Annotated in this window: 53 protein-coding genes, 4 tRNA genes and 1 CRISPR repeat array (1 of these 58 cut by a window edge); of the genes, 33 read left to right on the top strand and 24 right to left on the bottom strand. The window is 70.3% G+C overall.

Features of this window, described 5'->3' with window-relative positions; translation table 11 throughout:
* Both ACIBHY_RS48165 and ACIBHY_RS48160 read left to right on the top strand, forming a co-directional pair.
* Positions 1–1,107, top strand: partial view of an ROK family transcriptional regulator gene (locus ACIBHY_RS48165; RefSeq protein ID WP_397310289.1) — the 3' portion only. The gene continues 33 nt to the left of window position 1, outside the view; the window shows 1,107 of its 1,140 coding nt (coding positions 34–1,140); its start codon lies beyond the left edge, outside the window; the stop codon is at positions 1,105–1,107.
* 51 nt (positions 1,108–1,158) lie between these two features.
* Complete coding sequence (locus ACIBHY_RS48160; RefSeq protein WP_397243635.1) at positions 1,159–2,376, top strand: phytase; 1,218 nt, start codon at positions 1,159–1,161, stop codon at positions 2,374–2,376.
* Here the strand turns inward: ACIBHY_RS48160 and ACIBHY_RS48155 are convergent.
* Both ACIBHY_RS48155 and ACIBHY_RS48150 read right to left on the bottom strand, forming a co-directional pair.
* Positions 2,365–2,628 carry a hypothetical protein gene (locus tag ACIBHY_RS48155; protein WP_397243637.1) on the bottom strand — a complete coding sequence of 88 codons (264 nt, stop codon included), beginning with the start codon at positions 2,626–2,628 and terminating at the stop codon, positions 2,365–2,367. The genes ACIBHY_RS48160 and ACIBHY_RS48155 overlap by 12 nt on opposite strands.
* On the bottom strand, positions 2,625–3,431 hold the full coding sequence (locus ACIBHY_RS48150) for a phytanoyl-CoA dioxygenase family protein (RefSeq protein ID WP_397310288.1): 807 nt from the start codon (positions 3,429–3,431) through the stop codon (positions 2,625–2,627). Before ACIBHY_RS48150 ends, ACIBHY_RS48155 begins: the two co-directional genes overlap by 4 nt.
* Before the next feature lie 70 nt (positions 3,432–3,501).
* On the opposite strand from ACIBHY_RS48150, the gene ACIBHY_RS48145 reads away from it, so the two are divergent.
* On the top strand, positions 3,502–4,260 hold the full coding sequence (locus ACIBHY_RS48145; RefSeq protein WP_397243641.1) for a helix-turn-helix domain-containing protein: 759 nt from the start codon (positions 3,502–3,504) through the stop codon (positions 4,258–4,260).
* A gap of 13 nt (positions 4,261–4,273) precedes the next feature.
* On the opposite strand, the gene ACIBHY_RS48140 is transcribed toward ACIBHY_RS48145, so the two are convergent.
* The 4 genes from ACIBHY_RS48140 to ACIBHY_RS48125 form a co-directional block, all read right to left on the bottom strand.
* Complete coding sequence (locus ACIBHY_RS48140) at positions 4,274–5,629, bottom strand: arylsulfatase (RefSeq protein WP_397243643.1); 1,356 nt, start codon at positions 5,627–5,629, stop codon at positions 4,274–4,276.
* 62 nt (positions 5,630–5,691) lie between these two features.
* Positions 5,692–6,576: a sulfotransferase family protein gene (locus ACIBHY_RS48135; RefSeq protein ID WP_397243645.1), complete on the bottom strand. Its 885-nt coding sequence runs from the start codon at positions 6,574–6,576 to the stop codon at positions 5,692–5,694.
* A gap of 261 nt (positions 6,577–6,837) precedes the next feature.
* On the bottom strand, positions 6,838–8,160 hold the full coding sequence (locus ACIBHY_RS48130; RefSeq protein ID WP_397310287.1) for an MFS transporter: 1,323 nt from the start codon (positions 8,158–8,160) through the stop codon (positions 6,838–6,840).
* A gap of 5 nt (positions 8,161–8,165) precedes the next feature.
* Positions 8,166–9,101: an NAD(P)/FAD-dependent oxidoreductase gene (locus ACIBHY_RS48125; RefSeq protein ID WP_397243649.1), complete on the bottom strand. Its 936-nt coding sequence runs from the start codon at positions 9,099–9,101 to the stop codon at positions 8,166–8,168.
* A 37-nt stretch (positions 9,102–9,138) separates the two neighbouring features.
* Between ACIBHY_RS48125 and ACIBHY_RS48120 the strand changes: the two genes are divergently transcribed.
* From ACIBHY_RS48120 to ACIBHY_RS48110, 3 genes are read left to right on the top strand one after another with little or no spacing between them, the layout of a single operon-like run.
* Positions 9,139–9,540, top strand: coding sequence for a MerR family transcriptional regulator (locus ACIBHY_RS48120; RefSeq protein ID WP_397243651.1), 402 nt, complete (start codon positions 9,139–9,141; stop codon positions 9,538–9,540).
* Between the two features lie 47 nt (positions 9,541–9,587).
* Positions 9,588–10,061: an SRPBCC family protein gene (locus ACIBHY_RS48115; protein ID WP_397310286.1), complete on the top strand. Its 474-nt coding sequence runs from the start codon at positions 9,588–9,590 to the stop codon at positions 10,059–10,061.
* Positions 10,062–10,120: 59 nt separating this feature from the next.
* A complete protein-coding gene (locus ACIBHY_RS48110) occupies positions 10,121–11,137 on the top strand; it encodes a cation diffusion facilitator family transporter (protein ID WP_397310285.1) in 1,017 nt (338 codons plus the stop codon).
* Between the two features lie 28 nt (positions 11,138–11,165).
* Here ACIBHY_RS48110 and ACIBHY_RS48105 read toward each other — a convergent pair.
* From ACIBHY_RS48105 to ACIBHY_RS48090, 4 genes are all read right to left on the bottom strand, one after another.
* Positions 11,166–11,240: transfer RNA gene (locus ACIBHY_RS48105), tRNA-Val, on the bottom strand.
* 12 nt (positions 11,241–11,252) lie between these two features.
* Positions 11,253–11,326 (bottom strand) — tRNA-Cys (locus ACIBHY_RS48100).
* A 15-nt stretch (positions 11,327–11,341) separates the two neighbouring features.
* Positions 11,342–11,413 (bottom strand) — tRNA-Gly (locus ACIBHY_RS48095).
* A 59-nt stretch (positions 11,414–11,472) separates the two neighbouring features.
* Positions 11,473–12,000 carry a CGNR zinc finger domain-containing protein gene (locus ACIBHY_RS48090; RefSeq protein ID WP_397243657.1) on the bottom strand — a complete coding sequence of 176 codons (528 nt, stop codon included), beginning with the start codon at positions 11,998–12,000 and terminating at the stop codon, positions 11,473–11,475.
* A gap of 107 nt (positions 12,001–12,107) precedes the next feature.
* Between ACIBHY_RS48090 and ACIBHY_RS48085 the strand changes: the two genes are divergently transcribed.
* Genes ACIBHY_RS48085 through hutH form a run of 3 tightly spaced genes read left to right on the top strand, consistent with a single transcriptional unit; the run spans position 12,108 to position 15,189 of the window.
* Complete coding sequence (locus ACIBHY_RS48085; RefSeq protein ID WP_397243659.1) at positions 12,108–12,872, top strand: methyltransferase domain-containing protein; 765 nt, start codon at positions 12,108–12,110, stop codon at positions 12,870–12,872.
* Positions 12,873–12,908: 36 nt separating this feature from the next.
* Entirely contained in the window at positions 12,909–13,622 is a 714-nt protein-coding gene (locus ACIBHY_RS48080) for an ArsR/SmtB family transcription factor (RefSeq protein ID WP_397243661.1), read from the top strand.
* A 16-nt stretch (positions 13,623–13,638) separates the two neighbouring features.
* Positions 13,639–15,189, top strand: coding sequence for a histidine ammonia-lyase (gene hutH / locus ACIBHY_RS48075; protein ID WP_397310284.1), 1,551 nt, complete (start codon positions 13,639–13,641; stop codon positions 15,187–15,189).
* A gap of 190 nt (positions 15,190–15,379) precedes the next feature.
* Here the strand turns inward: hutH and ACIBHY_RS48070 are convergent, their stop codons facing one another.
* Positions 15,380–16,537 carry a Rid family hydrolase gene (locus ACIBHY_RS48070; RefSeq protein ID WP_397243667.1) on the bottom strand — a complete coding sequence of 386 codons (1,158 nt, stop codon included), beginning with the start codon at positions 16,535–16,537 and terminating at the stop codon, positions 15,380–15,382.
* A gap of 59 nt (positions 16,538–16,596) precedes the next feature.
* On the opposite strand from ACIBHY_RS48070, the gene ACIBHY_RS48065 reads away from it, so the two are divergent.
* The 4 genes from ACIBHY_RS48065 to ACIBHY_RS48050 are packed head-to-tail and all read left to right on the top strand — an operon-like array spanning position 16,597 to position 21,154.
* A complete protein-coding gene (locus tag ACIBHY_RS48065; protein WP_397243669.1) occupies positions 16,597–17,550 on the top strand; it encodes a LysR family transcriptional regulator in 954 nt (317 codons plus the stop codon).
* Positions 17,493–18,497 (top strand): chorismate-binding protein, encoded by a 1,005-nt coding sequence (locus ACIBHY_RS48060; RefSeq protein WP_397310283.1) that lies wholly within the window; start codon positions 17,493–17,495, stop codon positions 18,495–18,497. Before ACIBHY_RS48065 ends, ACIBHY_RS48060 begins: the two co-directional genes overlap by 58 nt.
* The gene (locus ACIBHY_RS48055; RefSeq protein ID WP_397243673.1) at positions 18,494–19,324 is read left to right on the top strand and encodes an aminotransferase class IV; all 831 of its coding nucleotides are present in this window, start codon (positions 18,494–18,496) and stop codon (positions 19,322–19,324) included. Before ACIBHY_RS48060 ends, ACIBHY_RS48055 begins: the two co-directional genes overlap by 4 nt.
* 39 nt (positions 19,325–19,363) lie before the next feature.
* Positions 19,364–21,154 carry a serine/threonine protein kinase gene (locus ACIBHY_RS48050; protein ID WP_397310282.1) on the top strand — a complete coding sequence of 597 codons (1,791 nt, stop codon included), beginning with the start codon at positions 19,364–19,366 and terminating at the stop codon, positions 21,152–21,154.
* Here the strand turns inward: ACIBHY_RS48050 and ACIBHY_RS48045 are convergent.
* Entirely contained in the window at positions 21,151–22,551 is a 1,401-nt protein-coding gene (locus ACIBHY_RS48045; protein ID WP_397310281.1) for an LVIVD repeat-containing protein, read from the bottom strand. The two genes, ACIBHY_RS48050 and ACIBHY_RS48045, sit on opposite strands and share 4 nt — an antisense overlap.
* Positions 22,552–22,590: 39 nt before the next feature.
* Between ACIBHY_RS48045 and ACIBHY_RS48040 the strand changes: the two genes are divergently transcribed.
* The 3 genes from ACIBHY_RS48040 (at position 22,591) to ACIBHY_RS48030 (ending at position 24,025) form a co-directional block, all read left to right on the top strand.
* The gene (locus ACIBHY_RS48040) at positions 22,591–23,250 is read left to right on the top strand and encodes a DUF305 domain-containing protein (RefSeq protein ID WP_397310280.1); all 660 of its coding nucleotides are present in this window, start codon (positions 22,591–22,593) and stop codon (positions 23,248–23,250) included.
* 23 nt (positions 23,251–23,273) lie between these two features.
* A complete protein-coding gene (locus ACIBHY_RS48035; RefSeq protein ID WP_397243681.1) occupies positions 23,274–23,459 on the top strand; it encodes a hypothetical protein in 186 nt (61 codons plus the stop codon).
* A gap of 71 nt (positions 23,460–23,530) precedes the next feature.
* Positions 23,531–24,025, top strand: coding sequence for a DUF4352 domain-containing protein (locus tag ACIBHY_RS48030; protein WP_397310279.1), 495 nt, complete (start codon positions 23,531–23,533; stop codon positions 24,023–24,025).
* A 150-nt stretch (positions 24,026–24,175) separates the two neighbouring features.
* Here the strand turns inward: ACIBHY_RS48030 and ACIBHY_RS48025 are convergent, their stop codons facing one another.
* A complete protein-coding gene (locus ACIBHY_RS48025) occupies positions 24,176–24,439 on the bottom strand; it encodes a hypothetical protein (protein WP_397243685.1) in 264 nt (87 codons plus the stop codon).
* A gap of 492 nt (positions 24,440–24,931) precedes the next feature.
* On the opposite strand from ACIBHY_RS48025, the gene ACIBHY_RS48020 reads away from it, so the two are divergent.
* On the top strand, positions 24,932–25,660 hold the full coding sequence (locus ACIBHY_RS48020; RefSeq protein WP_397243687.1) for an SAM-dependent methyltransferase: 729 nt from the start codon (positions 24,932–24,934) through the stop codon (positions 25,658–25,660).
* A gap of 116 nt (positions 25,661–25,776) precedes the next feature.
* Here the strand turns inward: ACIBHY_RS48020 and ACIBHY_RS48015 are convergent, their stop codons facing one another.
* The 3 genes from ACIBHY_RS48015 to ACIBHY_RS48005 all read right to left on the bottom strand — a co-directional run bounded on the left by ACIBHY_RS48015 (position 25,777) and on the right by ACIBHY_RS48005 (position 30,744).
* The gene (locus tag ACIBHY_RS48015) at positions 25,777–26,355 is read right to left on the bottom strand and encodes a hypothetical protein (protein ID WP_397310278.1); all 579 of its coding nucleotides are present in this window, start codon (positions 26,353–26,355) and stop codon (positions 25,777–25,779) included.
* A 15-nt stretch (positions 26,356–26,370) separates the two neighbouring features.
* A complete protein-coding gene (locus ACIBHY_RS48010) occupies positions 26,371–29,682 on the bottom strand; it encodes a DNRLRE domain-containing protein (RefSeq protein ID WP_397310277.1) in 3,312 nt (1,103 codons plus the stop codon).
* Between the two features lie 462 nt (positions 29,683–30,144).
* On the bottom strand, positions 30,145–30,744 hold the full coding sequence (locus ACIBHY_RS48005) for a TetR/AcrR family transcriptional regulator (RefSeq protein WP_397243692.1): 600 nt from the start codon (positions 30,742–30,744) through the stop codon (positions 30,145–30,147).
* A gap of 90 nt (positions 30,745–30,834) precedes the next feature.
* On the opposite strand from ACIBHY_RS48005, the gene ACIBHY_RS48000 reads away from it, so the two are divergent.
* The 3 genes from ACIBHY_RS48000 to cutA all read left to right on the top strand — a co-directional run bounded on the left by ACIBHY_RS48000 (position 30,835) and on the right by cutA (position 37,133).
* Positions 30,835–31,530, top strand: a complete 696-nt coding sequence (locus tag ACIBHY_RS48000; protein ID WP_397243694.1) for an SDR family NAD(P)-dependent oxidoreductase — start codon at positions 30,835–30,837, stop codon at positions 31,528–31,530.
* 514 nt (positions 31,531–32,044) lie between these two features.
* On the top strand, positions 32,045–33,601 hold the full coding sequence (locus ACIBHY_RS47995) for an alpha/beta fold hydrolase (protein ID WP_397310276.1): 1,557 nt from the start codon (positions 32,045–32,047) through the stop codon (positions 33,599–33,601).
* Between the two features lie 1,134 nt (positions 33,602–34,735).
* Positions 34,736–36,712: a CRISPR direct-repeat array (repeat unit 28 nt; unit sequence GAGGTCCCCACGCTCGTGGGGGTGAACC).
* Between the two features lie 85 nt (positions 36,713–36,797).
* Entirely contained in the window at positions 36,798–37,133 is a 336-nt protein-coding gene (gene cutA, locus ACIBHY_RS47990) for a divalent-cation tolerance protein CutA (RefSeq protein ID WP_397310275.1), read from the top strand.
* Here cutA and ACIBHY_RS47985 read toward each other — a convergent pair.
* A complete protein-coding gene (locus tag ACIBHY_RS47985) occupies positions 37,096–38,520 on the bottom strand; it encodes a helix-turn-helix domain-containing protein (RefSeq protein ID WP_397310274.1) in 1,425 nt (474 codons plus the stop codon). The genes cutA and ACIBHY_RS47985 overlap by 38 nt on opposite strands.
* 837 nt (positions 38,521–39,357) lie before the next feature.
* Between ACIBHY_RS47985 and ACIBHY_RS47980 the strand changes: the two genes are divergently transcribed.
* The 9 genes from ACIBHY_RS47980 (at position 39,358) to ACIBHY_RS47940 (ending at position 44,537) form a co-directional block, all read left to right on the top strand.
* Positions 39,358–39,603 (top strand): hypothetical protein, encoded by a 246-nt coding sequence (locus ACIBHY_RS47980; protein ID WP_397310273.1) that lies wholly within the window; start codon positions 39,358–39,360, stop codon positions 39,601–39,603.
* The gene (locus ACIBHY_RS47975) at positions 39,581–39,937 is read left to right on the top strand and encodes a hypothetical protein (protein WP_397310272.1); all 357 of its coding nucleotides are present in this window, start codon (positions 39,581–39,583) and stop codon (positions 39,935–39,937) included. The genes ACIBHY_RS47980 and ACIBHY_RS47975 overlap by 23 nt, the downstream gene beginning before the upstream one ends.
* Before the next feature lie 3 nt (positions 39,938–39,940).
* Positions 39,941–40,156, top strand: coding sequence for a hypothetical protein (locus ACIBHY_RS47970; RefSeq protein ID WP_397310271.1), 216 nt, complete (start codon positions 39,941–39,943; stop codon positions 40,154–40,156).
* A gap of 176 nt (positions 40,157–40,332) precedes the next feature.
* Positions 40,333–40,521, top strand: a complete 189-nt coding sequence (locus tag ACIBHY_RS47965) for a hypothetical protein (protein WP_397310270.1) — start codon at positions 40,333–40,335, stop codon at positions 40,519–40,521.
* Between the two features lie 114 nt (positions 40,522–40,635).
* A complete protein-coding gene (locus ACIBHY_RS47960) occupies positions 40,636–40,989 on the top strand; it encodes a hypothetical protein (RefSeq protein ID WP_397310269.1) in 354 nt (117 codons plus the stop codon).
* Between the two features lie 26 nt (positions 40,990–41,015).
* A complete protein-coding gene (locus ACIBHY_RS47955) occupies positions 41,016–42,791 on the top strand; it encodes a cell division protein FtsK (protein WP_397310268.1) in 1,776 nt (591 codons plus the stop codon).
* A 139-nt stretch (positions 42,792–42,930) separates the two neighbouring features.
* Positions 42,931–43,113, top strand: a complete 183-nt coding sequence (locus ACIBHY_RS47950) for a helix-turn-helix domain-containing protein (protein ID WP_397310267.1) — start codon at positions 42,931–42,933, stop codon at positions 43,111–43,113.
* A 115-nt stretch (positions 43,114–43,228) separates the two neighbouring features.
* Positions 43,229–43,351, top strand: coding sequence for a CopG family ribbon-helix-helix protein (locus ACIBHY_RS47945; RefSeq protein WP_184961950.1), 123 nt, complete (start codon positions 43,229–43,231; stop codon positions 43,349–43,351).
* A gap of 4 nt (positions 43,352–43,355) precedes the next feature.
* Complete coding sequence (locus ACIBHY_RS47940) at positions 43,356–44,537, top strand: tyrosine-type recombinase/integrase (RefSeq protein ID WP_397310266.1); 1,182 nt, start codon at positions 43,356–43,358, stop codon at positions 44,535–44,537.
* 93 nt (positions 44,538–44,630) lie between these two features.
* Here ACIBHY_RS47940 and ACIBHY_RS47935 read toward each other — a convergent pair.
* A tRNA-Val gene (locus tag ACIBHY_RS47935) sits at positions 44,631–44,705 on the bottom strand.
* A 431-nt stretch (positions 44,706–45,136) separates the two neighbouring features.
* On the opposite strand from ACIBHY_RS47935, the gene ACIBHY_RS47930 reads away from it, so the two are divergent.
* Positions 45,137–45,553: an SsgA family sporulation/cell division regulator gene (locus tag ACIBHY_RS47930; RefSeq protein WP_020547189.1), complete on the top strand. Its 417-nt coding sequence runs from the start codon at positions 45,137–45,139 to the stop codon at positions 45,551–45,553.
* 58 nt (positions 45,554–45,611) lie between these two features.
* Entirely contained in the window at positions 45,612–45,851 is a 240-nt protein-coding gene (locus ACIBHY_RS47925) for a DUF6011 domain-containing protein (RefSeq protein WP_397243698.1), read from the top strand.
* Positions 45,852–45,880: 29 nt separating this feature from the next.
* Here ACIBHY_RS47925 and ACIBHY_RS47920 read toward each other — a convergent pair whose 3' ends face one another.
* Positions 45,881–47,065 (bottom strand): alpha-hydroxy acid oxidase, encoded by a 1,185-nt coding sequence (locus ACIBHY_RS47920; RefSeq protein WP_397310265.1) that lies wholly within the window; start codon positions 47,063–47,065, stop codon positions 45,881–45,883.
* Between the two features lie 47 nt (positions 47,066–47,112).
* Between ACIBHY_RS47920 and ACIBHY_RS47915 the strand changes: the two genes are divergently transcribed.
* Entirely contained in the window at positions 47,113–47,709 is a 597-nt protein-coding gene (locus tag ACIBHY_RS47915) for a metal-dependent phosphohydrolase (protein ID WP_397310264.1), read from the top strand.
* Here ACIBHY_RS47915 and ACIBHY_RS47910 read toward each other — a convergent pair.
* From ACIBHY_RS47910 to ACIBHY_RS47890, 5 genes are all read right to left on the bottom strand, one after another.
* Positions 47,706–48,443 carry a maleylpyruvate isomerase family mycothiol-dependent enzyme gene (locus ACIBHY_RS47910; protein WP_397310263.1) on the bottom strand — a complete coding sequence of 246 codons (738 nt, stop codon included), beginning with the start codon at positions 48,441–48,443 and terminating at the stop codon, positions 47,706–47,708. The two genes, ACIBHY_RS47915 and ACIBHY_RS47910, sit on opposite strands and share 4 nt — an antisense overlap.
* 29 nt (positions 48,444–48,472) lie before the next feature.
* Entirely contained in the window at positions 48,473–48,739 is a 267-nt protein-coding gene (locus tag ACIBHY_RS47905) for a DUF4031 domain-containing protein (protein ID WP_379622405.1), read from the bottom strand.
* 12 nt (positions 48,740–48,751) lie between these two features.
* Entirely contained in the window at positions 48,752–49,498 is a 747-nt protein-coding gene (locus ACIBHY_RS47900; RefSeq protein WP_397243706.1) for an HAD family hydrolase, read from the bottom strand.
* 30 nt (positions 49,499–49,528) lie between these two features.
* Positions 49,529–50,698 carry a cytochrome P450 gene (locus ACIBHY_RS47895; RefSeq protein ID WP_397310262.1) on the bottom strand — a complete coding sequence of 390 codons (1,170 nt, stop codon included), beginning with the start codon at positions 50,696–50,698 and terminating at the stop codon, positions 49,529–49,531.
* A 560-nt stretch (positions 50,699–51,258) separates the two neighbouring features.
* Positions 51,259–51,840, bottom strand: coding sequence for a TetR family transcriptional regulator (locus tag ACIBHY_RS47890; RefSeq protein ID WP_397310261.1), 582 nt, complete (start codon positions 51,838–51,840; stop codon positions 51,259–51,261).
* 94 nt (positions 51,841–51,934) lie between these two features.
* Here ACIBHY_RS47890 and ACIBHY_RS47885 point away from each other — a divergent pair, with 94 nt between their 5' ends.
* Positions 51,935–54,511: a phosphoenolpyruvate synthase gene (locus ACIBHY_RS47885; RefSeq protein WP_397310260.1), complete on the top strand. Its 2,577-nt coding sequence runs from the start codon at positions 51,935–51,937 to the stop codon at positions 54,509–54,511.
* Positions 54,512–54,640: the final 129 nt, after the last annotated feature.

Raw genomic sequence — 54,640 nt, 5'->3', positions numbered from 1 at the left:
GCGCAGGGGGACCTGCTGCGGCTCGTCGCCACCGGGCAGGCCGAATCACGCGCGGAACTGGCGCGCCTGTCGGGCTTCGCGGCCTCCAGCGTGTCGCTGCGCGTGGAGGAGCTGCGTGACGCCGGGCTGCTCGTGGAAGAGGGCTCGGGCACCTCGCGGGGCGGACGTCGTCCCCGCCGGCTCAGGCTGTCGCCGAGCGCGGGCGTGCTCACCGTCGCCGACCTCGGGGCCCATCACGTACGGCTCGGCCTGCTCGACCTCAGTGGCACGCCGCTGGCCGTACAGGAGCGTGAAGCCGACATAACAGCTGGGCCGGAAGCGGTCCTCGACTGGCTGGCCGACGCCTTCGACGACCTCCTGGAGACGCACGCGCCGCCGGGAGTCCCGCTGCGCGGCGTCGGCACCGGCATCCCCGGCCCCGTCGACCCCGCCACGGGACGCGTGGTCGGCCCCTCGCGGATGCCCGGCTGGAACAACTTCCCCGTCGCCGACCACCTGCGCGCCCGCTACGACCTGCCCGTCCTGGTGGAGAACGACGCCAACCTCATGGCCGTCGGCGAGGCCCGTTCCTGGCCCGGCGCCGACAACCTCATGGTCCTCAAGGCCGGGACCGGCATCGGCTGCGGCGTCGTCGTCAACGGCCGCCTGCACCGGGGCAGGGGCGCCGCCGGGGACATCAGCCACGTCAGGGTCCGCACCGACTCCTCGATCGTCTGCGCCTGCGGCCACCGCGACTGCCTGGAGGCCTACGCCAGCGGCGCCGCGCTCCAGGCGGCCCTGGCCGAGGCGGGCATCGCCGTCGAGCGGCCCGCCGACATCGTCGGCCTGGTGGACGACGCGGTACCCGAGGCCACCAGCCTCGTGCGCACCGCCGGGCGCATGATCGGCGAGGTGCTCACCGTCCTGGTCAACTTCTTCAACCCCGACGTGATCGCCGTCGGCGGCAGCCTGGCCGCGGCCGAGCCGCTCATCGCCTCGATCAGGGCCGCCGTCTACGAGCGCTGCCTGCCGCTGGCCACCCGCGAACTGGAGATCGCCCCCGCCCGCGCCGGGCAGGACGCGGCGCTGCTCGGCGGTGGAGCGCTCCTGCTCGACGCCGTCCTCTAGCCGTCATCCGCCGTTCACCGGCCGTTCCCGCGCGAACGCCACACTCCGCGCATGCGTACCCTCCTGCTCAGCCTCGCGCTGGTCGCCGTCAGCGCGGCGCCCGCGCTGGCCGCCGACCTGCCGCGGGCGACCCCGGTCGCCGAGACGCCGGCCCTGTTCGACGACGCGGCCGGCGGCAACGCCAACGGCGACGACCCCGCCATCTGGGTCAACAAGAAGAACTCCGCGCGCAGCCTGGTGATCGCCACCGCCAAGGAAGGCGGCCTCTACGTCTACGACCTCGACGGCAGGCAGCTCCAGCACCTCGCCGCCCCGCCCGCGCCGGGCAAGGACGACGAGCCCGGCCGCTTCAACAACGTCGACCTCGTCTACGGCTTCCACGGCAAGGACCTGGCCGTCGTCTCCGACCGGGGCCGCGACCAGCTCCGCTTCTACGCCATCGACCCGGTCACGCTGCGCCTGACCGACGTGAGCGACCCGGCGGCGCCGTACGTCTTCAACAAGGACCAGAAAGAGGTCAACGAGGCCCGCACCGCCTACGGCCTGGCCACCTGGCAGGACGGCGGCGGCGACTACGCGCTGGTCAGCCGCCGCCACCAGACCCGGATCGGCCTGGCCAAGCTGACCGAGCGCCGCGGCAGGGTGAGCTACAAAGTGGTGCGCACCCTCGACCTGCCCCGCGCGTTCGAGCTGCCCGACGGCTCCCGCTGGAGGCCGTGCGGCGAGCCCGGCGAGCTGGCCCAGGTCGAGGGCATGGTCGTCGACCGCGGCCGGGACGTGCTCTACGCCGCGCAGGAGGACGTCGGCATCTGGCGGCTGCCCGCCGACCTGTCCGGCGCGCCCGTCCTGGTCGACAAGGTCAAGGAGTACGGCCGGCAGGACACCTACGACCCCAAGACCGAGGAGTGCCTGCCCGGCGAGGACCGCGGCCACGGCGGCGAGCACCTGGCCGCCGACGCCGAGGGCCTGACCATCTGGTACGGCAAGGGCGGCGCCGGCTACCTGCTGGCCTCCAGCCAGGGCGACAACACCTTCTCCGCCTACCGCCGCGAGGGCCGCAACGCCTATGTCGGCTCGTTCCGCGTCGGAACCGGCCGGGGCATCGACGCCACCGAGCACAGCGACGGCGCGATGGTGGTCGGCGAGCCGCTCGGCCGGTTCCGCGAGGGCCTGCTGGTCGTCCACGACGGGCAGAACACCCCGGCGGACGGCGAGCGGGAGAACACCAACTTCAAGTTCGTCCCCTGGGACGCGCGGCTAGTCCGCTAGCTTCTCGAAGAAGAACTCGTGCTTGAGGAACGACGTGTCGTACTCGTGCCCGGGATAGGGCGGGATGAGCTGGGAGGCCTGGAACAGCCGCCAGCCGTCCCGCAGGGCCGCCACCCCGTTGTCGTAGGGCGGCTCGTCGCCGTCGCCCGTCGTCGGGGTGGTGCGCCCGGTGCCGTCGTAGGACGCCCAGCCGACCACGGGCGCGTCCAGGGCCGAGGTGGCCAGGTACAGAACCAGAACCTGCTGCTTCACGCGATCCTCCGGGGGCGGTTGCTGACACGGGTGGCCCAGTGGTCGACGTCGAATCCGTCGAAGCCGGTCATCGCGCGCCACATCGCGACCCGGTTGTAGACCTCCAGCCGGCCCGTCGCGGGCTCGTACCAGGGGAAGCGCGTGGACAACTCCTCCGCCACGGCCGGGTCGTCCAGGTCGGCGGTGTCCCAGAGCCGCACCTGCCGCACCGTGGGGTTGAAGCGGATCTTGAACATGTAGCGCCGCTCGTCGCTGTCGTTGCGCCGGCCGCCGTGCCAGATGCCGTGGTGCAGGAGCAGCACGGTGCCCGCCGGGCAGGTCAGCCTGATCTGCCCGCGCAGGTTCTGGTAGCGGCCGGTGTCGCTCTCGTTGGTACGCCGCAGGTGGCTGCCGGGCACCAGCAGCGTGCCGCCCATGGCCGGGCTCACCTCGTGCGGGAAGTACATGAGCTGCACGTCGAAGGCGTCGGCGCGGGTGTCGATGATGGCGTCGCCGTGCAGCGGCTGGGCGCTGCCGCCCTGGGGCTCGCGCACGTGCACGGCGTGGTGGTCGACGGTGGGATCCGGCCCGACCAGGCTGCGCAGCGCGCCGGCCACCCGGGGGACCTCGACCAGGCGGCGGGCGAACGATCCCTCGGGGAAGGCCAGCGGCAGCGGCGTGCCGTACGGGACCGGGGGGATGCCCGCGGAGAGCACGCCGATCGCCTCCGCGTTGAGCTCCTCCGGCACCGCGGCGTCCAGCCGCAGGAACCCCTGGGCCACGAACCGCGCCACCTCCACCGAGGTGAGAAGAGTGGTTTCCATGCGTCAACCGTAGGATCGCGGCCCCTGCTCGGTCGTGGGTCTGGCTCACCATTACTGGTAGATTCTCACCATGGACCGCGTGACCCCGCACCTCGGCGCGCCGCCCGAGGTGGCCAACGCCGGGGTGGGGGTGCACGGGGTCGGCCGCCGTCGCGACATCTTCCGCCTGCGCGGCCTGTGGCAGCTGCACCTGTACTCCTACTCCGCCCGGCTGACCGTCGGCGGCCGCACCCACGAGATCCGGCCGGGCCGGGTGAGCCTGATCCCGCCCGGCGAGCTCGTCCAGTACTTCTACGAGGGCCGCTCCGAGCACCTCTACGCCCACCTGCTCCTGCCCGAGCGGGGCGAGCCGGTGACGGTGCCGCTGATGCAGGACGCCGGCGCCGACACCCCGTTCCTGCGCGACCTGCTGCGCCAGGCGATCACCGCCGCTCCCGCGACGCCCGCGATGGCCGCCGCCGCGGCCTGGACGGTGCTGTGGCGGGTCGCCCGCCTGGCCGAGTCGGAGGGCCCGCACGCCGCGGTGCGGCTGGCCATCGCGCACATCGAGTCACACCTGGCCCAGCCGCTGACCATCCCCGAGGTGGCGGGCGCCGCGGGCATCTCGCACAACCACCTGACCCGGCTGTTCCGCGCCGAGACCGGCGACACCGTCGTCGCCTACATCCGGCGTCGCCGCCTGGAGCAGGCCCGCCACCTGCTGCGCGAGACCACGCTGCCGATCCCGGCGGTGGCCGCCGCCGTGGGCCTGGCCGACCTGCAGGCCTTCAACAAGGCCTGCCGCCGCGAGCTCGGCGCCGCCCCACGCGCCATCCGTCAGTCCGGCTGATGGGCTGTGGGCCTTAGAGCGGCGCGTACGGCCGGCGTGGGTCGGGACCGATCGCGCCGTCGAGTTCGGCCAGCAGGTCCGCGACCAGGTCGGGCCGCGAGGCCGCGAGGTCGCGCCGCTCGCCCGGGTCCTCCCGCAGGTCGTACAGCTCCACCCGCCCGCGCGGCCCCGCCCCCGCGATGCCCGGCGCGAACCTGACCACCTTCCACCGCCCGCGCCGGATCGCCTGGATCTTGCGCGGCCGGTTCCAGATCAGGTGCCGCCGCTTCGGCACCCCCGCCCCGGTCAGCGCGCCGCGCAGCGACACCCCGTCCAGCCCTTCGGGCACCGGCATCCCGGCGAGGTCGGCCAGTGTCGGCAGCACGTCCCAGAACGCCACCGGCCGCCGCTCCACCCGCGCCCGCACCCCCGGCGACCAGGCGATCATCGGCACCCGGATGCCGCCTTCGTACAGGTCGCGCTTGTCGCCGCGGAAGGGGCCGTTGGAGTCGAACAGCGCGGGCGTCACGCCCTTCTCGCTGTGCGGCCCGTTGTCGCTGGTGAACAGCACCACCGTGCGCTCGGCCTGCCCGCTGTCGCGCAGCGCCCGCACCAGGGCGGCCACGTCCGCGTCCAGCCGGCCGACCTGCGCCGCGTGCCGCCGGTTCGGGCCGGTCCACGGCCGGTCCTCGTACGGCCCCGCGTCACCGCCGGGCACCACGCTCGGCGAGTGCGGCAGCGTGGTCGGGTAGTAGAGCAGGAACGGCCGCTCGCGCTCCTTCTTGATGAAACGCACGGCCCGCTCTCTGAACAGGTCGGGCGCGTAATAGTGCCCGTTCAGGGGCACCGTGCGGTCGTTGTGCCAGAGCCGCCGCGGGTAGTAGCGGTGCGCGTCCCGGTGCCCGATGAAGCCGAAGAACTCCGCGAAGCCCCGCTCGTTGGGGTGCGAGGGCTGGCCGGGCAGGTCGGGGCCGAAGCCCCACTTGCCGATGCACGCGGTGTCGTACCCGGCCAGCCGCATCATCCCGCCGAACGTCAGGTCGGCGTCGGTGAGCGAGCGCTGGGGGCCGCCCTCCGGGTTCTCCCTGACCGTTCCGTGCCCGGCGTGCAACCCGGTGAGCAGAGCGCAACGCGACGGGGCGCACAGGGGCGCGCCCGAGTAGGCCGCCTCGAAGCGCACGCCCTCGGCCGCCAGCCGGTCCAGGTTCGGGGTCGCGATCGTGCGCTGCCCCTGGAAGCCGACCTCGCCCCAGCCCAGGTCGTCGGCGAGGACCACCACCACGTTCGGCCGCGCGGGCGGTCCGGCGCTCGCGTGAGTGGCCGCGCCGCCCAGGAAGGGGGCGGCCACGGCGCCGGTGAGCAGGGTGCGGCGAGAGGGCCCGGAGATCATGTCGGACACCTTGGAGGCCGTGGGGGAACGCCGGGCCAACGACCCGTGAACCCCGGGCGAACTCACAGGTAGCGCCACCGGCGGCAGATCTCCCAGAGCTTCTCGGGCACCTCGTCCGGCGCCGGCAGCGGCCGCCCCTCGACCACGCTGCCGGTGCGGATCTTGTCCCGCCAGTCGCCGATGCCCTTGACGAACCCGCCGTGGTCGCGCGTGCCGTACTCCAGCATGGCCGGCTCCCACGCGACCTCCAGGAAGTCGCAGACCTTGCGCAGCACCGGCCCCGGCTCGGCGACCAGGTCCTCGTAGGTGACGGTCAGACCGGGCAGGTGCTCGCGGGCCTCCTGCAGGTAGACCATGTAGTTGAGGGTACGGCTGACCGCCTCGTCCATCGGCCGGTTGTCCGGGTCGGCCTCGTGCCAGGACTGCGCGATCGACATCGGGTGGCGCAGCAGGAACAGGAAGCGGGCGTCCGGCCAGCAGGTGGCGATGCGCCGCCAGGCGAAGACGTTGCTCGGCGTCTTCTCCACCATGATCTGCTTGCCGCTGCGGGCCAGCTCCCGGTGCAGGAGGCGGTCCCAGATCAGGTGCTCCACGTCGCTGTGGGTGTGGCCGAGGGCGGCCACGGCCTGCCGTACCGGATCGGTGGGGAAGCCGGCCGTCACGCGGCGGAAGTGCGTCTCGATCGGGGAGTGGATCAGCGAGTGGCTGTTGAGCAGGACCCGCAGCAGCGTCGAGCCCGAGCGCACCGAGGAGAACAGGAAGACCGGAGCCCGCAGCAGCCGGTCGTGCACCGGGTCGGCGGGGCTCCTGACCTCGTCGTCCGGCAGCCGTACCAGCGCGGGGTGCGGCTTCGGCGGGGGTACCGGACGGGGCACGCGGGTGGCCCGCGAGAGCGTGTACCCGGTGAGGCCTTCGAGCGTGGCGTTCGCTCGGTACTTCCAGTTCATGCCCGGCACCGTAGAGGGAGCCGGTTAACCACGCGTTAACCCCGGCTGAGAACGTGTTCGGCTTGCCGCCATTCATTACTTTTCCCGACATGCCGCGCTTTTGGGGGAGCTGCCCGACAGACTGGGAGGCATAGCACCGTCGAGGGGGCTGGTGGACATGCGGACCTGGGGTGGGTCCGGGCGGGGATCCGGTCATCTGTGGGTCGTGGCGATGTGGGGGCTGATCTGGTTGCTGGACACGGCGGAGTTCCTACTGCGCATCTAGCGGGGCAGGAACACGAGGAGCGCGACCAGGACGACGGCGGCCGGTATCCCCCAGGCCAGGACCTCGGGGACGGCCGCGGCCGTCGCCTGCGGGCTGTTCTCGAGCTCGCGGGTGAGCAGGTTGCCGAAGGCGGCCACGCCGAGCGAGAGGCCGAGGCCGCGCGCGGTCATCGTGGCCGAGGTGGTGGCGGCCAGGTCGGCGGGGGCCGCGGCGTTCTGCGCGACGACCACCAGGTTCTGCATCAGCAGCCCGAACCCGGCGCCGAGCACGCCGAGCGTGACGGCCGCCGGCGCATAGGGCGTGCCGGGTTCCAGCCGGCTCAGCAGCACGAACCCCAGGACCACGATCGACGCCCCGGCCAGCAGGAACGGCTTGAACCGGGTCCCGACCCCGGCGCCCGCCACGAACGACACCGCCGTGAACGTCAGGACGTACGGCGTGAGCGCCAGCCCCGCCGCGGTCGCGCCCATCCCGTACGCGGCCTGCAAGAACGTGGGCAGGTAGACGAGCGAGCCGCCGAGCAGCGCGCCGAGCAGGGCGGTGGCGGGCAGGACCACGCGCAGCGCCGGGACGGCGAACAACCGGGGAGGCAGCATCGGGTCGGGCGCGCGGCGCTGCCACCACACCGACAGCGTCAGCAGCACCGCGAAGGCCACCCCCGCGCCCGCCGGCGACTCGGTCACCAGCAGCAGGCTGACGGCGGTGCCCGCGATCAGCAGCGCTCCGGCGAGGTCGAGCCCGCCCGCGGCATCCGGCTTGGGCAGGCGCAGCGCGTACCCGGTCAGAGCCATGCCGACCACGGCGAGCGGCAGGTTGACGTAGAAGATCCAGCGCCAGCCCGCGGCGTCGGTGATCAGCCCGCCCGCCGGCGGGCCGCCCACGCTGGCCAGGGCGAAGACGCCGCCGGTGAAGCCCTGGACGCGGCTGCGCAGGTGACGCGGATACAGCTCGGACAGGGCCACCGCCGGGATCACGAACAACGCGCCCGCCCCGATGCCCTGGAGCGTCCTCGCCGCGATCAGCTGGGGCGTCGTCTGGGCCAGGCCGGACAGCGCGGAACCTACGGCGAAGACGGCCAGCGCGACCAGGAACACCGCGCGCCGGCCGAAGCGGTCGCTGACGCGGCCGTAGAGGGCGCCGGTCGCGGTCGAGGCCAGGACGTAGGAGGTGACGATCCAGCCGATCGCGTCCATGCCGCCCAGGTCTTCGGCGATGGCGGGCAGCGCTATGGCCACCACGGTCTGGTCCAGGACCGAGAGCAGCATGCCCAGCAACAGGCCGGCGGTGGCCATCGTCTTCCTGGTCAGGTTCACGGACATCGCGCTCAGCCCTTCGGGGCCGCGAACGCGGGCAGGCCGAAGTCGGCGCTCAGCAGGTCCTGGTCGATGGCCGCGCCGGCGACGGTTCCGCCGGCCGCAGCGGCTATGACCGCTGCCAGCGGGACCGGGACGGTGGCCCTGCGCGCCGTGTCGCCCGCCGCGTAGACGCCCGGGACGCCGGTCTGGCCGAACTCGTTCACCTCCACGCAGCCGTCGGTGAACGTGGCGCAGCCCAGCCGGGCGGCCAGGTCCGTCCTGTGCCTGCGCGGCACGTTGACCACGAACACCGCCTGCCGGGGCAGCGGCGGGCCGTCCTCGAACACGATCCGCTCCAGCCTGCCGCCGGCCGACTCCAGGCGGGCGATCCGCTCGTCCCTCACGGCGACGCCCTGGGCCAGGAGCTTCGCCCGCGAGGCCGGGTCGAGCGGTTCCCGGCCGGTGCACAGGGCCACGTCGGCGAAGCGGCTCAGTTGCAGCGCCAGCCGTACCCGGGCGGGGGAGGCCCCGATCACCGCGACCGGCCTGCCCGTGACCTCCCACCCGTGGCAGTACGGGCAGTGGAAGGCCGATCGCCCCCACAGCGACTCGACGCCGGGCGGGCCGGGAAGGTCGTCGGACAGACCGGTAGCCAGCAGGAGCCGGCGCGCGCCCGCCGTTCCCCCTCCCGACAGCTCCACCCGGAAGCCGGGGCGGACATCGGTGACCGTCTCCTCCCGGATCTCGACCGACGGGTAGGCCGACAGCTCCTCGCGGGCGAGCTCGCGCAACTCGGCCGGTGGTATGCCGTCCCTGGTCAGGAAGTTGTGAACGGCCTCGGCCGGGGCGTTGCGGCCGTGCCCGGCGTCGAGCAGGAGTACCCGGCGGTGCGCCCGCCCGAGGGTGAGGGCGGCGGCCAGCCCGGCCGGCCCGCCTCCGATGATGACCACGTCGTTGGTTGACATGCGGGAAAGTCTGCAAGTTAATGTCAACATGAAGTCAATGCGTATCGGGGAATTGGCCGACCGGTTCGGTCTCGGGACGCACGTCCTGCGCCACTGGGAGGCGATGGGCCTGCTGACCCCGGCCGCCCGGGTGAACGGCCGCCGCCGCTACACCCGCGACCACGTCATCCGCGTCATGACGATCATTCGCGCCAAGGGCGGCGGCATGAGCCTCGACCAGATCGGTGAGGTCCTGTCGGCCACCGGCAGGGCCGAACGCCGGACCCTGCTCCAGCGGCACCACGCGGACCTGGAGCGGCGGCTCGCGGAGATCACGACGTCCAAGCGGCTGATCGAACACCTCATGGAATGCGGCGCGGACGACTTCACCCAGTGCCCGGACTACCGGCGCATGGTGGAAACCGCGGCCGGCCTCTCCGGCTGCGTGGCCGATTCTTGAACGTGCCGGGGTAGGGAGCCCGGATCCCTGGGGGCACACTCCTGGCCATGCAGACTCTCCAGCTCACCCAAGCCCCCGCCGCGTACGCGTGCATGATCGTCCGCACGCCCGCCGAGACGGCCTTCCAGGCCTTCGCCGACCCGGCCGTCACCACGCGCCTGTGGTACTCCAAGAGCAGCGGGCCCATGCTTCCGGGGGCGGAGTTGCGCTGGGAGTGGGAGACGTACGGCGCGAGCGTCCAGGTCTGGGTCAAGGCGGTGCAGGAGGGGCGGCTGATCAGGTTCGAGTGGGGCAACTACGCGCAGCCGACCACGGTGGAGTTGCGCTTCACCCCCATCGCCGGGGACGCCACGTTCGTCGAGGTCACCGAGACCGGCTACCAGGGCTCGGGCGACGAGACCCTCCAGTGGGTCAACGACACCGTCGGCGGCTTCACCACGGTGTTGTGCGCGCTGAAGGCCCTGCTCGAGCACGGCATCGAGCTCAACGCCGTCTCCGACCACCACCCGGCGCCTCTCTGATCCGTTGTCATATGCGTACATGAATATCTATAATGCGAGGGCCACCGAGAGGGGAGACGATGACGCACCCCGACCCCCCATCACACGGCCACGGGCACGGGCACGCCCCGTCGAAGCTGGGCCGCCTCCTCAAACCCCACAGCCACGACACCGCCGACAGAACCGACGCGGCCCTGGAGTCCAGCAGCCGTGGCATGCGGGTGCTGGCCGTCTCCTTCGCGGTCCTCATGGTCACCGCCCTCGTCCAGGCCGCCATCGTCGCCCTGTCCGGCTCGGTGGCCCTGCTGGGCGACACGCTGCACAACTTCGCCGACGCCCTGACCGCCGTCCCGCTGGCGATCGCCTTCTCCCTGGGACGCCGCGCCGCCACCCGCCGTTTCACCTACGGATACGGCCGCGCCGAGGACCTGGCCGGCCTCGTCATCGTCGCCCTGATCGCCGCCTCAGCCGCACTGGCCGCGTACGAGGCCGTGAAGCGCCTGATCACCCCAGAGGACATCCGCGCCGTGGGCCTGGTGGCCGCCGCGGGCGTCGTGGGCTTCGTCGGCAACGAGTGGGTGGCCCGCTACCGCATCAGGGTGGGCCGCGAAATCGGCTCGGCCGCGCTGGTGGCCGACGGCCTGCACGCCCGTACCGACGGCTTCACCTCCCTGGCCGTCCTGCTGAGCGCGGGCGGCGCCGCCCTGGGCTTCCCTCTGGCCGACCCGATCGTCGGCCTGCTCATCACGGTCGCGATCTGCTTCGTCCTGCGCGACGCCGCCAGGGAGATCTACCACCGCCTGATGGACGCCGTGGACCCCGCCCTCATCACGCGGGCGGAGAGGATCCTGACCGTGGTACCCGGCGTGAAAGGCGTGGGCGCGGTCCGCATGCGCTGGATCGGCCACACGCTACGCGCCGAAGTGGACATCACGGTCAGCCACCAGTTGTCGCTGATCGAAGCCCACGCAGTGGCGGTGGAGGCCGAACACCGCCTGATCCACGACCTGCCCCGCCTGAGGGCCGCGACCGTCCACGCCGACCCCGACGGCCCACCGGACACCGACCACCACGCCCCCTTGCTCACCCACCGGTGAAACGGGACTACGGCGTGGGACTCAAAACTGGTGGACGATACTGGGATTGAACCAGTGACCTCTTCCGTGTCAGGGAAGCGCTCTCCCGCTGAGCTAATCGTCCCGGGTATTCAACTGGAGGTGGAGACGGGATTTGAACCCGTGTGGACGGCTTTGCAGGCCGCTGCCTCGCCTCTCGGCCACTCCACCGAGCCGGAAGCTCCGAGCGGAAGACGGGATTTGAACCCGCGACCCTCACCTTGGCAAGGTGATGCTCTACCACTGAGCCACTTCCGCGTCCGCCGCGATCGGCGGCGACGAGAGAACTGTAGCGAATCTTCCCCCTCTCCCCCAACTCAGTTCTTCGCCCTGGCCCGGAAGGCGGCCGTCTTCACCCGGTTCTGGCACGCGGTCGAGCAGAAGCGCTTGGTGCCGTTGCGGGAGACGTCCACGTAGACGCGGTCGCAGGCGGGCGCCGTGCACACGCCGAGCCGGTCGGCGAACTCGCTGCCCAGCACGATCGCCAGCGCCGTCGAGCAACTGGCGCCCCAGTCGCCGGCCACGGTGCCGCCGGGGCCGTGGAAGTGCAGGTGCCACGGCTCGCCGTCGTGGCGGTCGAGGCGGGGACGGGCGTTGTGGTCGTCGAGCAGGCGGTTGAGCCGGGCGGCGGCGGTGTCGTTGTCCTCGGCGGCCACGGCTTCGAAGACCGCGCGCAGCCGTACGGCCACGCCCGCCAGTTCCTCCGCCTCCGGGGTGGTGAACGGCCGGTGCGCCGGATAGATCTCGCGCGCGCCGGCCGTGGCGGCCTCGTCGAGAACGGCGGGTGTGAAGGGACGCCCGCGCCGCATGCCGGGCGTCAGCGCGTTGACGAAGCTCACCGTCACCCGCGTGACACTGTCCGTGTGACTGTTGAAGTTCACTTGACCGGTTACAACCTCTCAGCTAGCTTGTGACTATCCAAAGTGTAGACGACAGTTACAAGGAGCCGGTTGTGCTTACCTATGACGCCGCCCGTCAGTGGATCGACCGCTGGGACCTGCAGCAGGCCGGATATCTGCCCGACCGCGAGGAGCGTTTCACCGCGCTGATCGACGCCGTTGAGTCCCTCGGCCGCCCCGACCCCCTTGTGCTGGACCTCGGCTGCGGTCCCGGATCGCTCTCGGCCCGCCTGCTTGAGCGCCTGCCCAAGGCCACGGTGATCTCCATCGACGCCGACCCGCTCCTGCTGGGCCTGGGCCGCGCCGCGTACCCGCGACTGACCTTCGTCTCCCGGGACCTGCGGGTCCGGGGCTGGAGCGAAGGACTCGGCCTTGACCGCCCCGTGGACGCCGCGGTCAGCACGACCGCCCTGCACTGGATCACCGGCTCCGAACTGGCCGGCGTCTATGCCGAGGTGCACCGGGCACTGCGGCCCGGCGGCGTGCTCCTCAACGGCGACCACCTCAACACCGACGACGCCAGCCCCGCCCTGGCCGAGCTCGAGCGCGCGATCCACGAGAAGGAGACCGAGCGCCGCTTCCGCGAGAACCGGCCCGAGGACTGGCAGGAGTGGTGGAAGGCCGTCGTCGCCGACCCCGATCTGGCCGAGCTCAACACCGCCCGCCACGACCAGGGCACCACGCACAACGGGGAGGAGTCCGAGCTCCTGTCCACGCACGAGCGGGCGCTGCGCACGGCCGGGTTCGCCGAGGTCGGCACGCTGTGGCAGCGCGGCAACAACCGGCTCGTGTGCGCCGTGAAGAGCCGCGATGCTTAGACCGGGGCCGAAACGTCGGTGGGTTAGCGTCGCATCATGGCCGCAGAACATCTCACCCGAGACGCCGACATCGCACCGGTCGCCGCGCTCATCGCCGACCCGACCAGGGCCGCCATGCTCAACGCGCTGCTCGACGGCCGAGCCCTGGCGGCCGGGGAACTGGCCAGGCTGGCCGGAGTGAGCGCCGCCACCGCCAGTTCCCATCTGGCCAAGCTGCTGGAGGGCCGCCTCGTGGAGGTGGTCAGCCAGGGCCGCCACCGCTACTACCGCCTGGCCGGGCACGACGTGGCCGAGGTCCTGGAGGTGCTGGCCCGGGTCAGCGCGCGGCCCGCCGTACGGTCGCTGCGGCAGTCGCGCCAGGCGCGGCTGCTGGAAGAGGCCCGCACGTGCTACGACCACCTGGCCGGACGGGCGGGCGTGGCGCTGCTGGACCGGCTGCGCGCCGACGGGCACCTCGACGGCGGCGAGCTCACCGCGGCGGGGGAGCGGGCGCTCAAGCTGATCGGCGTGGACGTGGACGCGGTGCGCAGGACACGCAGGAGGTTCGCGCCCGACTGCCTCGACTGGACGGAACGGCGGGCCCACCTGGGCGGAGCGCTCGGCGCCGCGCTGACCGATGTGCTGTTCGAGCGGGGCTGGATCGTCCGCGGGAACATCCCCCGCGCGGTGACCGTGACAGAAGAGGGCAGAAGGGAGTTGTTCGATGGTAAGGAGCTAACATCACATACGCCGGTTACCCAACACCCTTAAACGAGAGAGTGGCAGCATGCGCGACAACGTAGTCGTGAACGTCGGTCCCGAGCCGCTGAGCTTCGAGGACGTCATCCGTGTGGCCCGTGGCGGCGCCGCCGTACGCCTGACCGACGACGCGATCGCGGCGATCTCCGCGGCCCGCCAGCGCGTGGACGAGCTCGCCGAGAGCCCGACGCCCGCCTACGGTGTGTCAACCGGGTTCGGCGCGCTGGCCACGCGGCACATCGATCCCGCGCTGCGCGCGCAGCTGCAGCGCTCGCTCGTGCGCTCGCACGCCGCGGGCAGCGGTCCCGAGGTCGAGACGGAGGTCGTGCGGGCGCTCATGCTGCTGCGCCTGCACACGCTGGCCACCGGCCACACCGGCATCCGCCCGATGACGGCCAAGACGCTCGCCGCGCTGCTGAGCGCGGGGATCACGCCGGTGGTGCACGAGTTCGGCTCGCTGGGGTGCTCGGGCGACCTGGCGCCGCTGGCCCATGTGGCGCTGACGTTGATGGGCGAAGGCGTCGTACGCGACTCCTCCGGCACCCTCACCCAGGCGGCCGAGGCGCTCAAGCAGGCCGGCATCGAACCGGTCGAACTGGCCGCCAAGGAGGGCCTGGCCCTCATCAACGGCACCGACGGCATGCTCGGCATGCTCGTCCTGGCCATCGACGACCTGTCCAGGCTGCTGAAGACCGCCGACCTGAGCGCGGCCATGAGCGTGGAGGCGCTGCTCGGCACCGATCGCGTCTTCGCCCCCGAGCTGCAGGCCCTGCGCCCGCAGCCCGGCCAGGCGCTCGCCGCCGCCAACATGGTCAGAATCCTGGCCGGCTCCGGCGTCATGGCCAGCCACCGCGACCCCGAGAACTGCGCCCGCGTCCAGGACGCCTACTCCCTGCGCTGCGCCCCGCAGGTCGCCGGCGCCGCCCGCGACACCGTCGCGCACGCCGCCAACGTCGCCGGCTGGGAGCTGGCCAGCGCCGTCGACAACCCGGCCGTGCTCGACGACGGCCGCGTGGAGTCCAACGGCAACTTCCACGGCGCCCCCGTCGCCTACGCGCTCGACTTCCTCGCCATCGTCGCCGCCGACGTGGCCTCCATGTCCGAGCGCCGCACCGACCGCTTCCTCGACGTGGCCCGCAACCACGGCCTGCCCGCCTTCCTCGCCGACGACCCCGGCGTGGACTCCGGCCACATGATCGCCCAGTACACGCAGGCCGCCATCGTCTCCGAGATGAAGCGCCTGGCCGTCCCGGCCAGCGTCGACTCGATCCCGAGCTCGGCCATGCAGGAGGACCACGTCTCCATGGGCTGGTCGGCCGCGCGCAAGCTGCGCAAGTCGGTGGATGGCCTGACGCGGGTCCTGGCCATCGAGATCCTCACCGCCGCCCGCGCCCTCGACCTGCGCGCCCCGCTGACGCCCGCCCCCGCGACCGGCGCCGTGGTGTCCGCACTGCGCGAGGCGGTCCCCGGCCCCGGCCCGGACCGCTTCCTCGCCCCGGAGATCGAGTCCACCGTCCGCCTCGTCGCCGACGGCACCCTGCTCTCCGCCGCCGAGGTGGTCACGGGTCCTCTCTCTTAGGGCCGCCCGTTGTGGCTCTCCTTGAGAGCCCTCCGTCCGTTACGGCTCTCTTGGAGAGCCCCTATCCGTTACGGCGAAGCCGCAGCCACCCCCACCCGCCGCACGTGGATCCCTCCGTCCAGGGAGACGCTCGTCCGGCGGGGGTGGCCGGCCGCCGTGACGAGCGCCCCGCCGGCCGCCCGGCGCTGGGTCAGGAGGGCAGCGCCACGATCGCGTCCACCTCCAGCACCAGCCCCGGCATGAACAGCCGGGACACCTCCACCGACGTGCTGGCCGGAGGCGTGCCCGTGATGTAGCGCTTGCGCACCTCCCGGTAGGCGGGAGCCTGCGCCATGTCCGTCAGGTACGACCGGATGAACGCGATGTCCCCGAACCCCGCCCCCTGATCGGCCAGAATCCGCTCCAGGCACGCGAACACATGCTCGGCCTGCGCCGCCATGTCCCCGGGCGCCACCACGTTCCCGTCGGCGTCGAAGGCGGCCTGCCCCGAGATGTACAACGTGTCCCCGGTCCGCACCGCGTGCGAGTACATGCCGTTCGTGGCGGGCACGGTCGCCGGGTTGACCGGCGTGACCCGGGACGGACGGCCCGCGCCGACGTGCCGCGCGATCGCGGTCACGTCCTGGTCGCCGAGACCGGCCGCCTCGGCCGCGCGCAGGCGCAGGCGGGCGGCGGTGGCCAGCGTTCCGCCCTCCCACGCGGCCAGTTCCAGGTCCTTGGCGGCCAGTCCGAGCGCGAAACGGGTTTCCGCCGCGGGATCGCGCAGGCGTTCCGACAGGCCGCCTAGCGGGGTGCCCGCCAAAACGTCCAGCACCGCCTCGCGGGGGACGCCGTGCGCCTCGCCGTACGCGAGAGACTCGGCGACGAGCACCTGCGCGGGCAGGAACGCGCTCATGACGGCGAGTTTCAGCGCCGCCCCCGACCCCAGCGGCCCGCACTCGCGCACGGTCCCGAAGACGGACAGCACCTCGCGCACCGGCGCCACCGCGCCGCCCGCCAGCACCGTCAGCGTGCCGTCGGTGGCGGGTCCCACGCTGCCGAGCACGGGCGCGTCCACCAGCCCGACCGAGGACGGCAGCAGCTCGCGCACCCGCGTGACGGCCGGCGGCCCGATCGTGGACATCTCGATCACGATCGCGTCCGGCCGCAGCCCCGGCAGGGCCGACTCCAGCACGTCGAGCACGGCGGGCCCGTCGCGCAGCATCGTGATGACGACCGAGGCGCCCTCGACGGCCCGCTCCACCGGCGTACCGGTCCCGCGCCGCCACGTGGTCACCTCGTGCCCGGCCGCCTCAAGCCGCCGGGCCATGGGGACGCCCATGCGCCCCTGTCCAAGAAAAGCAATCATGTTCCCCTTTATAGGAGAGATGCGAGCCATTCCACCACCGACTACATTGCATACCAGCCATGCTTGAGACGAATGACTTGCGACTGTTCGACGAGGTAGCCCGCTCCGGCTCCTTCACCGCCGCCGCCGAACTGCTCGGATACACCCAGTCCGCGGTCTCGCGCCGCATCGCCGCGCTGGAGCGCGAGGCGGGCGGCGCGCTGTTCGAGCGCCGCGCCCGGGGTGTACGGCTGACGCCCGCCGGCCACGCCCTGCACCGCCACACCCTCGCCGTCCTGGAGCGCCTGGACCAGGCGGGGGAGGAGCTGGCCGCCATCCACGCCGGGGGCGGCGGCAGGCTGCGCGTGGGGGCGTTCGCGACCGCCAACGTCGAACTGGTGCCCGCCGCGCTCCAGCGCTTCGCCGACCGGAGGCCGGCCGTCGAGGTACGGCTCGCGGAAGGGCTCAGCCCCCGCCTGGTCGAGCGCCTGGAAGCCGGTGAGCTCGACGTCGCCGTGATCAGCGACTACCCGGCCGGGCTGCCCACGGGCGGCCACACGGTGCCGCTGGGGGAGGACCGGCTGCTGGTGGCGCTCCCCGAAGGCCACCCCCTCGCCGCGCGTACCACCGTCGACCTGGCCGACCTGCGCGAGGAGACCTGGATCGAGGCCGCGCCGAGCGGTCAGCCGACGCTGCTCGTGACCGCCTGCGCCGCGGCCGGGTTCGTACCGCGCGGCGGCCTGCGCGTGGCCGAATGGTCGGGCAAGTTCGGCTTCGTCGCCGCCGGGCTGGGCGTCACGCTCGTGCCGGAGCTGGCGGCGCGGGCCGTACCGCGGGGAGTCGTGCTCCGCCCGCTCGGCGCCGCCGTCCCGGCCAGGCGTTACTACGCGGCGCTCCCCGGCGTCCCGTTGCCCGCCGCCCTGGCCTTCGTGGACTTGCTGTGCGAGGTGGCATCACGCACTGGGACAATGGCCGCGTGTACGACAGCTTCGCCTATGTCGGCGGGCGGCTCGCCACCGGCCTGCGCGACCTGACCACGGACCTGGCCGCCCTCGACGGCGAGGGCTGGTGGGCCGTGGTCGTCGACTACGAGGGCAAGGTCAGCTGCGCCCGCTTCGACCAGGTACGCCCCGCCCCGCTGCCCCCGGCCGGACCCTGGCACGGCCCCGGCGCCCGCCAGTGGCGCAGTTCCCTCGACCAGGCCGCCTACGAGCGCGGCGTCCAGGCCATCCGCGAGCACATCCGCCGGGGCGAGGTGTACCAGGCCAACCTCACCCGCGTCCTGACCGCGCCCCTGCCGCCGGAGGCCGACCCGCTCGCCCTGGCCCACCGCCTGGCCGAGCGCAACCCCGCCGCGTACGCCGCGGTGATCAGCCTGCCCGGCCGCGCCGTGGTCTCCGCCTCGCCCGAGCTGTACCTCTCGCGCGACGGCGCCGTCGTCGAGTCCCGCCCCATCAAGGGCACCGGAGCTACCGAGGCCGACCTGCTCGACAAGGACTACTCCGAGAACGTCATGATCGTCGACCTGGTCCGCAACGACCTCGGCCGGGTGGCGGCGGTCGGCTCGGTGCAGGTTCCCGCGCTGTGCGTGCCCGAGGCCTACCCGGGCTCGGTGCACCTGGTCTCGACCGTCCGCGCCCGGCTGGACCCCGGCAAGGGATGGCCCGAGCTGTTCGCGGCCACGTTCCCGCCCGGCTCGATCACCGGCGCCCCCAAGTCCTCGGCCCTGCGCATCATCAATGAACTCGAACCCGAGCCCCGCGGGCCGTACTGTGGGGCCGTGGGCTGGGTCGACGCCGACCGCGGCACGGCCGCGCTGGCCGTGGGCATCCGTACCTTCTGGATCTCCGGCCAGGAGATCCGGTTCGGCACCGGCGCGGGCATCACCTGGGGCAGCGACCCCCGGCGTGAATGGCAGGAGACCGAGCTGAAAGCATCCAGGCTCATCGCACTCGCATCTCGCTTTGGAGGAGATAGATGACAGTCCCTGTCTGGGTCAACGGGGAGATCCTCGACCCCGCCCGAGCGAGCGTCTCGGTCTTCGACCACGGTCTCATGGTCGGCGACGGCGTCTTCGAGACCATCAAGATCGTCAACGGCGTCTCGTTCGCGCTCACCCGCCACCTCGACCGGCTCCGGCTCTCGGCACGGCGCATGGACCTGCCCGAGCCCGACACCGACGCCATCGCCGACGGCATCGGCAAGCTCCTGGCCGTCGCCCCCGCGTGGCCGCTCGGCCGCATCCGCGTCACCTACACCAGCGGCCCCGGCCCGCTCGGCTCCGACCGCGGCGACCAGGGCGGCACCTCCGTCGTGATCGTGGACGAGCAGAAGCCCTTCCCCGGCACCGCCGCCGTCACCGTCGTGCCGTGGCCGCGCAACGAGCGCGGCGCGCTGTCCGGCGTCAAGTCCACCTCCTACGGCGACAACGCCAAGGCCCTGGCCTACGCCAAGGCGCGCGGCGGCGGCGAGGCGATCTTCGGCAACCTCGCCGGGAACCTGTGCGAGGGCACCGGCTCCAACATCTTCATCGTCAGGGACGGTCGCCTGATCACCCCCACCCTGGAGGCCGGGCCGCTGGCCGGAGTCACGCGGGCGCTGGTCGTCGAGTGGTGCGGCGCCGAGGAGGCCGACGTGCCGCTGCGGGCCCTCTACGAGGCCGAGGAGGCGTTCCTCACCTCCACCACGCGCGACGTGCAGCCCATCAAGCTGGTCGACCAGACCACGCTGCCGGTCGCGCCGGGACCGATCACCGCCAAGGCGATGCGGGTCTTCGCCGAGCGCTCTGCCGCCGATCTCGACCCGTGAGCTAGTCTCGTGCCCCGCATACCGATCATGTGAGGCATCGTGGACATCGGCCCGTACCGCATTCTCCGCGAGCTCGGCCGAGGCGGTCAGGGCACCGTCTACCTGGGCCGGGACGACCGCGGCGAGCTCGCCGCGGTCAAGGTCGTCCACGGGTTCGACCGTGCCTTCGACCGCGAGCTCGCCGCCGCCCGCCAGGTGGCCGAGTTCTGTACGGCCCGCGTCCTGCGTGCCGACCTGGACCACAACCCGCCCTACGTGGCCAGCGAGTTCATCGACGGGCCCGCGCTGCACCAGGTGGCGCCGCTGCGCGGGGCGGCGCTGACCCGGCTGGCCATCGGCACCGCCACCGCGCTGACCGCCATCCACCGGGCCGGAGTCGTGCACCGGGACTTCAAGCCGGGCAACGTCCTCATGGGCCCGGACGGCCCGCGGGTGATCGACTTCGGCATCGCGCGGCTGGTGGACCTGTCCCAGTCGCAGGGCGCCGCCGGGACGCCGCCCTACATGGCGCCGGAGCAGTTCGCGGGCGGGCAGGTCGGGCCCGCCGCGGACGTGTTCGCGTGGGGCGCGACCATGGTGTTCGCCGCCTCCGGACGGCCGCCGTTCGGCTCCGACACCCTCGCCGCCGTCGCCTACCGCATCATCCACGCCGACCCCGACCTGGGCGAGCTGCCCGAGCCGCTGCGGACGATCGTGGCCCGCTGCCTCGCCAAGAACCCCGCCGCCCGGCCCGCCGCCCGCGACCTGCTGCTGAACCTGCTGGGCGAGCGCGCGCCCGCACAGCCGGACGCCGCCCTGCGGCAGGGCGTCGCCGCCGCCCAGCCCGCGAGCCGGCCCACGCCGGGCTTTTCTGGTGCCGTGCCGGGCGCCCAGGGCGCCATGGCGGGGACGCCGGGCGCTTCGGGTGCGGTGCCGGGGGCGTCCACGGCGCCGGGTTCCGGGGGCGGGGCCGTACCCACGGACGGGGCGCCAGGGCAGGCCCGCGCGGGAGGAGTGTCGCGGCGGGCGGCGCTCGCGGGGGGCGTGGCGGTGCTGGCCGCGGCGACCACCGGCGTGGTGCTGTGGCGCGGCGGCCTCGGCAGGGGCACCGGCACGCGCGCGGACCCCACCGTCGACAGCACGCCGACCGCCACCCCCACCACCTCACCCACCCTGAGCAGCACCCCTGGCGGCACTCCGAGCGGCACCCCCAGCGCGGCCGTCCCGCCCGCGGCCGGGCAGCTCGCCGACATCATGGAGAGCGCGGTCGGGCTGGCGCCGATGGCCGACTTCACCCTCGACGCCCGCATCACCCAGGGCACCTGGCACACCACCGCCACCGGCCGCCTGGCCTACGACCCGCAGATCTCCGACGTCCGCATGGACGCGCGGGTCACCGCCGAGCACGTCGAGCCCGCGCTGACCGGGCGCGTGCTGATGGCCGGGCAGGACTACGTCGGCGGCAAGCTCGTCACCGACCAGGCCAAGACCCCGATCATGCTGTACGCCCGGTTCGTGCACGCGGTCGCCTCGATCGCCAACGTGGCCGACCTGGCCAGGCTCACCTCGGGCGTGCAGTCGGAGGGCCGGACCTACACCGGCTCGCTGCCCACCACCAAGGGCCCGGAGTCGCTCTGGCGGCAGATCAGCGCCATCAACAACGACGAGATCCCCGAGGCGCAGCTCGCCAAGACCACGCTCTCCTGGGTGCTCAAGCTGGACGAGCACAACCGGCCGCGCTCGCTGCGGCTGTCCTGGCACATGCTGCTCGACCAGGGCGCCCGGCTGACCTCCCCGTTCGACGTCACCTACAAGGGGTGGCGCGACGGGGAGATCAGCGAGCCCGGCTAGTACGACTTCTGCGTCTGGACGTTGAAGTCGTCCATCTTGACCTGCTTGGCCGGGTCGGTCAGCGGGTCGTCGATCTGGATGACGTCCAGGCCCTTGAGGATGTCGCTGGAGTAGATGTAGCCGTTGTAGTAGTACGCCGACCAGGAGCCGGCGATCGAGTGGTCGCCGCCGGCCGGGCCGCGGTCGAAGAATCCGACCTCGCGCGGGCTGTTGGAGTCGGTGAAGTCCCAGACCGAGACGCCGCCCTGGTACCAGGCCTGGACCATCACGTCCTTGCCCTCGATCGGCAGCAGCGAGCCGTTGTGGGCGACGCAGTTCTCGTTCGACGTCTGCTCGCGCGGCATCTTGAAGTAGCCGCGGCGTTCGAGCTTGCCGTCCACGATGTCGTAGATGGCGTTGGCGCCCTTCGTCTTGGGCGTCTTGCTGTCGCAGGTCGCCATCCCGCCGCCGCCGAGCTCGTCGCTGAAGACGACCTTGGTGGCGTCGTTGTTGAACGTGGCCGAGTGCCAGATCTGGAAGTTCTCGGTGTCGCGTACCTGCTGCAGGACCTTGGGCTTGACCGGGTCGGCGATGTCCAGCAGGACGCCGTCGCCGAAGCAGGCCGCGGCGGCGAGGTTCTTCTCGGGGTAGGCGGTGATGTCGTGGCAGCCGGCGGCGAACATGCCTTCGCCCTGGCCATCAGGGAAGATATTCGGCTTTGCCACGATTTTTGCGGACTTCGGGTTCTTTACTGGGATCTCTACGATCTGGATGAGTTCGTGGGGCGGCGGGCAGGTCTTCGAGTCCGGCTCGGGGCCGGGGGAGGAGACGTACACGTACAAGGTGTCGGGGTTCTTGCCCGGGACCATCGTGTGGGTGTGCGAGCCGCAGTCGGTGCGCACCGCTGAGACGTACGTGGGGTTCTTCTTGTCGCTGATGTCGAAGATGCGCAGGCCTTCCCAGCCGCCCGACGCCGGCCCGGTGCCCTGCCCCGAGTCGCACTTCTCGCCGCCGCGTGGCTCGTCGATCGACAGGATCAGCAGGTCGCCGTAGACGGAGACGTCGTTCTGCTGCGCCGGGCAGGAGACCTGGCTGACCGGCTTCGGCTGCGCGGGGTCGCTGATGTCGAAGATCGAGAACCCGCCGAAGTTGCCCACGAACGCGTAGTTCCCCTGGAAGGCCAGGTCGGAGTTCCAGCTCATCGGACCGTCGAGCGGAGCCGTCCGCGGCATGTTGGCGACCAGCTTCACGTTGTCGCTGGTCGTCACGTCGGCCATGGTCTTCGCCGAGGGCGACGCGCTCGACGGCGCCTTGCTCGCCGCACTCGGACCGGGCCTGGCGGCCGGTGCCCCGGCGCAGGCCGCCACCAGCATGACAGCCGCGCCGACCACCGCCGCTCGTAGCTTCGCAGGGATCACGCGTGCACTCCTTCAATGTCGTGGCCCAGTATGGAAGCTATGTCAGTACAGTTCCGGCCGCGTCTTCTCTTCATCACAGTTCTGCTGACATTCGCCCTGGCCGCCTGCGCGACGGAGAGCGCCGGACCCTCTCCCGTCGGCACCGACGCGCCCGTCCTGGTCCCGCACGCCCCGGGATCTCCCGCGCGTACGGCCACGCCCGGCGAACGCCTCCCGCAGCCGGAGCAGCAGCCGTCCGCGGCCGACGTGCGATTCGCCGAAGGCATGATCCCGCACCACCGCCAGGCCCTGGAGATGGCCGGTCTGGTCGCCGAACGCACCCGCACCCCCTCCATCCGCCGCATCGCCGATCAGATCACGCTGACGCAGGAACCCGAGATCCGCATCATGTCCGGCTGGCTGTCGGCGCTGGGCCGGGCCGTACCCCGGACTCACGGCCACCCCACGGGACAGCCCGCGAACGGCATGGCCACCCTCACCGAGATGAACGCCCTGCGCGCGGCCCGCGACGGCCCGTTCGACCGCATGTTCCTGCGCCTCATGATCAGGCACCACGAGGGCGCCCTGACGATGGCCGACGCCGCCCTGCGCGAGGGTACCGACCAGCGTATGCGGATGCTGGCCAGAGACGTGTCCGCGGGCCAGAGCATCGAGATCGCCCGTATGCGCGAGGCCTTGAGGTCATTACCTGCTCTTTAGGTTTCTGCCCTTAGGCTTCAACCATGGCAATCTGGCGCACTTCCGACGGGATGCAGGTGGAGGCGGTCGTAGTCGACGATCAGCCCGTCCTGCGCGTGTCGCGGCGCGTCGAGGACAAGCTGTACTTCCGCGGCTACGTGGCCAGTGTGGACGATCTCCACAAACACGGTGTGGACCTGGCCGACCTCACCGAACACCCCGCCGCCTGACCTCTGGCGGAGCGCGGGCCCTTGCTGGTTAAGTGGTTGGCCGCGCGTCCGATCGCCAGGAGGCCCCCACGATGTCCCAGGTTCCGCGCACGCGGGTCGCCCTCGCCGCCGCCGCGCTCGTGCTGGGCGTCGTCGCCGTGGTGTTCTTCCTGCGTTCCGGGACGTCCGCGAACATCGGCCAGGCCGTCACGGACGGCGGCTTCACGATGACCGTGACCAAAGTGGAGCGGCTCGACCGGATCGGCGGCGAAAGCCTCGGAAAGACCGCGCGGGGGCGGTTCGTCGTCGTCCACCTGTCGGTGAAGAACACCGGCACCCGGGCGCAGGCGTTCATCAGCGACTCCCAGAAGCTGCTGGCCGGCGGCGCCGAGTACCAGGCCGACCCGGGCGCCGCCGTCTACGTGGACGGAGCGGACTCGAAGCTCCTCTACGAGAAGATCAAGCCCGGTGACACGATCGCCGGCGCGCTCGTCTTCGACGTCCCCAAGGACGCCCTGCCGGGCAGCGTCGAACTGCACGAGCGGGCGTCGTCCGGCGGCGCCGAGGTGAACCTCCAGCCCCAATAGCCACTGCCACGGGCCTTCAGACAGTCCCCGGGCCCGGACCTTCGGGCGGTCCTCAGCCCGGATCGCCTGCGGTTGCGGGCGCAGGGATGGCCCCGCGAGGAGTCCCTCGCGGGGCGGTTGACGCGGACGATGTTCGCCGCCAGGCGCGGCCTAGTGGTTGTTGTGGTGTTTGTCCTTGCACCACTTCTTGATCCAGCGGTGGTGCTTCCAGCAGTACCAGCACTTGCGGTCGTGCTTGTCCCACCGCCACTTGCACTTGGGCTTCGCCGCCGACGTCGAGAGCTGCGTGGTGGACGCCACCGAGCAGCTGGTCTTCGTCTGGGTCGACGCGCTTGCGGCCTGCGAGGTGACCGTTCCGGTGACCGCGAACACGGACGCCGCGATCGCGGTGCCGACGAGAATGCGCTTGAGCATCAGAGATCCATCCCTGATTTGAGGCCCAGCAGATGTCTGGGCAGGTGGATGGCGCCGAATTCCGGTCAACAGGACACACGAGAACGGCGCTAACGGAACGTATCCGACGCTAACCGGCGACACCCCGCACGGTCACCCGCCAGGAAGCAAAGCCTTATTTCCGACATTTCACTATTTAGTCGGAAAGGCCCTTTTTTGCGGGATCTGTGGCTTGTATGAACTCTGTCTGAACAGGCATTTCATCGCCGATCCGACTCCCGGGGCCAGGTATCCAAGCACCCCGGCGCGCCCTTGTACCCCGATGTGACAAAAGCAATCACATCAAGTTCAACAAATGGTGGGAAAGCGCACCGGCCTTTCGGAAAAGCCAGGGCGCGGCTCTTTCTCATGCTCTCCAGTCCCGGCGCCGATCGCCGCGGACCGATTCTCCGGCCACCCCTGCGGATCGATCACAAGGGCGGTCCGGCGCCGGGCTCCTGGAAGGATGACGGCATGGATCGACAACTGCTGAGCGCCATCGCCCACCGTGACCACCCGATCGCCGCACCGATCTCGGAGTCCAGCCTCGACAGGCTGCTGCGCCGGGCGGCTTTGCCGGACCGGGCCAGAATTCTCGACCTGGGCTGTGGTGGGGGAGAGTGGTCGCTGCGGGCACTCGAACTGGCCCCGACGGCCGTGGCCGACGGCGTGGACATCTCACCGCACGCCGTGGCGGCCGCCGAGCGGGCCGCCGCCCGGCGAAACCTGTCGGGCCGCATGTCGCTGCACACGATGCCCGCCGCGGACTTCTCCGCCGCCGAGCCGTACGACCTGGTGCTCTGTGTGGGCTCGACGCACGCTTTCGGCGACCTGAAGCAGACGATGGAAGCGCTCGGGCGCTTCGTCCGCCCCGGCGGCCTGGCCCTGGTGGGCGAAGGCTTCTGGGACCGGCCCCCCGCACCGGAGATCCTCGAAGCCATCGGCCAGTACCCCGACCTGGCGGGCACCGTGGAGACGGCCGAATCCGACGGCTGGCTGACCGTCTACGCCCACGTGAGCGAGCCGGCCGAGTGGGACGAGTACGAGTGGTCATGGACCGGCACCCTGACCCGCTGGGCCGCGGCGACCTCCGGCCCCGACGCCGACCAGGCCCTGGCCGCCGCGAGAGAACACCGCGACCTGTGGCTCAACGGCTACCGGAACACGCTGGGCTTCGTCTCCCTGCTCCTCCAGCGCAGCTGACCAGGACACCAGGTCCTTGAATGCCGTGCCCATCGGCCTTCGCCCCAGTCCGCGAAGCGCCGGGCGAGCACGAAGCACGGCCGGCGCCAGGAACCCGACGAGGGACACCCTGCGCGTCACAAGCCGATCACCGGCTCGCCTCCCTCGTCCACGAGGCGGCTGATGCGATCCACGATGGTGTAGTTGAGCCCGAGCCGCCGCGACGGTGCTGCGTGGCTGACGTCGACGGTGACCACGGGGGCCACCCCGTCGATCCGGAAGAGGGCCTGCGTCGACCGCGAGGACAGCCGGATCTCCACGAGGTCGCCTGCCCACGAACGGGCGTACACGGTCCAGGGATCCAGTCCGTAGGCGATCATTTTGATGATCCAGGCGTGCTGGATCAGGGGTGGATCGTCGTCCGCGGGCATGCCCATCGACCCGTCGTCCGGAGCGGCGGCGCGGAGCGGGACGCCCTGCGCGGCGAGCGCGTCGCGCAGGGCGTCCCGTGAAGAGATCGAATAGCCGACGTCACACTCGACGGCGGCGCCGCCGGCCGGTATCACCGTGCATCGGCCGGCGTCGTCGTCGAGCCGGATCGAGGCGAACCTCAGGCTGTCCGCGGCGTTGGCCCGCTGCGTCGCGGCCAGGTCGTACGACAGCCGTAGATGTGCGACCAGCTCAGGCTGGTCTTCGGTCCGGGCGTCGATCCGCATGGGGAGGTTCCTCGGCTATCCGGGCATGGGCAGGAGTACGGCTCCGAACGATCGTTTCATCCACGGCGGGCACACCGTAATCCCCTCGCAGTACGCGGTGAGAACCCCCAGGGTGCCCTGATACTTGTTCGGCTCCGTGTTGAAGTCCACGATCGTCCTGGTGTCGCGGCTCTGCGTCACCCTGCAGGTCCGCCACCAGAGGAAGCCGCTGCACGTGTGCCGGTAGGCCGTGGCCTGATAGTGGTAGCGCGTCATGATGAACGGGTCGGGGACGATGCCGCGATGCGGGTGCTTCGTCATCTGATGAGCGGACAGGTAGTCCAGGTCATGCTTTTGCACGATCTTGACGTTGCCGAACCCCTCATCCCGGGATCGGTCCCAGTACCCCTTGCGGTAGTTGATCCGCTTGCCGTCCTTGCTCTGCCAGTTACCGAGCAGGGCGAACGCGTCGGCCGGCGGCGCAGCGGCGGTCACGACGTCGTTCACGGGCGCGCCGGTCTGCCGCCAAGCGGACCACGCGCCGGTCGCGACGCGAGCCCGCCAGTGCGCCTTGCCGGTGACCTTGCCGACCGGGATCCTCAGCCGCGCGACCGTGCCCGTCCGCACGGCGTCCGCCGTACCGGACCACAGGAGTGCCGCGCCGCTCTTGGCGGCGGACCTCACCTCGACCATGACACGGTACGGCCGGCGCGCCTCACCACCCACCTTGACCATCAAGGTGCGCCCGTCCGGACGGGTCCAGGCGCGGTCGACCGCGGGAGCGGCGGTCTTCACGGCGGCCTTCTTCGGAGGTTCCTCGCCGAACCTCCACGTGTGCGGGTTCATCGTGTTGCCCGCGGCGTCTCTCGCCCCGGACACCGTGACGGCCATGAGGGAGTCCATCCACGGTTCTGACGGGGTGAACGTCAGCACCGTACGCTCCGGGTTCAGCTGCGTGGCGCCGGGCACCTGGTCCTCGTACCACTCGTCCAGAACGCTGATCTGCGCATCGGTCACCGGCTCGCTGAACGTGACCGTGACGGGTGCGTCCGCCGGCACTCCTGTCGCCCCGGCGGGCGGGTTCACCGCGGTGACGGCAGGCGGTGTCGTGTCACCGGGGCCGGACGGCGACGGGTCCGGCCCGCCGGCCACGGTCACCTTGAGAACCGGGGGATGGGTCGCTTCCGAGGCGTCGAACCCGCGGTCGTACATCCCGGCGGTCACCGACTCGTCCGCCGCCCGCAGCAGTACGCCGTGGTCGGGCTGTCCCGATGCCCACGCCGCGGCGATGTCGGTCAGCCGCCAGATCCAGGGCACCGACTCCGCGGGGCAGGCGCCGGGGTCGGTGGCGCTGCTCTCCCCGGCGGTCGTGGCGGCCGGCTGATCGCCCCAATCGAGGGTCTCGGCCTGCCAGGCGCCGGTGACACGCTGGGCCTTGATCGCCCCGCCGCATCCGTAGGAGTCGTTGTTCCAGAGTTCGAGCCGGGCGTCGGTGACGGTCCGGCCGGCGAGCGCGGCGGTGTCGAACTTCAGGTACGTCCGCTCGGTGATCGAGACGTCACCATCGTCGTACTTGCCCGCCCACAGCGTCGTGTCGTCGTGGCCGGACGAGCCCGAATCGTCGATCCACGTGTCGGCCTGAAGCGGCAGGGCGATCGTCTGCTCGCCGGACGTCGGGGAGGGGGAGGGCGTCGGAGTGGGCGATGGGGTCGGGGTCACTTCCGGCCGCTCTCCATGCTGCACCTCGTAGTACCTGGGTGGCGCCTCCCAGTCACCGGTGAGCGGCCATTCGGTCGCCGGTTCCGCCACCACCGGCGACCGTGTCGCCTTTCCGGTCTGCGCGAACTCGGAGAGATCGTCCTCGCGCATGCCCGGCAGATTCATCAAGGAATGGAACTCGTACGGCGTGCCGTCGAGAGGAACCGACGCCTCGCCTTGATAGGTCGTGAGCTCGACCTGTTCGGGCCCGGGATGGGTGAACAGGATGAAGAGCACCGGCCCGATGGCGCCGCTTTCGGAGGAACGGTACATGCGCCAGTTGGTCGTGTCCGACTCATTGGCCGCACGCAGTTGGAAGCCGAAGTCGGCGGCACCGTCGGCCCACGATTGGACGATGTTCTCCACGGAGTAGTAGAGCTCGGCCTCCGAACAACCGGGCTCACCGGCGGCCGCGCCTTGAACGATCGCGCCGCTCGTGGTCGTCGAGGGCTGGTTCGACATGGTCAGCGTGCTCGGTGACCACGAACTCGTGATGCGACGCACCTGAATGCCCGACCCCACGGAGGAGCCACACGTGTTGGACCGGTAGTTCCACAGACGCAGGTCGGCGTTCAGAATCGTCGCCCCGCGCAGCGGCAGTCCCGCGTTGAACCGGATATAGCTTCTGGCGGTCTTGGAGCCGCTGCCGAACTTGCCCGCGTGAAGCCAGGTGGCCGAGGTCTGCGAGTTCGGATAGTCCGAACTGATCATGGTGTCCACCTTGAGCCCGGCGCCCACCCAGTCGGACATGCCGAGCGTCACGGGGTAGCTCACCGTGGAGTCGGTGAGAAAGCGCTGATCCGGCCGCAGGATCAGCGTGCTTCCCGCACGCGTCTGCCGGATCTCGACGGCGACCGCGGAGGTCGCACCGGAATCCGGTGAGTCGAGGGACCTGGCATCCCCCAGACGCAGGGGCGCGGACGTGGCCAGGGCCTTCCCATCGGCGCCGACCAGGTTGAGCCGCCCGCCGTCGGCCTGACGATACTTCTGGCCATGGGGCAGCTCGACCGGAATCGAGATCTCCAGCGCCTTGGCCGGTCTCGCGCGTAACACCAGCGCCTGGTTGAAACCGCTGGGTGTGGCGGTCAGGACCAGATCCCCGCCGGGAACCGCGTCGCGATACGTGGCCGTATCGCCGCTGACCACCGGAGCGGAAAGGGCCTGCGGCCATCTGATCGTACGGTTGGCCGTGCCGTCGGTGAATTCAACGAGAGGCCCCGTACCGCCGCCGGAGAAAGTCGTCTTGTTTCTGGCGGCCTTGGGCGTCAGCCGTCCGTTCTCCGCAGTCAGGTCGGTGTCGATCGGCACATAGTCCCGTCCTTTCTTGACACGGATCGGGCCGGCGTGCATCTCGACTCCGAAAGAGCCGTCCGGCATCGCGTAAAGCGTGGAGTCCTCACGTCTGGCCGAAACAACCTCGACCCGAGTGCCTTTCGCCTTGGCGGCCGCGACGGTGGCGGACAGGTCGCTCTGCGCGGGGGCTGGTGTGGGCTCCGCGCTGACCGAGCCACCGTTCACCAGGAATCCCGCGATGAGCACGGCTGCCAGGGTGAGTGCGCGGCGTTTGCCGGATAAGAAGGGTAAGCTCATGCGCTTGATCCTCCGGAGAATTCGGTGCGATTTTGCTGATGATCCATCGCACTATCTGCCGGAGGTGGGGCGAGGTCAAGGCTGGAAAAGTCGCCTTCCCGATACTCAGGGTGAGTTATGAAGGCATGTCCGCTGGCCGGCGGGCAATCTTTATCAAAGCATGGGTGTGACGTATATCACCATGTCAAATATGAGTGCTATTCAAAATGTAGTAAGAATGTAGAAGCCTCTTTCACTGATATGCGCCGGCCAATCGCGGCGCGAACTGTCCGCCGGTAACCTCGCGATCGAGGCCGACGACCAGATCGGCGTCACACGCACGCCCTCCTCACCGGAAGCCGCGGTGCATTGCCGCACCGGAGCCCCCGTCGCAGACCACGGCGCCGGGTTGCCGCACAGGCGTAGAAAGGGGCCGCGATGCGTGTGGCGTGTCAGCGTCCATTGCGCCGGCGGATGCCGGCCTCAGCCGGAGCGAGGCCTGAGGAGGTCGTCGCAAAGGGCGTTCACCAGGCGGCTGGGGACACTCGACCCGGTCAGGGCCCGATAGACGATCGGCCCGATCAGCGCGTCGATCGTGGCGTCGGGGCCGAGGCTGGGCGAGACCGTTCCGGCGTCGATCGCGCGCGCGAGCATGTCACGTTCCTGTTCACGGCGTGGACCGAGGTAGCGCTCGTGAAAGAGCTTGGCCGTAGCGGGATCGTGCTGTGCCTCGGCGATGAGGGCGAGCAGGACCTTGCCGGCCGGATCGCTGGTGACGAATCGCGCGAAGGCCCGCATGTAGCCACGGATGCCGTCCGCCGTGGGCGTGTCCGCGGGGATGGGCAGGCGCTTGCCGCTGTCCTCGATGAGCGTGTCAAGGAGAACCTCGACCTTCGAGGGCCACCAGCGGTAGATCGTCTGCTTGGCGACACCGGCACGACGCGCGATCGCCTCGACGGTCAGTGCGCCGAAGCCGTGCTCGGCGAGCAGGTCGTCCGCGGCGTGCAGTACTGCCAGGCGGGCGGCCTCGTCGCGTCGGCTACCTGAGCGCGTCCTGCGGGGCTGGGAGTTCGCGACGGGCATGCGGGACACGATACCCGTCCGGCGCTGCCGCGCATTTGTCTGGACGCAACGTTGCGTCTATGGTGACAGCTCCACGACGAAGGAGCCCATGTGTCCACCACGCCCGACCGCCAAGCCCTCATCCTCGGAGCCTCTCGAGGGTTGGGACTCGCCCTCGCCGGCGAGCTCACCCGGCGCGGCTGGCGCGTCACCGCCACGATGCGCCAGAGCACCGCCGAACTACGCGCGAGTGCCGAGGCCTCGAACGGCCGGCTGACCATCGAGTCGCTGGAGATGACCAGGACCGACCAGTTGGCCGCACTACGCGAGCGCCTGGCGGGCCGCCGGCTGGACCTGCTCTTCGTCAACGCCGCCATCGACCGAGGCGACCTGCCGATCAACGAGGTCCCGACCGGCATGTTCACCGAGGTGATGATCACCAACGCGTTGAGCCCGTTGCGGGCCCTCGAAACCCTCCGCGACCTCGTCGTACCCGGCGGAACCGTCGCCGTCATGTCATCCGAGCAGGGCAGCGTCTCGCGCAACACCGAGCCCGGCTACGAGCTCTACAAGGCCAGCAAGGCCGCCCTCAACCAGCTGATGCGCAGCTACGCCACCCGCCATGCCGACGACGGACAGACCAAACTCCTCATCGACCCCGGCCACAACCAGACCCGCTTGGGCGGCCCCGACGCGCCACTGACCGCTCAGGAGAGCATCCCAGCGGTCACCGATGTCCTCGAAGCACAGACCGGCATCCCGGGCCTGCGGTTCCTGGACCGCCACGGCAAGATCGTCCCGTGGTAGCGGTCAGTCCCGGCATCTCGCTCCGCTGGGATCCGCATGATCGCCTGGAACCCCTCCGCCTCAACGACGCATGACGAACCACAACAGCAGGCCACCGGCACTCCATCGATCGGGGGATCGAGCACCTGACGGCATCGCTGGACCGCGAGGGCGTTCGGCGCCCTTGGTGTGTTTTCGGGCCTCCGGTAACGTGGATTATGCGCGTTCCGCCAATACCGCCGAGGCATCGCCCGGCGGGGGAACGGGGCCATATGGCAGAGCAGAGCCTTCTCGCCGGAGCGTCGGCCGTAGGGGCCACGCTGACGCTTCTCGCGCCCCTCTGCCCGGCAACGGCCGGCGCCGGCACCACAGGGTCCGGCACGGCGGCACGTGGCACTGGGTGGTCCCGCGGTCGCCCTGCGCCCAGAAGGTGCTGGCGTCCTTCCCGGCCCACCCGGCCGCGTCCGACACCGGCTGTGTGGCAGGGCTTCGGTGGGAACCGTTCACGATCATCCCGAAGTGACGGGGAGGGCAGATGGCACGGTCACGCGCGAGTTTGCGCACCACGTCGGCCGCGGCGGCGACCGGAATCCTCTTCACCGGTCTGCTCACGGCGACACCGAGCGTGCGGGAAGCGACCGGCACGGTCGCCCGGACCGTGGGCGATGCCCGATTCGAGCCGGGCCCCTGCCCCAGGACGCCGGAGCCGGTCGCCGTTCTCGAAAGAGCTCGCTGTGGAACGCTCACCGTGCCCGAGAACCGCACCAAACCGGACAGTCGCCCGATCAAGCTCCGTGTCGCGATCGTGGCGGCGGCGGCCCGCAAGCCGGAACCCGACCCGATCGTGTGGCTGGCCGGCGGGCCCGGCGACGACGCCGTCGGCGAGGCGACGATGGCGGTCGACGGCGGCCTGAACCGCGACCGGGACGTGATCTTCATGTCTCAGCGGGGAACGTACTCGGCCGACCCCGTGCTCACCTGCCGCACCATCGACGAGTTCAACGCCCGCGCCGTCGGCCTGGTCTACGACGCCCCGGCCACCGGGCGCCGCCACGTCAAGGCGACCCGGAGCTGCCGCGACCAGCTGGCGGACCGCGGCGCCGACCTCGCCGCCTACAACGACATCGAGAGCGCCGCCGACTACGCCGACCTGCGCCGCACCCTGAACATCCCGCGATGGAACGTGTTCGGCATCTCCTACGGCACCCACCTGGCGCTCGTCTACATGCGTGACCACCCGGAGGGAATCCGCTCGGTCGGCATCGACGGCATCCTGCCACCGTCCACGGCAGGGTCGGCGCTGACCTGGAGCAGCGCCCGGCAGGGCTTCGACGGCCTGTTCAAGGCCTGCGCGGAACAGCCCGCCTGCGACCGCCGCTACCCGAACCTGTCCGCCACCTTCGACCGCCTGGTCCGCGATCTGGAGGCCAAGCCGGTCGCCACCGTCGTCACACCCCCCGGCAGCCCGAACCCCGTCAAGGTCGTTCTGGACGGCGGAGCGCTGGTCAACTGGCTGACCTCCGCCACCCACCTGGCCACCGGCGTCCCCCGCTCGCTCGACGAACTGGCCCACGGCGAACCGCGGCGCATCGCCGAGCAGTGGGCGGGCGGCAAGATCAGCCCGCAGGCCTTCGGCCGCACCTCCCACGGCCTGGCCTACGGCGTCTTCTGCAGCGAGTGGGTGCCGTACGAAACCGAGGCGGAAGCCATGCGGGCCGGCCGGGCGGCCTTCCCGGCGTTCCCCCGCTCGGTCCTGGCCCAGGCTCCTCAGCTCACCTTCCTCCGACCGGACTGCGCGGTCTGGGACGTCCCCGCCGCCCCGCGCTCGATCCGGGACGTCACCCGAAGCGACATCCCCACCCTCGCCCTGTCGGGCGGCTTCGACTCCCAGACCGGCGCCGCCAACGGCCCGTACGTGGCCCGCACCCTGCCCCGAGCCACCGTCGTCACGGTGCCGTACGAACCCCACGTGGTCTTCGCCACCTCGAAGTGCGCCCAATCCATCACCGCCTCCTTCTTCGACACCCCCACGGCCCCGATCACCGACTGCCTGAAGGACCTCAAGCCCCCGGAATTCGAGATCGCCCCCTGAGCCAACCTCAAATTCGTCCACTCACTCCGACCTGGAACGCTCTCTTCTGAGCACCTACTCGCGGGCTGTCGCGGCCTATCGGTGCGGTACGCGCCGCGCCGGCCGCGACCGCCGGAGGGACGCCCGCCGCCTACGACCCCGTCGCAGCACGACGAGAAGGTCAAGCGGGCCCTCCGCTCCTGGAGCGCGTGCATGACGGGCGAAGGCCTGCGCTACCCCGATCCACTCACCGCGATCACCCCGGACCGGTCAACCGCGAAGATCTGAAAACAAGCCAGACGAACAGCCGCGGCGGAACGGGCTCGACCCGGTCCGCGACGGCGAGGGCGTGGTCCAGGTGCAGACGCCCTGGGGTACCTGGTCTGAAGCCGAGAGGCCCGAGCCATCTTGGGTCAAGCCTGAGGGGGATGGCTCCCCGATTGGCTTCCCAGACATGCGAAAAGGGGCCTCGGATGGCTCCGAAACCCCTTCTGAGCTGGTGGGCGATACTGGGATCGAACCAGTGACCTCTTCTGTGTGAAGGCAAGAAAGCAAGTCTGACAACGTCGATCGGAGTCGATCGGGGGCTTCTCACCTCACAGAACACTCTGGGGAGGTCCAGGGAAGTCCGAGGGAGCCGGAACGCATTGGCTCCCACAATTGGCTCCCACGGCCCCTCTCCGGAGCAGGAGAGGAGCCGATGTGATCTACGAAGCTAACAGGTACGGCCCTGGCCGAAACGACGGGGTCTTCCCTGAGGAGATGCGAGTCCTGGTCAGGTATCCCTTGCACGCCGAGCAGAACGATGATCGCAGCTCATGGCCGTGGCTACCGGGCACCGTCCTGGAGCAGTGCGGCCCGGACGAGTGGTTGATCCTCGTCGAGGTACCCGTCTTGGCCGAACCCGGCCTTGCCGTATCCGACGACGGCACTCCGGGGAGCCCGCTCTCCCCGGCATGCTTCCGCGACTCGACAGAGATCCGCGCCGCTGGCGTTCAGGAATGGTTGCAGGCTCGGAGCGCAACCTGGCGCTGAGAAGGCATGCTTCAAGCAACGAAGGCCCTCCTCGCCATGACGGGTGAAGGGCCTTCGCCGTATGAGCAACTGTTGGGTGCTCCCGATTCCTGTCTGTCACTGGGAGATCAAGGCTTGAGTGGCGTACCCCCATGGGCGTGGGGACGAGTTCCTCACCACGCTGGGCGGAGCGGTCAACGGCGGGTCACCCCCACGGGCGTGGGGACGAGTGGGAGCTCACCGAGAACGGCGTTGAGCAGCTCGGGTCACCCCCACGGGCGTGGGGACGAGAGCGGCAACGTCGACCGGCTCGACTCCTCGGGCGGGTCACCCCCACGGGTGTGGGGACGGGGCTTGGGAGGCGTCGATGTCGACGCCGATCTCCGGGTCGACCCCACGGGCGTGGGGACGAGCATCCACCAGGGGTCATCACGTGACCACTCGTCGGGTCACCCCCACGGGCGTGGGGACGAGTCGTGCGGGCAGGTCCTCGGCCGGGCCAAGGCCGGGTCACCCCCACGGGCGTGGGGACGAGCCGCCCGACCTCATCCCGAACGCCCGCGAGGTCGGGTCACCCCCACAGGCGTGGGGACGAGGAGGACCCGGACCTGATGGCCCTCGTCGCCGCCGGGTCACCCCCACAGGCGTGGGGACGAGCGGCAGCTCGATGAAGGCCAGCCAGCCGAAGCCGGGTCACCCCCACAGGCGTGGGGACGAGCCTGACGGCGTCCAATCCGCCATCGACGCATGCGGGTCACCCCCACAGGCGTGGGGACGAGCCGAGGTCGTTGAACGGCACGGCGAACCTCCACGGGTCACCCCCACAGGCGTGGGGACGAGGCTTTCGCCTCGTAGGTGAGCTGCGCCACCGACGGGTCACCCCCACAGGCGTGGGGACGAGCGGGTCCCGTCGCGCAGCCAGCCGTACCGCGCCGGGTCACCCCCACAGGCGTGGGGACGAGGCCGGTTACACGATCCGGTACGCGCGGCCGAACGGGTCACCCCCACAGGCGTGGGGACGAGCACGCCTGCGGGGTGAGGAAGTCGTCGTGGACCGGGTCACCCCCACAGGCGTGGGGACGAGATGATGTTCGCACCGATCGTCCCAGCCGTGATCGGGTCACCCCCACAGGCGTGGGGACGAGTCCAACGCAGCCGCCGCAGGGTCAAACATCTCCGGGTCACCCCCACAGGCGTGGGGACGAGATCACCTCGGCCTGCTCCTCGACGATCACGACCGGGTCACCCCCACAGGCGTGGGGACGAGGAGGCGGCCACGCACTGGTTTCGCGCGAGGTTCGGGTCACCCCCACAGGCGTGGGGACGAGCTTCTCGCATAGAGGGTCTATGCGGCGTCTCGCGGGTCACCCCCACAGGCGTGGGGACGAGCTCCACGAGCCGAGCATGCCGGCGGTCCAGGACGGGTCACCCCCACGTGGGGGTGAACCGCGCAACTACTGCACCGTATGCCAGGCCTTCCTGAGGTCCCCACGCTCGTGGGGGTGAACCATCGAGAACAGCAACCCGAACGCCAGCTGGAGCGAGGTCCCCACGCTCGTGGGGGTGAACCGGTGAACAAGGATCTCGAACAGGGCAATATGTCGAGGTCCCCACGCTCGTGGGCATGAACCGCGTATGCGGAGGGCTGCCGCCAGGCGGAACCAGAGGTCCCCACGCTCGTGGGGATGAACCGGTCTTGTACGCGTTGTCGGCGCCCTTGTGCTGGAGGTCCCCACGCTCGTGGGGGTGAACCGCTGTGGGATGGTGCCACCATCCAGTACACGACGAGGTCCCCACGCTCGTGGGGGTGAACCGACGACGGGCCCAGCGCGCCGGCCTACCTCGGGGAGGTCCCCACGCTCGTGGGGGTGAACCTGCTGTAGCTGACGCGCTCGGCATCCCGCGGGAGAGGTCCCCACGCTCGTGGGGGTGAACCTCCCCAGGACAGGCGGCCCGCGCGCGAGGAATGGAGGTCCCCACGCCCGTGGGAGTGAACCGACGCAGGGCTGCACGACCCGCGACGTGGTGGCGAGGTCCCCACGCTCGTGGGGGTGAACCGGCTCGCACAGCTCGTGGCTCCAGCCGATCGCCGAGGTCCCCATGCCCGTGGGGGTGAACCAGCGATCACGGAGGCAACGACTGCGTTCGCTAGGGTCGAAGAGAGCAGCATGCGTCCTACCTTCGACTCAAGGGGAACTGAGTTGTGAAGGGTTACGTGCAGGTCGTGACGACTGTGCCTACGGCCACGGAGGGGGCCGAACTTGCCCGCAGCATCGCCGGCGAGCGCCTGGCGGCGGGTATTCAGATCGTAGGTCCGATCAGGTCCGTTTACTGGTGGCGCGGCGTCTTGCAGGATGTGACTGAGTGGCAGTTGGTCATCCTGACCACAGCCGCTCACTTTGATGATCTCGAAAGACATATCAAGGCCAATCACAGCTATGAGACGCCTGAGATCATCGCTACTGACGTCGTGGCGGGCAGCGCTGAGTATCTTCGATGGATTACTGACGAGACGCGGAAAACTGACGCTTCGTCATGATGATGTCCTCCAGGAAGAGGCGCACTGGCTGCTGTACCCGCCATCTCTCAAGCGCTTTTGCGAGTATTTCGAAGCGCGGCAACCAGATGACCGACTCTGTCTCGCGGACCACCGCGAGCCCTTCCCGTGCGGCTCTCGCAGCCTCGTTCGCTGACCCGTGTGCGATATGCGCCATGGCGATATCGCCAAGGATGATGCCCGCGCGCTTCCTGTCCACTTCCGGCAATCGCGCGATTACGGCTCTGGCGACTTCTTCTGCCTCGCTCAGTTGGCCGATCTGCGAGAACGTGGCTATCCGAAACGCATCGAAACGATCCTGATCAAGGAATCGGGTCCAGACACGATCCTCGTCGGGATCGGCGATTTCGAACGCCTCTTGCGCTTCTGCCCATGAGCGGTACGCGTTTTCCTTGTCGCCGAGCGCAGCGCTCTCCTCAGCATGTCTGGCCGCAAGCCACGAGGTCGTCCCGGGTGACGCGGACTTTGGAAGCAAGTCCAGCGCACTGGCCAGGAGGGCTCGGGCCCGACCGTGATTCGCTTTCGAGCTGGGAATGTAGCTTCGGTATCCATAGGCGCACGCGATGATGCTCAGGTCGTTTGCTTCCCTTGCCGCCTTCTCCGCAGTGTCGTAGAAGTTGCGTGCGGTTGGTGGGCTGCCCAGGTCCGACGCGATCCACCCAGCCAGGACGCTGCTTTCGCCGGCCACCACCATGAGGCGCCGACGAAGGTCGTCCTTCGGATCGGATGCCGTGCCATTGAGGATGGTGCCGACTTCCCGCAGGTGGGCCGCAAGGCCCTTGAAGATGGCGTTCGCTGGAAGCATCTCTTCGAGTCGATGGAATCCGGCGGATCTAGCTTCCATCTCACGGACGATTGCCTCGTCAAGGGCGGATGGCTTTGTCAGAGCGAATGAGATCTTCTCCCATGCTTCGCTCTGCGCGAGCGTCGTCGTCGCACCCAGTTGTGCCACCATTCGCAGTAATTCCCGGCGCTTCAATGCCTCGCCTCTTTTCCCGATCGCCTCGGCCAGGAGTTGCAAATCAAAGGTGTCCGTCGGGATTTGCAGCCCATCGCCAACACGTCGGGCATCGTCGCTGCCACCAGGCGCAAGCCCCAGAGACCTACGCAAGTGCGCAGGCATGCCCAAACCATCAGCGATGGACTCAAAGGTAGACTTTGCGGTCGCGAAGCGCTTCCCGGTCTTGTACTCGCTGATGCGCCCTTGTGTGATGCCGGTGAGACCGGCGATCTGTCCTTGCGTGATGCCGTACTTGTTCAGCACGCGGATGACGCCTCCGACATCACGACGTTTGCACACTTCCTCTAGGTCCTGACGTGCGAAAACGCCTGCGAGGACTTCCCGGATGTGCGCTTGGTCCATCGTCATGGCGGGCGTTCCGTTCCCGTGGTAGCGCGCCTACAAGGAAAGGTGAGTCTTCTCTAGTCCATCACATCGTGAGATATCACGGTGAGATTCGCTGGAACCTCCTTGCTTGGGAACCTCACAGAGGCACAGAGCGCACGTCAGCAGCGCTCGGGCGATTCCTTGGCTTCTGGGGAGGTTGTTAGCGAATGAATCCGTATAGATGGATGCTTCGCCACGCCGGCCCCTGTGGTTCCGATCCGCTTTCGCGGCCGGCGGCCAAGGAGGCGCCGTGCCCGTGACCTTGGCTCAGCTGAGCGCGGCCTATCCGGGTTGGCGGATTCAGGACGTGGCCGGGCCTGGAGATGGCTGGTGTGCGATTCGCATCATCGCTGTACCGAAACACACTGGCCTCTCGAACGTGCGGTGTGGAGCGGACCTCGACGAACTACGCAGGCATCTTGAGGCCGAAACCCGGGGTCTGTCCCGGGGGAGATCAGCGGCCTGAGCCCCATAGCGGGTACGGCAGCGCGTGTGCTCTCCGGATAGGTGAGGAGACAGGCCTGGAGGGCTCCCCACCTAGGCGCTGCCGTACCTGATTCCCTCCAGACGCCCCCGGCAGGGCTGGCAGCGTTCCCCAGAGCGCTCGTTCCCACGGCCCTGCCGGGGGTTTTTCGTGTGTGCGCGCCATGCCGCTTGACCTGCGGCGTATCTCACCACCAGATGGCGTGTATCTCACCGCAGGATCTAAACGATCTCATCGCACGATCTCATCTCGCGATGGGGCGGGCCCTTCCGTCAGACCTACCTTCGCACTCGTAGGTCAAGCGCACAGACGGAACGGAAGGGAAGTGATCTTCAGTGACCGGTCTTGAAGGCACTCAGCCAACACGCTTGATCACGGCCACGCGCACCCTTGCCGAGCTGCTGGACATCTGTGCGGACAGCCTTGCTTCCTCGTTTCTTGCCGCCACGGCGTTGCTGCTCGTGATCATCACCCTTCACGCCATTGCCGATGTGCTGGAGAACTGCCCCGACGCGCTCCGTCTCTGTACGACTCAATTCATAAGGAAGGTGATCTCACATGACCGACGACACGATCACTGACGTCCGTCGGGATCAGGTCATCGCCGATCTCCGGAAGCTGGCCGACTTCCTCGACGATCACCCCGAGATCCCGGCACCGATGTACGTGGATGCATCGGTGCTGCCTCGTCACAACGGATCAGCCCAGACCGAAGCACAGGCCGTCACCGAGGTAGAACGAATCGCCAGCCACTTGGGCACGCCTGTGGCTGTCTCCCACGGCAACTACACGACCACGGTCAGCTTTGGAGTGGTCGCCTTCCGGGCTTTCGTCGTCACGGACGAGGCAATGGCGCGTCACAGGGCCTTGGTGTCCTACGAGGGTGCCGTCACTCCCGACGACGAGGCGGTGTGAGTCGTGGACATCGCCGCCCTCATTGTCGTGGCCGCCCTGGTCCTCGCCGCAGCCGCGCTCGCTCTCTTCGCCCTCATGGTGATCTCGATCCGCAGCGATGACCGCCGGCTTCTCAACGGCACTGTGCCCACTCACGCCGACGGGATGACGCGTCGCCTGATCGTCGCGTACGCCCACCGTTGCCACGACACCCCCGCCGTCTGCCCGGAGAGGAGGTGAATGCCTCTTGAGGTCCCTGCCCCGATCCGCCGCCGGCTCATGTTTATGCGGCGCTGCCGTACAGCCCGGTAATCGCAGGTGCGCCAAGTGCCGCGCCCGCTGGCGCTGGCACCGCCGTAAGGCCCTGCACGACGGCATCTGAATCCCCCGACAAGGCATGAGAGGAGGTGAGGCCCATGACCATCACGATTCCCCTGGTCGTGCTGCTGGGCGTGGTCGTGTTCATCGGCCTGCGGTATCTCGGGTTGCGCCTGTGGCAGGCGATCGTGTCCGTCGTGTTCGGCTTCCTGCTGGCAGCAACCGCAGTCGCTCCCGACATCCAGCACGTTCTGAGCGGACTGCTCGACCTGATCACCGACCGATGAGGTCACACTCACCACACCACGACGCCAGTGCCCGCGCGCGCTGGCACCCCACCGCCACGACCAGGAAGGAGCTGCCGTTGGACCCACATCGCCGACCCGAAGGAGGGATGCCCTATGACCCACCGCCACCCCTACCCGCCCGCCCAGCTACAGGAGGTTCTGTCCCGCAACCACACCGCCGTCCACCTCATCGCCGCACTCACCCGATCCACCCCCGCTCACGCTCCCATCTGGGAGCACCTCGACACCGTTCTGTATGACGCTCGCGCCCTCGTAGTCGAACTCAGCCACGTGCGCACCGAGCTGGACAAGACACGCCACAGCCGCGCCAACCTGCTGGCAGCCGCCCAAGCGACGCTCGCAGCCGCCCACGATGGCGAGGCCGATCCGCTGTGGTACGTGCGCGATGAGGTAGCCGCGCAACAGGCCAACGCCTTCCCGCGTGGGGCGGGGGGTGATGCCCAATGACCCACCGCCGTACGTCTCGGCACCAGATGCGCCGCAACGCCCGCCGCATGCGCCGAATGGGTGTCCAGCCGATCGCATCGATCACCGACGACTTAGAGCTTGCGCCCATGATCATCGCGACCATAGGCCGCGCCATGTGGCGCTATCGCTCCGAACTCACCCCCGTCACTATGGCCGCTCTGCTCCTGGCGGCCGCGATGTTCCTGAACGCCGCCTATCGCACGTGGGGGCCGACCATCGCAGGGACTACCGCCCTGGGTGCCGTGGCGGTGCTCATCTGGGGGCAGTGGATCAATCTCAGCCGACCGATCGAACGTGGCTACGCGGCTGTCACCACGGCTTTTGCCGGTGGATGGCTGGCAACCAGCACCGTTCACGGCCCGCTCAACCGACCGCTACCGCTCGTCCTAGGAATCGGGGGTGTGCTGCTGGCCGCACCGTGGTGGGCCCACCGCCGCCGGCGCGCCCGGGTACGCGTCGAACGCACCTTGGCCGCATGGCCGAACATCGCCGAAGCCGTCGCCTTGGCCGGCTCACGCGTGCAGTCGGCACTCGTGGACGTCTGGGGCTACCGCTTCCGGGTCGCCCTGGGACCAGGCCAGACCGTCGAGGACGCCATCGCCAAGGTGCCCGCCCTGGAGTCCGCGCTCGGTGCCAAGCGCGGAGCGGTGCGTGTGCAACCGGTACCGACCAGGGAAGCGAACCGAGCCGACGTGAGGGTGATCGAAACCGATCCGCACGCCGACGCGATCACGTGGCCGGGACCGTCCATCTCCTCGATCACGCAACCCGTCAAGATCGGGCTGTTCGAGGACGGCACCCCGGTCCGCGTCTCCCTGCTGCGACGGCACGCGCTGTTCGGCGGAGCCACCGGGGCGGGCAAGAGCGGCGGCATGAACGTCCTCCTCGGGGAACTCACCGCCTGCCCCGATGTGATCATCTGGGGCGTCGACCTCAAGGGCGGCATGGAACTCATGCCCTGGGCCTCCTGCCTCGACCGCCTGGCCACCACTCCGCAAGAGGCAGAAGGCCTGCTGGCGAATGGGGTGACCATTCTCGACGGGCGCGCGGATCACCTCGCACGAGCCGGCGAACGCCTCTGGACGCCCAGCCCCGCAATGCCGGAACTGGTCATCGTGATCGACGAGTACGCCGAACTCGTCGATGAGGCCCCCAACGCCATCCGGCACGCCGACTCGATCGCCCGACGCGGACGCGCACCCGGTGTACAGCTCGTGGCCGCAACCCAACGCCCCACCCAGAAGGCCATGGGCAAAGGCGTGGTCCGTTCACAGATGGACGTCCGCCTGTCCTTCCGCGTACGCGAGCAACGGGACGTCGATCTGATCCTTGGTCAGGGCATGCTCAAGTCGGGTTGGCACGCCCACCGCCTCGACGCACCCGGCAAGTTCCTCATCTCCGCCCCCGAACACGACGCCCCGAGGCGAGCCCGCGCCTATCTCCTGGCCGACGCCCACGTACAAGCCACCGCCGACCGGCACGCGGCACACCGCCCACAGCTCGACGTCGTGTCGGCCACTGCCCTGGAAAGGGCCGTTCCGGACGACAACCACCCACAACCAGCACGACACGCTCGCTCCGAAGCCATCCAGGATGCGGAACAGGCCCTGGAAGACGCCCTGAAAGCGGCGCCCTCGGACGGGGTGCCGGTCGCCGACCTGATCGCCGCCACAGGCATGGGCCGCCGATGGGTGTACTACCGGCTCGTCCAGCTCGCTCGATCCCAACGCGCCGTCCAGATCACACGTGGACGCTGGCGCGCCGAACCTCACACTCCGTAACTGACGCCGTCTTGTGCACGTGCACGCTCGCGCGCGTCTGCGCGTATAGGCGGGCACACGGGACGTGCACGTGCACGATGCACAACTACCCATCGTGACGTACGAGAAGGGAGTCGCCCACCGGCGAACGAGGGGAGGGATGCACATTCAGGCATACACCGTCGAACAAGTCGCAGAGATGCTGAGCGTTGGGCGTGACAAGGTCTACAGCCTTCTCCGCACTGGTCAGCTCAAGAGCATCAAGATCGGCAAGCTGCGCCGCATCACCGACCGGCACTTAGCCGACTTCGTTTCATCACTGGAAAGCCTCGACGAGGCGTAGAACAGCGTGCTACGTTGCTCTACACGCCGGTCCGCCGGCAAGCGCCTCTTGATAACTGCATGACACACCCGAAAGGAAGCCGTCAATGACGAGCGACCGAACGACCCTGCCACCCGTGAGGGTCGACGCGGAGCTGAAAGACCGTCTCCGCAGGTACGCCGAGTCGCAGGAACGAGATGTGTCGTGGGTGATCAGGAAGGCGATCGAGGAGTACCTCAACCGTCACGAGAAGGGGTGATCCCTTGGCCAAAATCCTGATCGGCAAGTACGAAGCGACCATCTATCCCGAGGGAGTTGGCTACACCGGCGCCATCTCCCTCGGGTTCCTCCCGAACGGCAGACGCCACCGCATCAAGCGCAAGGGCAAGTCCAAGGCGGCGGTCAAGGGCAAGCTGATCAAGGTCGTTGAAGATATTGAGGCGGGCATCGCGGCATCGGAGAACTACACCGTGCACGATGCCATCAAGGACTGGCTCGCCAAAGGTCTCAAGGGGCGATCCGACGCGACCATCGTCAAGCTGACCGGGCTCGCCGAGAAACACGTGATGCCGGCGCTGGGAGCAGGCAAACTCCACGGCTTGATCGCTGACGACGTGGACGAGTGGCTGGACGAGCTCGCCACCCACCTGGCGACCACGACCCTCCGGGAGGTTCACGGCATCCTGAAGCGATCGATCCGACAGGCCCAAGCGCGCAACAAGGTCCTGAGGAACGTCGCCGAGTTGGTGACCACCCCCGAAGGTGTGGACGGACGACCGAGCAGGGCGCTTACCCGAGAGCAGGCGACGGCGGTTCTCAAGGCTGCGGCTTCGACGAATCTGCACGCCTACGTGGTGCTCAGCCTCACCACGGGCGTTCGCACCGAGGAGGCCAGAGCGCTGCGCTGGGACCACGTCGTGGCATGGGTCCCCAAGCTCAAGTCCTGGCGGCCGGTGACGGAGGCTGGGTTCAAGCACAAGAGGTTCGCCATCTACGTATGGCGGACTGTCCGGAGAGGAGGCGACACCAAGACCCGGAAATCACGGAGGACGCTGGAACTACCCAAGCTGGCCGTTCAAGCGCTCCAGCGACACCATGTCCGCCAGGCCGCTCAGAAACTGAAGGCGGGCGAGGCATGGCAGGCTCACCATCTGGTGTTCTGCACGAGCGTGGGCGGCCCGCTGGACGCGGCCAATGTTCGACGCTCCTTCCGTGGGATCACCAAGAACGCGGGGATCGGAACCACCTGGACCCCTCGCGAACTACGTCACTCGTTCGTCTCCATCATGAGTGACCAGGGTGTGCCCATCGAGACCATCGCCGATCTCGTCGGGCACGCGGGCACGAGCGTCACCGAAGCGGTGTACCGTCACCAACTCAGACCGGTGATCACCAAGGGTGCCCAGACGATGAACATCATCTTCGGCGACAGCCAACACGGGTAGAGAGTCCGAGTGGGATGGCTCCCCGATTGGCTCCCGTTGACTTCTCAGACATGCGAAAAGGGGCCTCGGATGGCTCCGAAACCCCTTCTGAGCTGGTGGGCGATACTGGGATCGAACCAGTGACCTCTTCGGTGTGAACGAAGCGCTCTCCCGCTGAGCTAATCGCCCGCCCTGCCTGGCCCCTTTGTGGTGCCCGACGGGGAAAACCATACCGCACTTCCGGAGCAGGTGGCGAAGCGGCGAGCTGCCCCGAGAGGATTCGGGGGGAAACGCGGTGGTTGCCCGTCGGCGTGGCGGCTGGTTGGCATAGCATCGGTCATGTTCGGAAGGCGCTGGGAAAGGGGATCTTTCGCCCGAAAGGTGCCGAGGGCTCGCCGGGGTGGGCTCTACAGCTCGCAAAACCCTTGCAAACACGGCCCGATTGATGCCGTTTAGCCTGGTAGATGCCCAAATGTCCTGCTGTGATGTGCGTTACAGAAGGCCTCAGGAGCGGAATCTTTCCTACAGGTTTCTTCGTTCCGCGTCATAGCTCAGGACGAAGTCCGTCAGAGCAGTAAGCCCCGAAGAGGGGACCCTACGACGAAAAGGTTTGGCTGACGATGAACAGCACCACCGTCTCTGCCGAGCTTGGCCTTCGGCTTGTGGTCCCCGACCGTACGACCGTCCCCCTGCTCGCCGGACTGAGCTACACAGCCGACGACCCGTATGCCATCCGCATGGCCTTCCACGTAGGGAACGACGAACCGGTCGAGTGGATCTTCGCCCGCGAACTCCTGACCGTTGGGATCGTGCGGCGTGTCGGCGACGGCGACGTGCAGGTCTGGCCTGCCCGCGCCGACGGCGAACGCACCCTGCACATCAGCCTGACGTCACCGTTCGGGCAGGCGCTCTTCGAAGTCCCGCTGGCACCTCTCACCGAGTTCCTGCATCGCACCTACGAGAAGGTGCCCGCAGGCAGGGAGACCGACTTCATGGACCTCGACGCCGAGCTCACCAACATGCTCTGGCCGTCCTGACCCCCTCGGCCGCGCCTGCCCGGCCGTACCAGACCCCCATGGCAGGATGGGAGGCGCCGTGAACCTCCTCGAAGTCTTCAGCGAACCCGCCGCGCGTGAGCACGTGGTGCGCTGCCGCGCGTGCCGGCATGTTCTGCGCGCACCCGAGTCGCGCTGGGCCAGAATCGGCCCGGAATGCGCCGAACGCCTCGGCCTTGCCAGGCGTAAACCGGTGCGGATCCGGGCCGCCGCGGCCCACTGGATGTGCGAGGGCCAGCTCGATCTCCTGGCTCAGAGGCAGGAGACCGAGTCGCGGTAGCGCCTGACGACCCGGTGCCGCCGTCGCGATCAGGGGCGGAGCCGTACCACGGAAGGGTCGAGAGAGCCGCCGAGCAACTGGATCGTGCGGGTCAGTTCGGCGCGGACGAGGTCCAGCACGCGGTCCACCCCCGGCTCGCCCGCGGCCATCAGCCCGTAGAGGTAGGCGCGGCCGATGAAGCACGCGCGCGCCCCCAGCGCGAGCGCGGCGGCGACGTCGGCCCCGCCGCGCACGCCGCCGTCCAGGTACACCTCCGCGCGGTCGCCCACGGCCTCGGCCACCCGGGGCAGCAGTTCCAGGGGCGTGGCCGCGCGGTCGAGCTGGCGGCCGCCGTGGTTGGAGACGGCGATCCCGTCGATCCCGGCCTCGGCCAGGGCGACCGCGTCGTCCACGCGTTGCACGCCCTTGACCACCAGCGGACCGCCCCACGCCCCGCGGATCCACTCCAGGTCGGCGAAGGTCACGCCCGGGTCGAACATGAGGTTGGTGATCCCGGCCAGATCGCTGCCGCCCATGGTGGCGAAGGTGAGGGGTTCGCTGGTCAGGAAGTCGAACCACCAGGCCGGATGCCGCGCCACCCGCAGCGCGCTGCCCCAGCGCAACGTCGGCGGCATGGTGAGGCCGTGCCGTACGTCACGCAGCCGCGCGCCGGCGACCGGCACGTCCGCGGTGACGACCAGCACGTCCATGCCCGCGTCGCGGGCGAGGTCGAGCGCGGCGCGGCTGCGTCCGCGATCGCGCGCCACGTAGAGCTGGAACCAGTTCCACCCGCCGGGCGCGGCGCGCGTCACCTCGGGCGCGGGCGTGGTCCCCATGGTCGACAGCGTGTACGGCACGCCCGCCCTGGCCGCGGCCCGCGCCACCGCCTTCTCCCCGTCGCGGTGCATCATGCGTGTGAACCCGGTCGGCCCGAGAACGAGCGGCATGCTGATCTCCCGCCCCAGCACCCGCGCCGTCAGCGGCACCTCGCCGACGTCGCGCAGGATCCGCGGCCGGAACTCCACCCGAGCGAACGCCTCGCGCGCCCGCGCCATGGAGATCTCGTCCTCCGCCGCGCCGTCCACGTAGTCGAAGACGAGCCGGGGAGCCCGTCGCCTGGCCAGCAGCCGGATGTCGGCGACGTCGGCCGCGGCCAGCAGCCGGTCCCGCCTGCCGAGGGGCGGCAGCACCGCCCGCAGGTCGCGCCACCGGGGAAACCGCCGTCCATCGCCCATCCGACCATTACACGAAATTTGCCGTCACTCGCGATAGCGTTGAAGCCATGATCGGGGAGCTCGTCGCCGACACGCCCGCCGCCCAGGCGCTCCACGCCGAGCTGGTGGCCCGCTGGTCGGAGCCGCATCGCCGCTACCACACGCTCACGCACCTGCGCGCGGTGCTCGCCGCCGTCGACGACCTCGCCGACCTGGCCGGTGATCCTGTGGCGGTACGGCTGGCCGCCTGGTTCCACGACGCGGTCTACGACGGCCGGCCCGGTTGGGACGAGGAACGCAGCGCCCAGATGGCCCAGCGCCGCCTGCCTGCCTGTGGCGTACCGGCGGAGCGGGTGGCCGAGGTGGCCAGGCTGGTCCGCCTGACCGCCGCCCACGACACCCTCCGGGACGGCGACGCCAACGGCGCGGTCCTGTGCGACGCCGACCTCGCGGTCCTGGGCCGGCCCGGATACGAGGTGTACGCGGCCGACATCCGCCGGGAGTACGCGCATGTGCCGGACGAACTGTTCGCGGCCGGGCGGAGCGCGGTGCTGGCGCGGCTGCTGGCCGTACCCAACCTCTACCGGACGGAACGCGCCCGCGCGCTGTGGCAGGAGCGCGCCCGCCACAACATGAGCGCCGAACTGGCCGCGCTCGGGGGCTAGGCGGCGTAGTTGCGCAGGACGGCCAGGGCCTGGGCGGCGTGCGGGCCCGTGGCCTGGAGCGTGGAGTCGGCCGGGGCCAGGCGGCGGGCGCCCACCAGGCAGAACTCGGCCGCGGGACCGGTGATGACCGACGGCGAGCCGGGGTCGCCGTAGTGCCACGAGCCGCCGTCGGGGGCGGTCAGGACGCAGTGGACGGGTTGGGGTTCCAGGCCGGCCAGGGTGAAGGCGTAGGGCAGGGTGCGGTGGCCGAGCCAGGCGATGTGGCGCAGCCGCGCGGTGGCGGGGTAGGCGAGGCCGAGCGGCGCGGTGACGTCGTAGGCGTGCGCCCAGTGCTCGGCCAGGCGGGTGGTGGCCAGGGTGCCCGGCGACAGGGTGCCGGCCACCCACGTCAGGCGGGATCGCGGCGGGTGTCCGGCCAGGGCGGGCGGGGTGGCGAAGGCCGCCGCGCGCCAGCGGGCCAGCAGCGCGTCCGGGGTGATGTCGCGCTGGGCCGCCACGAGGCCGGCGGCCATGCCGTCCACGTCGCTGACGGCCGGGTCGCGGGCGAACAGGCCGTCGTGGCCGTCCAGGGAGGCGGTGACCAGCTCCTCGGTCTGGGCGAGGTGGAGCACGACGTCGGAGACGGTCCATCCCTCGGCGGCCGAGGGATGGGACCACTGCGCGGGGGTGAGGGCGGCGAGGACGGAGTCCAGCTGCCGGTACTCGGCTTCCAGGTCGCCGAAGATGTCCGTCATGAGCCCACCGTACCGAATAATGTTCTGGCTTACGACGATCGTTTACGGCGCCGCAGCCCGCCCTCGGTCAGCCGCCTCAGCAGTTCCCGGCTGCTGACCGCCTCGGCGCCCAGCGACACCGCCTGGGCGTGCACGGTCTCGGGGACGTCGTAGTGGTCGCGGTCGAAGGCGCGCACCGGCACCCCGAGGCGCCCCGCGAACGCGTGCAACTCCTCCAAAGAGGTGTCGCTGACCAGGTGGGACCACATGAGGCCACGCGGCCCCGGCCAGTTCGGCGGATCAATGAGGACGGTCATCCCTCACATTGTCTACGAAACCGGCACCCGCCCGCGTACCTCCAGCTCGCTGAGGTCGGCCACCACCAGGTCGGCGCCCAGTTCGCGCATCTCCGCCGCGCGGCCGTTGCGGTCGACGGCCACGACCAGCCCGAAACCGCCCTTCCTGCCCGCTTCCAGGCCCGGCAGGGCCGCTTCGACGACGGCGGCGCGGGCGGCCGGAAGGTCCAGGCGGCGGCAGGCCTCCAGGAACAGGGCGGGGTCGGGCTTGCCGGGCAGGTTCATGAGGGCCGCGTCGTTGCCGTCCACGACCAGGTCGAACAGGTGGGCGACGCCCGCCCCGGTGATCAGCCTGCGGCCGTGGGTGCTGGAGGTCACCGCCGCGGTGCGGCAGCCCCGGCGGCGCAGCTCGTGCAGGAGCGCGACGGCCGAGGGGAAGGCGGCCACGCCGTACTTGTCGACCTGGGCCTGGAACTCCAGATCCTTGGCCCGTCCCAGGCCGTGCACGGTCGGCGCGCCCGGCTCGTCGTCGGGCGAGCCCGCGGGCACGGTGATACCGCGCGAGGCCAGGAAGGTGCGCAGCCCATCCAGGCGGGGGCGTCCGTCGACATGGCGCACGTAGTCGGCGCGGATGTCGAACGGCGCCGAGCGGCCACGCAGGAATCCGTCGAAGACATGCTTCCACGCGGCCGCGTGCACCCGCGCGGTGTCGGTCACGACGCCGTCGCTGTCGAACACGACGGCGCCGATGGCGCTCAGGTCGATGGCGTGTCCGTTCACATACGTGACGTTACGCCGCCGATCTGCCGTCTACCAGGCGACGGGGAGCTTCTCCAGGCCGTACACGATCGCGAGCTTCCTGAAGGGCACCTCGCCGTCCACCCGGAGGTTCGGGAAACGGCGCAGCAGCGCCGGATAGGCGATGCGCATCTCCATCTGCGCCAGCGGGGCGCCGATGCAGCGGTGGATGCCGTGCCCGAAGGCCAGATGGGAACCGGCGCTCTCCCGGGTGGGCACGGCCGTGTCCATGCTCTCGCCGAGCGCGGGGTCGCGGTTGGCGGCGGTCAGCGAGCACAGCACGAGCTGGCCCTTGGTGATGGGCGTGCCGAACAGGTCGAGGTCCTCGCGGGCGAAGCGCGGGAAGGCCACCTGCACGACCGTCATGTAGCGCAGCAGTTCCTCGACGACATGGTTGACGTAGCCGTCGACCTCGCGGACCTTGGCGGCCTCGTCCGGGTTGTTCATCAGCCAGAGCGAGCCGAGGGCGAGCATGCTGGTGCTGGTGTCGTGGCCGCCGGTCAGCAGGCCGTCGGCCATGCTGGCGAGCGTGCGGTCGTCGAGCTCGTCGCCGTGCTCGCGCAGCAGCTGGCCGAGCAGGCCGTCGCCGGGGTTCAGGCGCTCGCGGGCGACCAGGTCGGTCAGGTACGTCATCGCGTCGTTGATCGCCTGCAGCGACGCCTCGGGTCCCGCCGTGAAGTCGAAGCGGTCGGTGCTCAGCTTGAGGAAGTCCGACCTGTCCGCGTACGGCACGCCGAGCAGCTCGCACACCACCAGCGACGGGATCGGCAGCGCGAACGCCTCGACCAGGTCGGCGGTGCTGCCCGCCGCCTCCATGCGGTCCAGGTGCTCCTCGACCATGGCCTCGATCCGGGGCTCCAGCCTGCGCAGGCGGCGCATGGTGAACTCCGGCGTCAAGTACTTGCGCAGCCGCGTGTGCTCGGGCGGGTCGCGGAAGCCGAGGCCGCCCGGGTCGTCCTGGTTGGACCCCAGGCCGATCACACCGGCGAAGTCGTTGCTGAACCGCTCGTGGTCACCCAGCACGGCGCGGACGTCGTCGTAGCGGGTCACCAGGTACACGGTCTGGTCGCCGGGGATCTCCATCGGGAACACCGGCTGTTCTGTGCGGATCCGGGCCAACTCGGCCACGGGGTCGAAGCCTTCGCGCATGAACTGCACGAGGGGAAACTCTGACTCAGACATCAAACCCATCCTGCCGGAGGCGTCATCGCATTTTGTCGGGATAAATCCCGTTATAGATGGTCCCACCTGCTGACGGGCCTTCGTCCACCCCCATCCACAACCCTCAGATTCGGTACGGCAGGGCGCATCCGCACGCCACGTTACGCACGCCGGACGCCCCGCGCCTCCGGTGTGCCCGCAAGCCCGGGGCATCTGGGGGGAACGGCGGCCCGAAATGGGGGTACGACCGGGGTTTGCCCCGACCCAAGCCCCCCGCCGGCCATCGTGAGCAACCTCTCAACCCACACCCGCCCCAGGGAACCCCTGCTCACCCCCGACTCCCACCCTCCGCCCTCTGGCTTCCGAGGCCCAGGATCGCTCCCGCCCTCTGGCCTCCGGCTCCCAGCCCCCGGGGCGCGACCGCTGCCCAGGAGGGGTGCGGCGATGCCGAGCGGTGGCCGGGCTACGGTCGACGGGCTTGGCCTTCCGCTCACGGGTTGTCCCGGCTCGGGCCAGGGGGGTGATGGCTGCTCGGGAGCGGTGCGTCGGCCGTGGCGACGTGGGGCGGTGGCGGGTTCGGGTCAGGGGGTGTCGAGGAGGGGTTGGATGAGGGGGGCGTACCAGGTGACCAGGTCCTCGGGGGAGGCGGTGGCGGGGCCGGGAAGTCGGAGGCCGTAGCGGGCCAGGGCCAGGCCCAGGAGCTGGGCGGTGATGAGCTGGGCGCGCAGGGCGGTGTCGGGGCCCTGGAGGTGGCCGGCCAGGCGGGTGGTGAATTCGCGTTCGACGTACTCGCGCACCATTTCGGGTGACTGGCCGGAGCGCAGGAGCGCCAGCGGGCCCATCCCGCCGGCCTCGTCGAAGGCGGCCAGGAAGCCGCGGACGATGCGGGCCGCGGCGCCGTCGAGGCCGTCCGCGAGCAGGTCGTCCAGCGGGTCGCGCGGGCTCACCGGCCCCTCCAGCGCCGCCGCGAACAGCTTGTCCTTGCTCCCGAAGAAGTAGTGGATCATCGCCGGATCCACTCCGGCGTCGGCGGCGATGGACCGCACGGTGACGGTGTCGTATCCGTGGGAGACGAAGCGGGCCCGCGCCGCGTCGAGGATGCGCCGGCGGCTCTCTTCGCCGCTGCGCCACCTGCCGCGCCGCCCGGCGCCCGTCCCGCTCATGGTGAGAGTGATCCTACTTTTCTCCATCGCCGTTGAAGAAAGCATGTGAACTCTGGCAAAATTCTTCACCAACGACGAAGAAATGAGGCCGGTCATGCCGTACCCCTTCATCGCGACCTTCGAGGAGCCGGACCGTGAGCGGGTGGGCGGCAAGAGCGCCAATCTCGGCGAGCTGACCCGTGCCGGGCTGCCGGTGCCCGGGGGCTTCTGCCTCACCACCGCCGCCTACGAGGCCTTCGCCGGGGACGGCATGGGAGCCCTCCACGCCGAGCTCGACGCGCTCGACCACACCGACCTCGCGGCGCTCGCCCACGCCGGCGCCCGGGTGCGCGCCCACCTCATGGACCTTCCCATGCCCCCGGACGTCGAGGCCCAGCTCCTGGCCGCCTGGAACGAGGCGGGCCCCGGGCGCGCCTACGCCGTGCGCTCGTCGGCGACCGCCGAGGACCTGGCCGGGGCGTCCTTCGCCGGACAGCAGGACACCTTCCTCAACGTCGTCGGCCGCGAGCAGCTCCTCGACGCCGTCCACCGCTGCTGGGCCTCGCTCTACACCGACCGCGCCATCGCCTACCGCGCCCGCCGCGGCTTCGGGCACCGCGGCGTCCGCCTCGCCGTCGTCGTGCAGCACATGGTCGAGCCCGAGGTGTCGGGCGTGATGTTCACCGCCGACCCGGTCTCCGGCGATCGCCGCGACATCGTGGTCAACGCCTCGTGGGGGCTGGGCGAGTCGATCGTGTCCGGGCTGGTCGACGCCGACCTCTACCGGGTACGGCACGGCGTCGTCACCGACCGCGTCCTCGGCGGCAAGAAGGTGACGATCGAATCGCTGCCCGGCGGCGGCACGCGTACCGTCGAAAGCACCGAACGCGGACAGGCGCTGCCCGACGCCCGGATCCGCGCGCTGGCCGAGCTGGGCGCGCGCATCCAGCGCCACTTCGGCACGCCCCAGGACGTCGAGTGGACCTGGGCGCGCGGCCGCTTCCACATCGTGCAGTCGCGGCCGATCACCTCGCTGTTCCCCGTTCCCGAGGGGGCGGGGCCGAGGGTGTACTTCTCCTTCGGTCACCAGCAGATGATGACCGACGCCATCAAGCCGCTCGGACGCTCGGTCCTGCGCACGTTCTTCCCCTTCGGCGGCTCGGCGATCGGCCAGGAGAGCCCCTACCTGGTGCCCGCGGGCGGCCGCCTGTACATCGACGTCACCCGGGTCCTGGCCACCCGCCTCGGACGGCCGCTGCTGCTCCGCGCCCTCGCCGGCATGGACGAGCAGGCCGCCGCCGCGCTCGCCCGGGTGGCGGAGCGGCCTGAGTACCGCCGGAGCGGCCTCCGCGGCGAACTGGCCGTCGCCCGCTTCGCCGCCCGGACCCTCGGCAAGATCGTCAAGAGCCTGCTGCGCCCCGGAGCCGCCCGCGCGGAGGCGGAGGCGTTCATCGCGCGCACGCTGCGCCGGGCCGGGGCGGAGATCGGCGCGAGCACCGGAGCCGAACGCGTGCGCCGCATCCAGCGCACGATGCGCCACGTGCCGATCCGCATGTACACCGAGGTGCTGCTCAAGCCCGTCGCCGGCATGCTGGCCGGGGCCGTCGCCGCCGCCCTGAGCAGGCGCTGGCTCGGCGACGACGCGGAACTGCCCGCGCTCACCAGGTCGCTGCCAGGCAACGTCACCACCGAGATGGGCCTCGCCGTCGGCGACCTCGCCGACCTGGCCCGCGACGACCCCGGCGTGCTCGCGTTCCTGCGTGACCCGCCGCACCCGCTGGTGTGGCCGGAGGGCGCGTTCACGCGCGCCTTCGAGGACTTCCTGCGCCGGTACGGCATGCGCGCCCCCGGCGAGATCGATCTCACCAGGCCGCGGTGGCGGGAGGATCCGGAGCAGTTGTTCGCCGGGATCCTGGCCAACGTCGAGACGACGGAGCCGGGGGAGCACCGGCGGCGCTTCCGCGACGGCGAGCGGGAGGCCGTGCGGGCGGCGCGGCGGCTGCGCGCCCGCCTCCTGGCGACCGGGGGCGGGCAGGCCAAGGCGGTGGTGATGGCGCGGGTGGTGCGGGTCTACCGGGAGTTGCTGGCGCTGCGGGAGCACGACAAGTACTTCACCGTGCGGCTGTTCGACGTCTTCGGTGCGGCGGTGCGCGAGGAGGCGGCAGGGCTGGTGGCGAACGGGCTGCTGGAGGCCGTGGACGACGTTCACTACCTGACGCTCGGGGAACTGCGCGGCCTGCTGGCCGAGGGCGGGCCGGCCGTACCGGTGAAGGAGCGGCGGGAGGCGCACGCGGCGGATGCGCTCCTGCGCCCGCCCAGGGTGCTGACCGGCGACGGCGAGGCCGTCGCCGTGGCGCGGGCGGCGCCGGAGCGGGAGGGCGTGCTGGCCGGGCAGGCGGTCTCGGCGGGGAGCGCGGAGGGACGCGCCAGGGTCGTCCTGCGGCCGCGGGACGCGCGGCTGGAGCCGGGGGACATTCTGGTCGCGCCGTACACGGATCCGGGGTGGACGCCGTTGTTCGCGGCGGTGAGGGGGCTGGTGCTGGAGGTGGGCGGGATGATGACGCACGGCGCGGTCGTGGCCCGTGAGCTGGGGCTGCCCGCCGTCGTCGGGGTGGACGGGGCGACGACGGCGATTCCGGACGGGGCGCGGATCCGGGTGGACGGCACCCTGGGTACCGTGCACCTCCTGTGACGGGAGAAAATGATGGGGCGAGACCGGTTTGGCGTACAAGAGGGCGACATTCTGCGATGATCTCGCTGTATACAGTCGGACATCCAACCTGACGGACAGTGACTGATGCCCCCATTTGAGGAAATCGCC

This window comes from Nonomuraea sp. NPDC050547 (genome assembly GCF_044457345.1).
Taxonomy (GTDB): Bacteria; Actinomycetota; Actinomycetes; order Streptosporangiales; family Streptosporangiaceae; genus Nonomuraea.
The sequence above is the reverse complement of the archived record's forward strand: the minus strand, read 5'-3'. Positions and strand labels throughout refer to the sequence as shown.

What these genes read in the sequence shown, in the direction of transcription:
- ACIBHY_RS48150 (WP_397310288.1), bottom strand. Translation starts at nt 3,431, where the DNA reads ATGGAAACCACTCTTCTCACCTCGGTGGAGGTGGCGCGGTTCGTGGCC.
- ACIBHY_RS48125 (WP_397243649.1), bottom strand. Translation starts at nt 9,101, where the DNA reads ATGTCAACCAACGACGTGGTCATCATCGGAGGCGGGCCGGCCGGGCTG.
- ACIBHY_RS47960 (WP_397310269.1), top strand. Translation starts at nt 40,636, where the DNA reads ATGACCCACCGCCACCCCTACCCGCCCGCCCAGCTACAGGAGGTTCTG.
- ACIBHY_RS48055 (WP_397243673.1), top strand. Translation starts at nt 18,494, where the DNA reads ATGACAGTCCCTGTCTGGGTCAACGGGGAGATCCTCGACCCCGCCCGA.
- ACIBHY_RS47915 (WP_397310264.1), top strand. Translation starts at nt 47,113, where the DNA reads ATGATCGGGGAGCTCGTCGCCGACACGCCCGCCGCCCAGGCGCTCCAC.
- ACIBHY_RS48005 (WP_397243692.1), bottom strand. Translation starts at nt 30,744, where the DNA reads ATGCCCGTCGCGAACTCCCAGCCCCGCAGGACGCGCTCAGGTAGCCGA.
- ACIBHY_RS48020 (WP_397243687.1), top strand. Translation starts at nt 24,932, where the DNA reads ATGGATCGACAACTGCTGAGCGCCATCGCCCACCGTGACCACCCGATC.
- ACIBHY_RS48070 (WP_397243667.1), bottom strand. Translation starts at nt 16,537, where the DNA reads ATGATTGCTTTTCTTGGACAGGGGCGCATGGGCGTCCCCATGGCCCGG.
- ACIBHY_RS47910 (WP_397310263.1), bottom strand. Translation starts at nt 48,443, where the DNA reads ATGACGGACATCTTCGGCGACCTGGAAGCCGAGTACCGGCAGCTGGAC.
- ACIBHY_RS48025 (WP_397243685.1), bottom strand. Translation starts at nt 24,439, where the DNA reads ATGCTCAAGCGCATTCTCGTCGGCACCGCGATCGCGGCGTCCGTGTTC.
- ACIBHY_RS47890 (WP_397310261.1), bottom strand. Translation starts at nt 51,840, where the DNA reads ATGAGCGGGACGGGCGCCGGGCGGCGCGGCAGGTGGCGCAGCGGCGAA.
- ACIBHY_RS48160 (WP_397243635.1), top strand. Translation starts at nt 1,159, where the DNA reads ATGCGTACCCTCCTGCTCAGCCTCGCGCTGGTCGCCGTCAGCGCGGCG.
- ACIBHY_RS48035 (WP_397243681.1), top strand. Translation starts at nt 23,274, where the DNA reads ATGGCAATCTGGCGCACTTCCGACGGGATGCAGGTGGAGGCGGTCGTA.
- ACIBHY_RS47985 (WP_397310274.1), bottom strand. Translation starts at nt 38,520, where the DNA reads ATGACGATGGACCAAGCGCACATCCGGGAAGTCCTCGCAGGCGTTTTC.
- ACIBHY_RS48030 (WP_397310279.1), top strand. Translation starts at nt 23,531, where the DNA reads ATGTCCCAGGTTCCGCGCACGCGGGTCGCCCTCGCCGCCGCCGCGCTC.
- ACIBHY_RS48040 (WP_397310280.1), top strand. Translation starts at nt 22,591, where the DNA reads ATGTCAGTACAGTTCCGGCCGCGTCTTCTCTTCATCACAGTTCTGCTG.
- ACIBHY_RS48145 (WP_397243641.1), top strand. Translation starts at nt 3,502, where the DNA reads ATGGACCGCGTGACCCCGCACCTCGGCGCGCCGCCCGAGGTGGCCAAC.
- ACIBHY_RS47930 (WP_020547189.1), top strand. Translation starts at nt 45,137, where the DNA reads ATGAACAGCACCACCGTCTCTGCCGAGCTTGGCCTTCGGCTTGTGGTC.
- ACIBHY_RS48010 (WP_397310277.1), bottom strand. Translation starts at nt 29,682, where the DNA reads ATGAGCTTACCCTTCTTATCCGGCAAACGCCGCGCACTCACCCTGGCA.
- ACIBHY_RS47975 (WP_397310272.1), top strand. Translation starts at nt 39,581, where the DNA reads ATGACCGACGACACGATCACTGACGTCCGTCGGGATCAGGTCATCGCC.
- ACIBHY_RS48015 (WP_397310278.1), bottom strand. Translation starts at nt 26,355, where the DNA reads ATGCGGATCGACGCCCGGACCGAAGACCAGCCTGAGCTGGTCGCACAT.
- ACIBHY_RS47905 (WP_379622405.1), bottom strand. Translation starts at nt 48,739, where the DNA reads ATGACCGTCCTCATTGATCCGCCGAACTGGCCGGGGCCGCGTGGCCTC.
- ACIBHY_RS47955 (WP_397310268.1), top strand. Translation starts at nt 41,016, where the DNA reads ATGCGCCGCAACGCCCGCCGCATGCGCCGAATGGGTGTCCAGCCGATC.
- ACIBHY_RS47885 (WP_397310260.1), top strand. Translation starts at nt 51,935, where the DNA reads ATGCCGTACCCCTTCATCGCGACCTTCGAGGAGCCGGACCGTGAGCGG.
- ACIBHY_RS47895 (WP_397310262.1), bottom strand. Translation starts at nt 50,698, where the DNA reads ATGTCTGAGTCAGAGTTTCCCCTCGTGCAGTTCATGCGCGAAGGCTTC.
- ACIBHY_RS48080 (WP_397243661.1), top strand. Translation starts at nt 12,909, where the DNA reads ATGGCCGCAGAACATCTCACCCGAGACGCCGACATCGCACCGGTCGCC.
- ACIBHY_RS47950 (WP_397310267.1), top strand. Translation starts at nt 42,931, where the DNA reads ATGCACATTCAGGCATACACCGTCGAACAAGTCGCAGAGATGCTGAGC.
- ACIBHY_RS48065 (WP_397243669.1), top strand. Translation starts at nt 16,597, where the DNA reads ATGCTTGAGACGAATGACTTGCGACTGTTCGACGAGGTAGCCCGCTCC.
- ACIBHY_RS48120 (WP_397243651.1), top strand. Translation starts at nt 9,139, where the DNA reads ATGCGTATCGGGGAATTGGCCGACCGGTTCGGTCTCGGGACGCACGTC.
- ACIBHY_RS47995 (WP_397310276.1), top strand. Translation starts at nt 32,045, where the DNA reads ATGGCACGGTCACGCGCGAGTTTGCGCACCACGTCGGCCGCGGCGGCG.
- ACIBHY_RS48135 (WP_397243645.1), bottom strand. Translation starts at nt 6,576, where the DNA reads ATGAACTGGAAGTACCGAGCGAACGCCACGCTCGAAGGCCTCACCGGG.
- ACIBHY_RS48130 (WP_397310287.1), bottom strand. Translation starts at nt 8,160, where the DNA reads ATGTCCGTGAACCTGACCAGGAAGACGATGGCCACCGCCGGCCTGTTG.
- ACIBHY_RS47920 (WP_397310265.1), bottom strand. Translation starts at nt 47,065, where the DNA reads ATGGGCGATGGACGGCGGTTTCCCCGGTGGCGCGACCTGCGGGCGGTG.
- hutH (WP_397310284.1), top strand. Translation starts at nt 13,639, where the DNA reads ATGCGCGACAACGTAGTCGTGAACGTCGGTCCCGAGCCGCTGAGCTTC.
- ACIBHY_RS48140 (WP_397243643.1), bottom strand. Translation starts at nt 5,629, where the DNA reads ATGATCTCCGGGCCCTCTCGCCGCACCCTGCTCACCGGCGCCGTGGCC.
- ACIBHY_RS48110 (WP_397310285.1), top strand. Translation starts at nt 10,121, where the DNA reads ATGACGCACCCCGACCCCCCATCACACGGCCACGGGCACGGGCACGCC.
- ACIBHY_RS47965 (WP_397310270.1), top strand. Translation starts at nt 40,333, where the DNA reads ATGACCATCACGATTCCCCTGGTCGTGCTGCTGGGCGTGGTCGTGTTC.
- ACIBHY_RS48115 (WP_397310286.1), top strand. Translation starts at nt 9,588, where the DNA reads ATGCAGACTCTCCAGCTCACCCAAGCCCCCGCCGCGTACGCGTGCATG.